This window comes from Paraburkholderia sp. SG-MS1 (assembly GCF_012275575.1).
Lineage (GTDB): Bacteria > Pseudomonadota > Gammaproteobacteria > Burkholderiales > Burkholderiaceae > Paraburkholderia.
The window spans coordinates 1-49,399 of sequence record NZ_NPIH01000266.1; the positions used below are offsets into that span (position 1 = coordinate 1).

Genomic DNA, 49,399 nt, shown 5'->3' on the forward strand with positions numbered 1-49,399 from the left:
CGCAGGAGCGGCTCAGTAAGACCACGCACAAGCCCGATCACGTAAGCGCCGCGGTTGCCGCATGGACCGACTACTTCGCGCAGGGCGATTGCCATGCGCCGCCGCCGAAGGCCGCGTTGAAGCTCACCGTGTCGGCATTGAAGAAGGCCACCAAGGTCAAGTTCGAGCCGCCCGAGCATCCGTTCTTCGAACACGCCGAGGCACTCGCGGCCGCCGTGGTCGCGGCCGAAGCCGCGCAGCGCGCACGCTGGCTCGAACTCGTGCAGACGTGGCTCGACTACGCGCCAGCCGAACTCGTCGCGCGCAAGCGCACTCGCCGGTTGGTGTCGTTCGACGATCTGTTGTCGAACCTGTACCGCGCGCTGGCTGCTCATCCATGGCTTGCCGATGCACTGCGCACGCGTTATCCCGCTGCGCTGATCGACGAGTTCCAGGATACCGATCCGCTGCAGTTCGCAATTTTCAGCCGCATCTTCGCGCCGGCCGGGCCGCTGTTTCTGGTCGGCGATCCGAAGCAGGCGATCTACAGTTTTCGTGCCGCGGATCTGCACACCTATCTGGCGGCGCGCGCGGCGGCCTCCGCATGCTACACGCTGGCCGTCAATCAGCGCTCGACCGCGCCGATCGTCGACGCTTGCAATCGGCTCTTCGGAGCGAATCCGCAGGCGTTCGTGCTCGACGGCCTCGACTATCAACCGGTGCGCGCGGGCGAGCGGCGCAGGCCGCCGTTCGCCGACCCCGACGCGAGCGCCGGCGATTTCCGCATCTGGACCCTGCCGCAAGGCGACGCCGCGTTGACCAGGCGCGACGCGCAGCGCGAAGCAAGCGAAGCGTGCGCCGCTGAAATCGTGCGGCTGTTGCGCGGAGCGCGCGATGGCACGGTGACGATCGGCGATGCGCCGCTCGCGCCAGGCAATATTGCGGTGCTCGTGCAAACCCACAAGCAGGGCAGTTTGATCAAACGCGTGCTGGCGGCGTGGGGCGTCGGCAGCGTGGAACTCGCGCAGGCGTCGGTGTTCGCAACGCTCGATGCCGAGCAGATCGAGCGCGTGCTGGCCGCCGTCGATACGCCCGGCGATCTGCGCCGGCTGCGCGCCGCGCTCGCCACCGACTGGCTGGGCCTCGACGCCGCCGCCCTGTGGCGGCTCGAGCAGGTTGCCGACGCGCCATCGGTCGCCGACGACCCCGCGCATGCGGCCGACGCGATGGGCTGGGTCGAACGTTTTTCGCGCTATCGCATGCTGTGGCACGAGCGCGGCTTCGCCGTGATGTGGCGCACGCTGATGCGCGAGCTGCGCGTCGCGCAACGACTGGTTGCGGGAGCGGACGGCGAGCGCCGGTTGACGAACGTGAACCATCTCGCCGAACTCGTGCAGGCGCGGGCCGCGACGCAGCCGGGCATCGCGCCGACCTTGCGCTGGCTCGCCGCGCAGCGCGCGCAGGGCGGCGGCGAGGATGCGCAGTTGCGCCTCGAGTCGGACCGCAATCTCGTGCAGATCGTCACCGTGCATAAGTCGAAGGGGCTCGAGTATGCGGTGGTGTTCTGTCCGTTTCTGAACGACGGCGCGTTGCGCGAGCCGCCGTCCTCCGGCTTGCCCGACGCACGCGAGTACCACGACGAAGCGGGCGAGGCGGTGCTTCACTACGGTTGCGACGACGAGGAGGCCGAGCGCGCGTCGCGTTATGCGATGCGCGAACAGGCGGCGGAACGGGCGCGGCTCGTCTATGTCGCGCTGACTCGCGCGGTGTATCGCTGCTATCTGGTTGCGGGCACTTACCTGTCGTCGCGCTCGACCAAAGAGTCGCGCCGCAGCGTGCTGAACTGGCTGGTGGGCGGCCGCGGTCATAGCTTCGACGACTGGCTCTCCGAGCCGCCTGACGAAGCCACATTGTCCGCGCGCTGGCATGCGCTGGCGAGCGGGCCGATCACGCTGCAGCCGCTGCCGCAAGTAGCGCGCCGCACGCCGTTGGAAAGTCTTCAGGATCACGGCGCGCGGATGCAGGCGCGCGTCAATCACCGGCCGTTGCGCGATCAGTGGCGCATGGCGAGCTTCAGCGGGCTGATCGCGGCGGGCGGGAAAGCCGAGGCGGCGCATCCGACAGTGGAAGAGGTGCGGCCCGATCATGATGAGATCGCCGATGCACTCGTGGCCATGCCCGTCGCCGCGCCTGTTGCGCAAGCGCCGTCGTACGCCGGGGACGACATCCTCGCCTTCCCGCGCGGCGCGGCGGCGGGCGACTGTCTGCATCGCATGTTCGAGCTCGCGGATTTCACTGATCCTTCGACGTGGCCGGCTGCGATCCGCGGCGCGCTGCGCGAGCGGCCCGCGCCCGCCGTGCCCGAACTCGCCGCGCGGCTGCCCGCGATGATGCACAACCTGCTCGCCGATGTGGTCGCCACCGAACTCGTCCCCGGTATGGCGCTGGCGAGGCTCGATCCGCACCGGCGTCTGAACGAGCTCGAGTTTCTGTTCGCCGCACCGTCGCTCGATTTTTCCGCGCTGCGCGAGCTGCTGATCGAACACGGTTATCCCGATGTCGCGCTGGAGCCGGGGGTGTTACGCGGCTTCGTGAAAGGATTTATCGACATGATCGTCGAGTACGACGGACGCTTCTGGATCGTCGACTGGAAGTCGAATCACCTTGGCGATACCGCCGCCGACTACGCCGCCGCGCCGCTCGAAGCGGCGATGGCAAGCCATGCGTATCACCTGCAGGCCCTGCTTTATACGGTTGCACTGCATCGTTATCTGAAAACGCGCGTGCGCGATTATTCGTACGACACGCACATTGGCGGGTATCTGTATCTGTTCGTGCGCGGCGTGCGTCCGCCATGGCGCGATGCCGACGGTCCCGCCGGCGTGCATGCGCGGCGGCCCGCGTTCGAACTGGTGGCGCTGCTCGATGCGGCGATGATCGGAGGTGTCGCATGAGCACGTTCGAACAGCGCGCGTCGACCCCGCTGGAGCTCGACGACATCGGCGTGAATTTGCCCGCGCCGGCCGATTTCAGCATCGCGCTCGCCGAAGGTTTCGCGCGCCGCATCGGTACGCTGGCCCGGCGTGGCGGTGCATCGGCCGATGCAGTGAAGTGGGCGGCTCGGGGCGCGTTCGCCGCGAGCCGTGCGACGGCGGAAGGCCATGTATGCGTGCCGCTCGCGGCGCTGGCGCGGCGCTTCGAGGCGTCGCGCGCCGAAGTGCGCGCGGCGTTGTTTGAGAGCGGCATGGTGAGCGACGGATCGCAAAGCGCTGCGGCGCTGCGGCCGCTGGTGATCGACGGGCAAGGGCGCTTGTATCTCGCCCGGTACTACGACTATGAGCGGCGTCTTGCGCGTTCGCTGGTGACGCATGCGGGCGGGGGCGATGGGCGTGCGCGTGATACAAGGGCGGCGGGAACCGGCCTCGATGCCGGTGCCGAACCTGATGTCGCAGCAGCAGACGCGCGTACTCTGCACGCGCGTCTGCTGCGCTACTTCGGTCCGCCGAAAGACGACGAAGTCGACTGGCAACGTGTTGCGGCGGTCATGGCGCTGTCGGGGCGACTGACGATCGTCAGCGGTGGACCGGGCACCGGCAAGACCACGACGGTCGTCGGCGTGCTGGCGTGCCTGCTCGATGCCCGTGCCGATTTGCGGATCGCGCTCGCCGCGCCCACCGGTAAAGCGGCGCAGCGGATGCAGGAGGCCTTGCTCGCCCGCGCCGGCGATTTGCCGCCCGAACTCGCCGTGCGTTTGCCGCAGACCTCGTACACCTTGCATCGTTTGCTCGGCTCCGGGCCGGGGGGGCACTTCCGGCATCATCGCGACAATCCGCTGCCGTACGACGTCGTCGTGATCGATGAGGCGTCGATGATCGACGTCGCGATGGCCGCGCACCTGCTCGACGCGATTGCCCCGCAAACGCGTCTCGTGATGCTCGGTGACAAGGACCAGCTCGCGGCCGTCGAGGCCGGCGCGGTGTTCGCCGAACTGAGCGCGCGGCCGGCCTTCACGGCGAGCGGGCTGCAGCGGATCGCGGCGGCGCTCGGCATCGAGGCGGCGCGGCTCGAAAGGGCGTTGCCGGAAGTGCGGCGGGACGTCGATACGGCGCCTGCCGATTTCTTCGCCTCGTTTGCTACGCCGGACGATTTCGACGCGCCGCCTGATGATCTGTTCGCGCACGCCGCGGAGCTGGATGCGTTCGACCGGCAGCCCGCGGGCGATCTGTTCGACAGTGATAGGAACGCGCCGGTCGAAGACCAGTGCGCGTTGCCAGCGACTTCGTCGCGGTCTTCTCCGACAGCATCGGCATCCATCGCTCGCAACCCGTTGGTCGATTGCGTCGTCTGGCTCGAGCGTAACTATCGGTTCGGCCTCGAGTCGCCGATCGGCCGTCTGTCGCTCGCGATTCGCGGCGGCTCAGCGAATGCGGCGCTCGATGTTCTACTGATCGATCCTGCCGAAACCTGCCCGGCCGCGTTGCACGAAGACACGCAGCCGACGCTGGCCGAGCGCACTGTCGCACGGCTTGCCGCAGGCTTCGCCCCATATGCCGACGCGCTCGCTTCAGCGCTCGCCGCCGGTACACCGGATCCGTTGCCGCTGTTCGACGCGTTGAATCGCTTCCGCATTCTGTGCGCGACCCGCTCGGGCCCACGTGGCGTCGATCAGGTGAATGCAGCGATGGCCGCCCAGGTGCGGCGCGCCGCGGGTGTGACGCTGGCGGTGGGCGCGCAGTGGTTCGCGGGGCGTCCAGTAATGGTCACACGCAACGACTACGCGCTGGGTCTGTTCAACGGCGACATCGGCGTTGCGCTACCGGGCGCCGGTGGTGCGCTGCGTGTGTATTTCCGCACCGGCGATGGCGGTCTGCGAGCGGTGTCGCCCGCGGCGCTGCCGCCGCACGATACCGCTTTCGCACTGACGGTTCACAAGTCTCAAGGCTCGGAGTTCGAGCACGTAGTGCTGATGTTGCCGTCGGTGTTCAGCCGGGTGTTGTCGCGTGAGCTCGTGTACACGGCAATCACGCGCGCGAGGGAGCGTGTCGAGGTGGTCGGCTCGCGCGCGGTGCTGGCGCAGGCGATCGCTACGCCGACACAGCGTGATTCAGGTTTGGCGACGCGGATTGCGGAGGTGTGCAAGGGTAGGTGAGGTGCGGGCGGAGTTCCGGCGCGTCGTTCACGCGTGGTTTTGGACAGCGCCGAAGTTCGGGTAGCGTGGCACGGCCACAGCATGCTTCGGAGCGATCGGAGGCACGGCGCAGGCGATCCTTGCGCTGGTCTCGCCGAGATGCGGCAGCGAAAACCGCTGGCGAGCCACAGCAGCAGAAAATTGATGGCCAGTTCGACCACGAAACCAGGTCGCAGCTTCATGTGAATTTGCGCTGTAAATGGAGAACGCAATATCGATGAACACGCGAAGGCGGTGCAAATCGTTTTTCCATGGGTCGTTTTTCCATGGGACGATGCGCCCCACACGCGGGAGCGCACGGCTTTCGAGCGTCCTTGCGCAGTGACGCTGTGTACACTGACGTTTCCGACCCCGAACCATTGTCATGACATCCCGCTATCCGATCCCGCCGAACGAAATCGAATTGACCGCAGTGCGTGCGCAAGGAGCGGGCGGCCAGAACGTCAACAAGGTGTCGAGCGCGATTCATCTGCGGTTCGACGTACAGGCGTCGTCGCTGCCGGAAGTATTGAAGATGCGCCTGCTCGCACTGTCCGATCATCGGCTCACGCGTGACGGCGTGGTGATCATCAAGGCTCAGGAGCATCGGACTCAGGAGATGAACCGCGCGGCGGCGCTGGCGCGGCTCGACGAACTGATCGAAAGCGTCAGCGTGACGCGCAAGCCGCGCGTCGCCACCCGGCCGACGCGCGCGTCGAACCGGCGCCGTCTCGACAGCAAGGCAAAACGCGGCGAGATCAAAGCCGGCCGCAGCCGGGTCGACGACTAGTGACTAGTCACTAGCGAGCGGCAAGCTGGCAACTACCGCTTGCCGCCACGCCCTGTTGAATGCCCATCCGCATTCAACGCGCTCGGCACGAAGTCGACGCACAGCACACGCGTGCCGTCGCGTTCGAACGCAATCGCCGCGGTGTAGCAGTCCTGACCATCCGCCAGCGAATAATGCGGCCCCATCATCGCGACGCGTCCCGGTGCGGCGAGCGCGTGTTTGAAATAGGCGCGCCGCGACCAGTTGCTACGGGTTTCGGAGTAGAGCGGCGCGAGCCGCAATGGAGGCGGCGGCACCGAAGTGGCCGTGACCGACGACTGCGTCTGCTCGCCCTGTCCGTCGGTAATGAACACCCTGCGCGCCTCGCGTAGATGCCACACTTTCTGCGCCGCCTGACGCAGATCACCGCTTGCCTTGAACTCTTCGGCGGCGGCCAGCACCGCTTCCGCGAATCCCTCGAAGCCGAGCCGCGGATGGCCGGCGTGCTCGCGCTCGTAAGCGGCGAACTTGCTCCAGATCGACTCGACCAGCGCCGGCACCTTCGCGCAGGCCGCCTGCACCGAACTTTTCGGCTGGCCGAGCCAGAAACCCTGTACGAAATCGACGTCGGCCTGCATCAGGATCATCAGTTCCTCGTCGGTCTCCACGCCTTCGGCCAGCACCAGTGTGCCGGACTGATGAAGCATCGCGATCAGATGGCCGATCATCGAATTGTCGCCTTCGCCTTTGCCTGCCCGCGCCACCAGCGAGCGATCGAGTTTGACGATGTCGGGGCGAAAGCGCCACACGCGGTCGAAGTTCGAAAAACCGGTGCCGAAGTCGTCGATGGCGATCAGGAAGTCGCGTGGTTGCGAGGCGGCGAGCATGCTCGCGACGGCGGATTCGTCGTCGGCGGGTTGCTCGAGCACTTCGATCACGATGCGCTCCTGCGGCAGCCCGAAATGCGCAGACAACTCGTCGATGAAGGCTCGCTGCGGCCAGCCGGTCTCGAACACCTGGGGCCGCGTGTTCAGAAACAGCCAGCCGGTGGTGATGCCTTGCTCCATGAAGTTCGCGACATGCAAACAACGCGCGATGCGATCGAGCTCGCGCGCGTCTGCGGCCGAGCGGGTGCCGGAAAAGAGCACTTCGGGCGAGACGGGCAGGCCGACCGGATCAAAGGCGCGCAGCAACCCCTCGTAGCCGACCACGCATTGATGCGTGACCGACACCACCGGCTGGAACACGCTGTGCAAAGTCAACGCGCGCCACGTCGCAGTCCAGCCGGATTCGCCGCGCACCAGGTGCGGGAGCAGGCCGCTCAAAGTCACTTCGCTGACAGTTGGCATAAAGGCGGGCAGGGGATTGGGCACGGAGACGTCGCGGCATGCGGGTGACGGAGCGCGCAAATCCATGCGGCGCGCAACGGAGGCACAGCCCCGGTGTACTCAGGGCGAGACTGGTCGAGCTCAGGAACGCGTAGAGCGATGCCAGCCATGCTGGACTCCGGCGGGATTAGTCAAATCGAGTCTAGCAGTTTGCAATTCGCATGAATGTGCGGGTAATCACAGACGCCGAACTCGGGAAATTGCTACGCGGACTGGTCGTCGAGCGCTGTCCGGCATGGCGTTGCAGGCATCGTGCGCAAGCGTTTCGCACGCGCTTGCCTCACGCGAGACCGATTCTCAATCGCAATGAACAGCCTGCATGGAGCGAGCGTAGCAGGGCGGCGAGTGGCCGCCCGCCAAACTCCAGGCCGGGGCGGTGCTCAGACGTTTTGCGCGCCTTTGCGTTTTTTATCAGCTCCCACGGGGCGCCCTCATGCGCGTGAGCGTCGTACCGCCCGCGACAGCAAGTTTGACGCACGGCGGGTATGCTGCTGCTTTTCGTGAAAAGGGAGTGCAGGTATGTCGGAAATCGCGGTGGTCGCAATCTCGGTGGCGAAGCCGGGCTATGAAGAACAACTGCGTCAGGCGCTCGAAGGGATTGTCGGGCCGACGCGCAAGGAAGCGGGCGTGCTTCAGTACGATTTGCACCGTGACGTGCAGGAGCCGCGCCGGTTTGTGTTCGTCGAGCGTTGGGAAAGCCAGGAGGCGCTCGCAGCGCATGCGAAATCCGCGCACATCGACGTGTACAGAAAGGCGGTCGCGGATTGGGTCGAGCACGCGGAAATTCGCGTCGTGTCGAAGATCGCATAAGCGTTGCGCAGGCATTGCCCGGGGCGCAAGGGCAATGCAATGGATGACGACAAGTGAGCCGTGAGGCCGGATCCGGCCATGCGGCGCTCGCCGTTTGTCTTTTAGTGCGTGGCTTGCGGAACGTCGAGGATCAGGATGATGGTCCAGTCGGCGTCGCCGTCGTGGTGATACTGGCGTTCCGCCACGATGAACGGTTGCTGCTTGCCGTCCGGCCCGAGAAACAGCACGTCGCCTTCCATCGGCAGGCATTCGACGGGCGGCAGCGCGAGAAACGCTTCCTGACCGCCGCGCGGCATCAGTTTTTCAATTTTGCGAGATGCTGCTTCGGTCCATTCGATATCTAGCTGGATGTTGCTCATGCTGTCCTCCGCACCAGGGTGCGCACGGGTTAGGGGCCGGCTGGGTGCCGGTTGGTGCGCGACTTTAGCATACCGAAAGCCGGGCGCCGACGGCTCGGCGCGGCCCGCCAGCGTGGCGTGCTCGCGCGAGCGTACGGTGGGCCGCGAGGCCCTTGCCACATGTGGCGGCCCATGCCCACGAGTTCTCTGCCAGTCCATTAGACAACAAAAAAGCCGACACCGGCGGTGCCGGCTTCGGCTTTTCCCCTTCGCGGCGACGCCGCGAGGTGCACCGTGCGAGTGCGCTTACGAACTGGAAGCGTCGGCCTTCTTGTGATGGTGCGGCGACATCTTGTGATGCTTTTCCGGTGTGGCCGGCGCGCTTTGCATCGCCTGCTGACGGTTTTGCAAATCTTGCGCGCGCTGCTCGATGTCGGCGGCCTTGGCGGGATCGGTGCTCGTCATGATGCCGTTGTCCTGCGCATACGCCGCGCCCGTTACCGCACCGAGGGCAACCAGGATCGCCAGGGACATTTTTTTCATCGTTACCTCCGCAGATGGATGTGGACCCAAGTATTGCCTGTCCGGTTGGAGAGACAATGCATTCTAGTCAGCAATCTTCGCTCCAGCGCGCCGCTTGTAACGCCACTGACTATTTGTTACATCTCAACGTTACGCGGCGTCAAAGAAAGATGCATTCAGATAAATCTGAAAGAATTCGCATCGCTAACTAAAACGCATAAGCACCCACGCGACTGAGCGCCGCATCAAACGCATCCACGCGTTCAGAACCACCCAATTGCGCGATAGACATGAAACTGCGCTATCCCGATCAATTCATGCAACGCGATCTCGGCGCTCACGAGGTTGTCATAGCGAGGCAGTACACCCAGATGGGCGTGCCTGGCGCTAGAGATCAGCGGCTGTGGCCTGAGGCCGAAGCGATGGAAGTCGAGCAGGGCACGCGGCATCTGATACGCGGAGGTGACGAGTATCACCGCGTCGTAACGCGATTGTTCGAGTATGGCCGACACGTTGCGCGCGTTTTCATACGTGGTGAGGCTGCTGTTTTCCAGCACGATGTCCGCGCGCGGAACCTGTTCGCGCAGCAGATAGGGCAGATAGGTATCGGCTTCGGTTGCGTCATGTTGCTGCGGATTGCCGCCGCTCACGATCACCTGGCAGGTGAGCGCCGTCCGTTTGCACGCCGCGTAGTTCTGCGCGCTGACCGTGATGCGGCGAAGCACGTCGCGCGGCGGCACGAGTACGTCGTCGGCGTTGTAAATCGTGCCGCCGCCCAGCAGGATGATCGCCGTGCGCGGTGCAAAGTTGGCGCCCGTGGCGTTCTGCGGGGGGCGTTGAACGAGGGCGAGCAAGGGCTCGGTGAGCCAGCCCGCGGCGAGCAGCCAGAAGAGGGCGATCAGGCACAGCGCAAGAGGACGCCGGGCGCGCTTCCATAGCATGATTGCTGCAAAAAAAAGCGCTAATAAAGTGAATAGAATCAATTTAAATGGGGTAACGTATGTCTTTTGGGACAAATCTACGAGCTTGCTATCGCGCCGCAGCGGTTGCATCGTCGGTTCGTAGACAGAACGTTAACACGCCGTTCAGACGGGGGTTCCGAAAACGAGACCAGGCAGCACCTGGCGGATCGGCCACGGCCCCGAGGGCGGCCGGCTTCCAGCCAAGGGCGGGGCTACGCGCGTCATTGGTGGCGCGGTGACGTGTTTGGCCTAGATGTGTCATAGCTGCACTTTAAGAAAGAAGTGAGATGACCACGTATTCCAACGAAGCGGTACTTGAAGCGCTGCGGCGAGCGCAATATCGTCAGGTTCCCTGGGCCAGAAGGCCGGGCGTGTTCCAGTATCTTCGCGCACTTGGCCTGATGGACACGGTGCGGCAGCGCACCGTCGCACCGGCCCCAGGCTTTCATGCACCTGTCGACATCGCTGTGCTCACGGAACGCGGCAGAGCCGAGTTCGCGCGGCTCGCGCATGACGAGCGTCTGTTGAGCTGGAGCGCACAGCGATTGAACGAATACGCTGTCTCAACAGCCGAAGCGCGGTCCACCGCCGCTCTCTGAGCGCAAATCCGCTTCGGCTCGGGCGGTCAACGACACGATCATCCCGGTCGCAGCGGACGGCTGACGGCGCGTTTTGCTTCCGTCATTCAGGAATGAGGGGCGCTGCGAGCGTCGGCGGACGTCGTTCTCGCGAAAAAAAGCCCGTATCGCAAGGATACGGGCGTACCGGAATTACTACTGCCACGCTGTGCTAATGGCGTTGAATCAGACTGGCACAGTGGGCGGTGGTTCCCCGATTATTTCGTTGCACGGCCGGCATCAATGATTCGTGGTCGTGGCGCAGTGAACCGTCCATACGGCAAGCCGGTATGCCTGCGGCAATCAGGTGAGCATTTCAAGCCTACCGATGCCTCGTCGGCTCCTCACGCGGTGTGTCGGGACGCGCTCGCACATTACTCGCGATATCGCCGCGCAAGTCGCCGCGCGGCGCCGGCGGCGTGAAATCCCGGTTGCGCGTCTGGCTCTGTTGCCACGCTTCGAGCGTAGCCGAACGATCCGGCCGCCAGTTCCACGCCTGTGGGCGTTCCTGAGTGAACGCCGGTGCGGCCATTGATGAAATCACAATGCCGCACAGAAGCAGTGACATTGGTTTCATGCGGAGCTCCCGTCAAGCCGATCATTCAAGGCCTGTTTGCATACGTACAAGGTATGCCGGGACGCGAAAGCACGTTGTAATTAATAGTAAATGGATGTTTCGCCCACTCCCTGTCGCGGCTGATCGGACCTATCGGCAGCGCGTGATAGTTGAGCGAGCGGTTGGTGCGGCGAAAGCGACGACTGAACAGGCGCGCCAAACGGCGGTGCCCACGATGGTGCCGGCGCCTGTGTAGAGACACGCGCGGCGGCCCGGATAAACGCCGGGCGGCCCGTCGGCGCCCGGAGGTGAAACACTACTTGTCAGGCCATCTTGACCGGCGCGCGCCACGATTCCGGATTGGTCCAGAACGCACCGCGCAGGCGATCGCGGCTCGGCGGTGCTGGCGGTTTCGCGGCAGTCGCGCCGATGCGGCCGCGCAGCGAAATTTCGCGGCCGCTCGTACCGAGTCGCTTAACTATTTCGGCGAGCGTACCATCGGCTTGCCATTCGTCGAAGCGACGGCGGCAAGTCGGCGGCGACGGATAGCGGCCCGGCAGTTTGGACCACCCTTCGCCCGTCGACAGCACCCAAAGCACGGCGTTGACCACCGCTCGCGCTTCGACGCGCGGCCGGCCGCGGCGTTCGCTCCGTGCCGGTTCCGCGCAGAACAAAGCCTCGACCAGCGCCCACTCGTTGTCTCTCAAATCGTCGAACAGCATCATGTTTCACCTCAGCGAAGCTAACTCCGGTGCGCTGCCCCGCGCCGCGCACTCTCCATGCACTCGATAGGCGAGTGCCAAGGGGATCGGGCTGCCACGGCTGCTGTGCAGTCAGAAGTCATGGCACCGACCCTGTGTTCAATGCAAATGCAGGAAGTGTGCCAAGTTGATTCCGATCGCCTCGAAGCCCTGTGACGGCGGGCCAGCGCAGGCGCCAGCTAGGGGCGTATAAGAATCCAAAAAACCCATCTCGCAAATCGGGACAATCACCAATCTTGTGCAATCAGGCCCGGCCAGCGTGCGTTCGCGCCGTATTGCTGCATTGCAGCGAGATCGCTTTTTCCACGGCGGGGCATTGCTTTTAGCCTTACAATGCGCATCAAATGAAGTGATTGATGAGGCGGGTAAATGAATGTGACGCTGCGTCAGCTCAGGGTTTTCATCGAGGTCGCGCGCCTGCAGAGTTTCAGCCGGGCCGGCGATGAAATCGGCCTGACGCAATCCGCGGTGAGCCGCTGCGTGCGCGAACTCGAAGGCGAGATCGGCCTCAAGCTGATCGATCGCACGACGCGCGAAGTGCAACTCACGGATGTCGGCGGCAATCTGGTGTCGAGCGTGTCGCGGTTGCTGTCGGACCTCGACGACGCGCTGCGTGAGATCCGCGAAATCGGCGAGCAGCGGCGCGGACGAGTGGTGGTGGCCGCCAGCCCGACCGTGGCCTGCCGGCTGATGCCGGGCGTGGTGGCATCGTGCGGGCGGCAATTTCCCTATATCACGCTGGGCTTGCGCGACGACGTGCAGAGCGACGTGGTGCGCAAGGTCAAATCGGGCGAGGTCGATTTCGGCGTGATCATCGGCCCCTTCACCGCCGACGATCTGCTCAGCGAATCGCTGATGACGGATTCGTTCTGCCTGGTCACACGCGACGACCATCCGCTCGCCGCCCACGAGCAGGTTGGATGGACCCACCTCGAAGGCCAGCAACTCGTCATGCTCGATTACGCGTCGGGCAGCCGGCCGATCATCGACGCCGTGATGCAGGAGCACGGTGTGAGCGCTACGGTGGTGCAGGAGTTGGGGCATTCTGCGACCGTTTTCGGGCTGGTCGAAGCGGGCGTCGGCGTCAGCGTGCTGCCGTGGCTGGCTTTGCCGCTGCCGGCCGGGGCGTCGCTGGTCGCGCGGCCGCTCGTGCCACGCGCGGAGCGCCGGGTCGAACTGGTGCGCCGGCGCGACCGTTCGTTGTCGCCGGCGGCGGAGGCGGTATGGGACCTGATCCGTCAACTGCCGGGGCGGGCAGAGGATTTGAATTAGTCCGGTCGTGCGATGCGTCGGGTCGACGGATTTGCTGCAGCCCTCGCGACGACGGCAAGAGCGTGGCGAAGGTTCCGGGCAGCGGCGTGAATATCGACGCTCGCGGCGACCGTCCTCCGCCCGCACCCCCCGGCCGCTGAGTTCGCCGCTGCCGAAGCAGGCAGCGCGCTAAACTGGCGCCTTCCCTGAACGTCAGCCTTTACCTTTCACCTGTCTGGAAGTCTCGATGAGCGATTTGGACCTGCCTGTGCCCTCCATCCCGACTGCGCGCGATGCCGTGCGCGCGCTGCGTTCTTCGCAGATTCGTGAAGTCGCCAATGCCGGCTTTGGCGTTGAAGACGTTCTGCCGTTCTGGTTCGGCGAGTCCGACCGGGTCACGCCCGCTTTCATCCGTGACGCCGCCAGCACCGCGCTGGCCGCCGGCGCTACGTTCTATACGCATAACCTGGGCATTGCGCCGTTGCGCGCGGCGCTCGCGGGCTACGTCGGCGGACTGCACGGCGCGACCTCGCTGGACCACGTCGCGGTCACGAGCGCCGGTGTCAACGCGCTGATGCTCGCCGCGCAACTGGTCGTGGGCGCCGGTGATCGCGTCGTTGCGGTGACCCCGCTGTGGCCGAATCTGGTCGAAATTCCGAAAATTCTGGGTGCGCATGTGGAAACGATTGCGTTGGGCTATGGCGAACGCGGCTGGCAGCTCGACGTCGAGCAATTGCTGGCGGCGCTGACACCCGATACCAGAATGCTGATGATCAACTCGCCGAACAATCCGACCGGCTGGGTGATGAGCCGCGACGATCAACGCACCGTGCTCGACCATTGCCGGCGCCACGGCATCTGGATCGTCGCGGACGAAGTCTACGAGCGTCTCTACTACGCCGACGCCGACACGACCGGCGCGCCTGCGCGCACCGCGCCGTCGTTCCTCGATCTGGCCGGCCGCGATGAACGCGTGATCTGCGTGAACTCGTTCTCGAAGGCGTGGCTGATGACCGGCTGGCGGCTCGGCTGGATTGTCGCGCCCACCGCATTGATGGAGGATCTGGCCAAACTGGTCGAGTACAACACATCATGTGCGCCGTCGTTCGTCCAGCAGGCCGGCATCGCGGCCGTCCAGCAGGGGGAGCGGTTTACGCAGGAATTGGTGCTCGACCTGAAGGCTTCGCGCGACCATCTGGTGCGCGCGCTGTCCACGGTACCGGGGGTCGACGTCAAGGCGCCGCCTGGTGCGATGTATCTGTTTTTCGCGATGCCTGGCGCGTCGCATAGCCTTGAGCTATGCAAGGCGCTGGTGCGCGAAGTGGGGCTGGGCGTGGCGCCCGGCAGCGCATTCGGGCCGCAGGGTGAGGGTTTCGTGCGCTGGTGCTATGCGTGCGATACGGCGCGGTTGGACGCGGGCGTCGAGCGGTTGAAGCGGTTCCTGGGACGGCCCGGCGCGGCCTAATGTACGCCTCGGGGAAAAGTCTGGCCAGCCGGCTGAAGATTCCCGGTCAGAAATGCGGAGTTTCTGACAAGATACTTCTGCTTTTGCACGCAGGCACACCGGCAGGCGTGCAGCCGGAAAATGCGCGGCGGGTTTCGCCTTTACGCACCGATTGTTTTTGCGTAATATGGCGCTCAGTCACGCGATTCCTTCCAGGAATATCGCTGCTCCGTCCGGCTGGGTTGGCTCGATAGTCTGTTTCGCCGCCCCCCGGTGCGTGCTCCCATCAATATGACCGATCAGAATCGGGCGAGCGCGTCTTCAGTTCCACATCGTCTGTTTGATCCGGTTCTTTGACCACAGGGTCTGACCTAGCTGCATGAATACCCAAGAGGCGAAGATCGTCCTCGAGACTGCCTTGATCTGCGCGCAGGAGCCGTTAAAGCTCGGCGAATTGCGCAAGCTCTTTGCCGACGGCGTGTCGGCAGACACCGTTCGGAACTTGCTCGAGGACCTCAAGCAGGACTGGTCTGGGCGTGGTGTGGAGCTGGTCGGGCTGGCATCGGGCTGGCGGTTTCAAAGCAAGCCCGCGATGCGTTCGTATCTGGACCGTCTACATCCGGAAAAGCCGCCGAAATATTCGCGCGCGGTGCTCGAAACGCTCGCGATCATTGCCTACCGGCAGCCGGTCACGCGGGGCGATATCGAAGAAATTCGCGGCGTCACGGTGAATACGCAGGTCGTCAAGCAACTGGAGGATCGCGGCTGGATCGAGGTGATCGGTCATCGCGACGTGCCGGGCCGTCCGGCGCTGTATGCAACCACGCGGCAGTTCCTCGACGACCTGGGTCTGGCCGCACTGGACGAGCTGCCGCCGCTCGCGGACCCGTCGGCTCAATTGAACGCGGATTTGCTCGGTCAGCATGCGATCGAATTCACCGATATCGAGGCCGCGCAGAATCTGGCGACGGGCGAAGCGGGCGAAGTCGCGAACCACGAGTTGCCGCCGGCCGAAGTGATGGGGGCAGAGGGTGCCGGAGCCGAAGCGGCCGGGAGTGCCGCAGGCGTTACGCCGGAGCCGCATCCGGACGCGGTCGACGCACCGGGCGCAGGAGAGCATGCCGAAACGACAGACGCAGCACCGCAGACCGGCGTCGCCGGATCAGCACAGCATGACGATCCGGTCCCCCAGGCCGATCCGGCAACACCCGCGCACGACTCGGGCGTACTCCGAAATACGGAGCGGGCCGCAGAGCCGAATCCGACCACGGCGGCGCATGGCGATCCTGAAGATCGTCGCGATGCCGCGCAAGACGCAGGCATTCTGACCGACGACGAACCCGAGTCGCGCAGCGCCTGACGTAACCAAACTTTTTTGCCACGCCCGCAACGGGCGTGCGCGACCTGACATTTTGAGGTTGTTTTGACACATACCCACGACACCGATTCGTCCGAATCCGAGCGCGCCGTGCCGTCGGCACGGGCCGACGAAACGCGCACCACGCAAGCGTCGGCTGGCGAGGGCGAGCGCCCGGCGCAGACCGCGGAAGCAGACGGTGAAGACCGTCCGCGCCGCGGTTTGCGTCGTGGACCGCGCAGCCTGATCGCGCGGCGCCGCGCTGGGGCGAAGACGAAGGGCGCCGAAGGCGTGCCCGCGCCGGGGGCGCCGGTCGTCACCGAGGCGCCGCCGGACGGCGAAGTGGTCGCGCAGGTGCGCATGCCCCGCAAGGATGCAGGCGCAAAGGGCCAAGGTTCGCGGCGCACTGCCCAGGCGGGCGGCGCGAAGCGCGAGGGGCATCGCGAAGGTGCACCTCGTGAAGGTCAGCGCGAGCGTCAGCCGCGTGAGGGCGGGCAGCGCCAGAACCGCCGCGGCGGCGAGGTACCGGCAGCGACGGCCACGGAGGCCGGTCAGGACGATCTGTTCTCGTATGTGACATCGCCGGCGTTCGACGCGGACAACAGCCCGACCGGCGGCGTGCGCGCCCCGATGCTGGGTCGTGGCAAGCCGGCTGCGCCCAAGCGCGTGCTGGCCGCTGACGACGACGCGCCGAAGCTCCACAAGGTGCTGGCCGAAGCGGGCATGGGTTCGCGCCGCGACATGGAAGAGCTGATCGTCGCCGGCCGTGTGTCGGTGAACGGCGAGCCGGCTCACATCGGTCAGCGCATCATGCCGACCGATCAGGTTCGCATCAACGGCAAGCCGGTCAAGCGCAAGCTGGCCAACAAGCCGCCGCGCGTGCTGCTGTATCACAAACCGACCGGGGAAATCGTCAGTCACGCTGACCCGGAAGGCCGTCCGTCGGTGTTCGACAAACTGCCGCCGATGAAGACCGCCAAGTGGCTCGCGGTCGGCCGCCTCGACTTCAACACTGAAGGTTTGCTGATGCTGACCACGTCGGGCGATCTGGCGAACCGCTTCATGCACCCGCGTTACAGCGTCGAGCGCGAATATGCGGTGCGGGTGGTCGGCGAGCTGGCAGAAGGCATGCGTCAAAAGTTGCTGCGCGGCGTCGAGCTGGATGATGGTCCGGCCAACTTCCTGCGCATTCGCGACGGCGGCGGCGAGGGGACCAATCATTGGTATCACGTCGCGCTCGCCGAAGGGCGCAACCGCGAAGTGCGCCGTATGTTCGAAGCGGCCGGCCTGATGGTCAGCCGCCTGATCCGTACCCGTCACGGCCCGATCTCGCTGCCTAAAGGTCTCAAGCGCGGCCGTTGGGAAGAACTCGAAGACAACCAGGTGCGCGCGCTGATGGCGTCGGTTGGTCTGAAGGCGCCGACGGAAGAGCGCGGCGGCCGCAGCTCCGCGCCGGAGCGTAAGCAGCCGGATCCGATGCAAACCTCGATGGGCTTCATCAATCGCGAACCCGTGCTGATGTCGCATAGCCGGTTCGAACAGCAGCCGCGCGGGCAGGGTCAGGGGCGCCGCGGTGCGGCGGGCGGCGGTTTCGGCGGCGGCGCGAGTACCGGTTACGGCAACCGCGGCGCGGGCCGTGGCGCCGGCGGCTTCGGCAGCGCGCTGGGCGGCGGTGCCGCTGGCCCGCGTGGCGGCCGTGAGGTCGACGGCAATCGCGCGCCGTCGGGCAGTGGCAATCGTGCTGGCGGCGCCAAGCGTGCGGGTGGCAACAACGCCAACCCGGGCGGCGGCAACCGCGGCCCCGGCGGCAATCGTGGTGGCAACGCTAATCGCGCGGGCGGCGGCAATGCCAACGCGGGCGGCGCCAATCGCGGCGGCGCGCCGCGCGGCCGTTCGCGCGGTCGTTGAGCAGGCGGAATAACCACGTATGACAGCCGGCGGCGTATCGTCCCTTAACGAGGTTCGCGGTCGCTGTCGGATTCGAGCGATGAATGCCGCGGTTTTATGCCACGCATAAAATTGCGAGGCTGCATGAAATGGGGCAGGGTTTGATATCAGCCGCTTTGCAATTGGCCCGCGAGGCCGCCGCGGCGTCGAAAGATTTCCTATGAAATCAAGCGGAAATGCGCTTCGTACGGCGTTCTGCGGTTTGCGTTTGTCCCGAAAAATGGCTACAATCGCGAAGTCGCTGGGCGTGCGGCTTTTCATGTGCGGCTCAGGTGCGACCACCGGTAATAAGATGATGGGCGTTTAGCCCATTTTTTTTTGCCGCTCAGTTCATCGTGGTTCGGCATCTCGGGTTCGCACGAACGTGCGCCGGCTTGGCGCACGGCCCGCATTGATTGTTTGCAAAACAAGCGGCAGGCTCGCTGCGCGAACATCTAAGAGGGCACTGTGCAACTGACGGAACTGATTGAAACCACGGTCGTGGGACTCGGCTACGAGCTCGTCGATCTCGAGCGCACCGGGCGCGGCATGATGTGCATCTATATCGACCAGCCCGCCGGCATCGCGATCGAAGACTGCGAGAAAGTCACGCGTCAGCTCCAGCACGTTCTGACGGTCGAAAACATCGATTACGAGCGGCTCGAAGTGTCGTCGCCGGGTCTCGACCGCCCGCTGAAAAAACTGGCGGATTTCGAACGCTTCGCAGGCAGCGAAGTGGTCATCACATTGAAAAAGCCATTGGACGGACGGAAATCGTACCGGGGCATTCTGCATGCTCCGCAAGGCGAAACGATCGGTCTGGAATTTGAAGGGAAGGAAGGCGCCGCGATGCTCGATTTCACGCTCGCGGACATGGACAAAGCACGCCTCGTTCCGAAAGTTGACTTTAGGAGCCGCAAACAATGAGTCGCGAAGTGTTGATGCTGGTGGATGCGCTGGCACGCGAGAAGAATGTCGACAAAGACGTGGTATTTGCCGCGCTCGAAGCGGCTCTCGCTTCGGCCTCCAAGAAACTCTTCGAAGAAGATGCGGATATCCGCGTCCATATCGACCGTGAAAGCGGCGAGCACGAAACGTTTCGCCGCTGGAAAGTGGTGCCGGACGAAGCCGGTTTGCAGGAACCGGATCAGGAAATTCTGCTGTTCGAAGCACGTGAGCAGAAGCCCGAGATCCAACTCGACGAGTACATCGAAGAACCGGTGCCGTCGATCGAATTTGGCCGTATCGGCGCTCAGGCTGCCAAGCAGGTGATCCTGCAGAAGGTGCGCGACGCGGAGCGCGAGCAGATCCTGAACGACTTCCTCGAGCGCGGTGAGCACATCATGACTGGCTCGGTGAAGCGTCTCGACAAGGGCAACTTCATCGTCGAAACCGGCCGTGTCGAGGCGCTGCTGCGTCGCGACCAGCTGATTCCGAAGGAAAATCTGCGCGTGGGCGACCGCGTGCGCGCCTACATCGCGAAGGTCGATCGCACCGCGCGCGGTCCGCAGATCGAGCTGTCGCGTACGGCACCCGAATTCCTGATGAAGCTGTTCGAGATGGAAGTGCCGGAAATCGAACAGGGCCTGCTCGAAATCAAGGCAGCTGCGCGCGATCCGGGCGTGCGCGCGAAGATCGGCGTGGTCGCATATGACAAGCGCATCGATCCGATCGGCACCTGCGTCGGCATTCGCGGTTCGCGCGTGCAGGCGGTGCGTAACGAGCTCGGTGGCGAAAACGTCGACATCGTGCTATGGTCGGAAGATCCCGCACAGTTCGTGATCGGCGCGCTCGCGCCGGCAGCCGTCCAGTCGATCGTCGTCGATGAAGAAAAGCACTCGATGGACGTCGTCGTAGACGAAAACGAACTGGCGGTCGCGATCGGCCGCAGCGGCCAGAACGTGCGTCTTGCCAGCGAACTCACCGGCTGGCAGATCAACATCATGACGCCGGACGAATCTGCGCAGAAGCAGAATCAGGAACGCGGTGTATTGCGTGACCTGTTCATGGCGCGTCTCGATGTCGACGAAGAAGTCGCCGACATCCTGATCGACGAAGGCTTCACGAGCCTCGAAGAGATCGCCTATGTGCCGCTCAACGAAATGCTCGAAATCGAAGCATTCGACGAAGACACCGTTCACGAACTGCGTAATCGCTCGCGCGACGCGCTGTTGACGTTGGCGATCGCGAATGAAGAAAAGGTCGAAAATGTAGCGCTCGACCTGAAGAGCCTGGACGGCATCGATGCCGACCTGCTCGCGAAGCTTGCTGAACACCACGTCCAGACGCGCGACGAACTCGCCGAGCTGGCCGTGGATGAACTGGTCGAGATGACCGGTATGGAAGAGGATGCCGCTAAGGCGTTGATCATGAAAGCACGTGAACACTGGTTCCAGTGAGAAATGACCATGGCGCACTAAATTGAACGCGGCCGTTAGGCCGCATGACACGATGCTAACCGCAAGGAATCGGTCCTTGCATTAAGAGGAATGAATGGCGAGTAACAACGTAGCCCAATTTGCCGCGGAACTGAAAATGCCTGCAGGCGTGCTGCTCGAGCAGCTGCAGGCGGCGGGCGTCACAAAAGCGAGCGAAGACGACAACCTGTCCGAGGCGGACAAGGCGCGTCTGCTCGACCACTTGCGCAAGTCTCACGGCTCGACTGATGCGGACAAGCGCAAGATCACGCTGACGAAACGGCATACGTCGGAAATCAAGCAATCCGATGCGACGGGTAAAGCTCGCACCATTCAGGTCGAGGTGCGCAAGAAGCGCACTTTCGTCCGCCGCGACGAAACCTCCGCCGAAGGCGGAGATGCATCGAATCATGCGGCCGAAGGCGCCGAGGTCGACGATCTGGAACTTCAGCGTCGTGAAGAGGAAGCGCGTCACGAAGCGGAGCTGCTCGAAAAGCAGGCGCAGGAGTTGAAGGCTCGCCAGGAACAACTCGAACGCGAAGAAGCCGAGCGTCAGGCGCGTGAGCAGGCTGCCGAAGCCGAGCGCCGTCGCGCGGAAGAAGAAGCGGCGAAGAAGCGCGCAGCGGCTGCGGCCGAGGCGGCGGCACGCGAGAAGGCGCAGCAGACGGCGCAAGTCGCGCAGCCGGTGGCCGCGAAGGTCGAGCCGGTGGCAGCGAAGGCAGCGGAGCCGGTGGTCGCCAAGGAAAGCGAGCAGGACGACGAACGCGCAGCGGCCGAACGCGCTGCGCAACGCGAAGCCGCGAAGAAGGCGGAAGACGCAGCGCGTCAGGCCGCCGAGAAAGCGCGTGCCGAGCAGGAAGAAATCGCGAAGCGCCGTGCCGCGGCGGAAGCCGAAGCACGCGCAATTCGCGAAATGATGAACACGCCGCGCAAGGCACAGGTCAAGGCGCCGGAACCGGCACCGAAGCCCGCCGAGCCGGCCAAGGCCGCGGAAGCCAAGGGCACGCTGCACAAGCCCGCACGTCCGGCAGGCGAGGCACCGGCGCGTCCGGCTGCGAAGAAGCCCGCTGCTGCGGCTCCGGCATCCCCGAGCGCGCCGTCCGCCGGCGACAAGAAAAAGCCAGGCGGCGGCAAGGGTGGCTGGCAGGACGACGCAGCGAAGCGCCGCGGTATCAAGACGCGTGGCGATTCGAGCGGCGGTGTCGATCGCGGGTGGCGCGGCGGCCCGAAGGGTCGCGGCAAGCATCAGGATCAGAACACCACGTTCCAGGCGCCGACCGAACCGATCGTGCGTGAAGTGCACGTGCCGGAAACCATCACGGTCGCCGATCTGGCGCACAAGATGGCGGTGAAGGCGTCGGAAGTCATCAAGTCGATGATGAAGCTCGGCCAGATGGTCACGATCAACCAGATGCTGGACCAGGAAACGGCGATGATCATCGTCGAGGAACTGGGTCATCACGCGGTGGCGGCCAAGCTGGACGATCCGGAAGCGATGCTGGTCGAAGGCGAAGTGTCTGATGCGGAAGCATTGCCGCGTCCGCCCGTCGTCACGGTCATGGGTCACGTCGACCACGGCAAGACCTCGCTGCTCGACTACATCCGCCGCGCGAAGGTTGCAGCGGGCGAAGCGGGCGGCATTACGCAACACATCGGCGCTTACCACGTCGAAACGCCGCGTGGCGTGATCACGTTCCTCGACACGCCGGGTCACGAAGCCTTTACGGCCATGCGTGCCCGCGGTGCGAAGGCAACCGACATCGTGATTCTGGTGGTCGCGGCCGACGACGGCGTGATGCCGCAGACGAAGGAAGCGATTGCCCACGCGAAGGCAGGCGGCGTGCCGCTCGTCGTTGCGATCAACAAGATCGACAAGCCGGATGCGAATCCGGAACGTGTGAAGCAGGAACTCGTCGCGGAAGGCGTCGTGCCGGAAGAGTACGGTGGCGATTCGCCGTTCGTGTCGGTGTCGGCCAAGACCGGCGCGGGCATCGACGATCTGCTCGAAAACGTGCTGCTGCAAGCGGAAGTGCTGGAACTGAAGGCACCGGTCGAAGCGCCGGCCAAGGGTCTGGTCATCGAAGCGAAGCTCGATAAGGGTAAGGGACCGGTCGCAACGATCCTGGTCCAGTCGGGTACGCTGAACCGCGGCGACGTGGTGCTGGCAGGTAGCGCTTACGGTCGCGTGCGAGCCATGCTCGACGAAACCGGCAAGCCGACCAAGTCCGCCGGTCCGTCGATCCCGGTGGAAATCCAGGGTCTGTCGGAAGTCCCGCAAGCAGGCGAAGAAGTCATCGTGATGCCGGACGACCGCAAGGCGCGTGAAGTCGCGCTGTTCCGTCAAGGCAAGTTCCGCGACGTCAAGCTGGCCAAGCAACAGGCCGCGAAGCTCGAGAACATGCTGGAACAGATGGGCGAAGGCGAAGTGCAGTACATGCCGCTCATCGTCAAGGCCGACGTGCAAGGTTCCCAGGAAGCCTTGGTGCAGTCGCTGCTCAAACTGTCGACCGACGAAGTGCGCGTGCAGATCGTGCACGGCGCCGTGGGCGGCATTAGCGAGTCCGACGTCAACCTGGCCACGGCTTCGAAGGCGGTCATCATCGGCTTCAACACGCGTGCGGATGCGCAGGCTCGGAAGCTGGCGGAGTCCAATGGCGTCGACATTCGCTACTACAACATCATCTATGACGCAGTGGATGACGTGAAGGCCGCGATGTCGGGCATGCTGGCACCGGAGAAGCGCGAAGTCGTGACGGGTACGGTCGAAGTGCGCCAGGTCTTCAAGGTACCGAAGATCGGGGCCGTGGCCGGCTGTATGGTCACGGACGGTTTCGTCAAGCGCTCGTCGTCGGTGCGCGTGCTGCGTAACAACGTCGTTATCTTTACGGGCGAACTCGATTCGCTCAAGCGCTTCAAGGACGACGTCAAGGAAGTCCGTCAGGGCTTCGAGTGCGGTATGTCGATCAAGAACTTCAACGACATCGTCGAAGGCGATCAGTTCGAAGTCTTCGAGGTCACCGAAGTCGCGCGTTCGCTGTAATTCACGCGACACGGCTCAACGGGCGGAGCGGGCTTTGACGCCCGCTCCGCCCGTTGTTTTTGGGCCCACTGTTTCGTGCGCAAGCCCTTGGTCATGCTTTGAAAAGCGCGCCGCTTATAGGCCGCGCAAAAAAATCACCTCGGTTTGCGCGAACCATTTTTTGCATCCGTCGATCGGATCACACAACACCATGCCTAAGAAACGTTCTTCTCCCAATCGCAACGTGCAGATCGCCGATCAGATCCAGCGCGATCTGTCCGAGCTGCTGCGCGAGGTCAAGGATCCGCGCATCGGCATCGTCACCATTCAGAGCATCGAGCTGACGCCGGACTACGCGCACGCGAAAGTCTATTTCACGACCCTGACCGGCGACCCGCAACAGACGCTCGAAGCGCTCACGCACGCGGCCGGCCATCTGCACAATCAGCTCTTCAAGCGACTGCATATCCATACCGTGCCGACGCTGCATTTCCACTACGACAAGACGATCGAGCGCGCCGTCGAAATGTCGCGTCTGATCGACGAGGCGAATGCGAGTCGCGCGAAGGAAGACTGAGCGCACCGTGAGCGGTTCTCGTTGCCATGCCTGAGCCGCGATGCGCTCAGTGCCGTTTTTTGTATTCATTGAAGTCTCCGCCTTTCTGACATGACCGCACTTCAACGCCCCCGCGTGCCGCGTCGCGCGCTCGACGGGGTCCTGCTGCTCGACAAGCCGCTTGGCCTGTCGAGCAACGACGCGCTGATCCGCGCGAAGCGTCTCTATCTGGCAAAAAAAGCCGGCCATACCGGCACGCTCGACCCTCTTGCGACAGGCCTGCTGCCGCTGTGTTTCGGCGAAGCCACCAAGTTTTCGCAGGATCTGCTCGAAGCCGACAAGACCTACGAGGCGACCATGCGCCTGGGCATTCGCACGACAACCGGCGACGCCGAGGGCGAAGCGATCGACACGCGTGAAGTCGCGAGCGACGAGGCCGCGGTGCAGGCGGTGCTGCCAAAGTTTCTCGGCGACATCGTCCAGGTACCGCCGATGTATTCGGCGCTCAAGCGCGACGGCAAACCGCTGTACGAATATGCGCGCGCGGGGCAGACCCTGGAGCGGGAAGGGCGTCAGGTAAAGATCCTCAGACTCGAATTGCTCGGGTGCACGCTGCCGGACGTGACATTTCGCGTGACTTGCAGCAAGGGCACCTACGTGCGCACGCTGGCCGAGGATATCGGCGAAGCGCTGGGTTGCGGCGCACATCTGGTCGCGCTGCGGCGCACGGGTGTCGGCGTGCTGACGCTCGCGAATTCGGTGACGCTCGATGCGTTGTCCGATGCAACGGAAAGCGAGCGCGACTCGTGGCTGCAGCCGGTAGACGCGTTGCTGTCGACGTTCCCGCTCGTGCGGTTGAACGAAGACGACACGCGCCGGTTTCTGCAGGGGCAACGCCTCAAGCTGTCCGGCTTGACCATGGCCGCAGATGCCGTGAACGCACCGCGCGTAAGAGTGTATGCGGGGCAAGGCCGCCTGCTGGGCGTCGCGAAGCAAGGCGAGGGCGTGCTCGCGCCCGAACGGCTGGTGGTCACGACGGCGAGCTAGATCGCTGTCGAGACTTTAAGCAGACGCGTCCGGCCTGCTGCAAAGTGCAAAGAAAAAGGCGGGACCGCGATCGAGCGGTCCCGCCTTTTTTTCATCTTGAGAGCTTCGTAAGCCTGAAGTGGAGCCTCAGTGCGCGGCGGCCGCCGCCGCACCTGCATCGCCGCCCGCACGTTCCGGCCGTGTGATCCAGATCAGCGCGATCAGTGCCACGAAAATGCCGGCCGAAACAAAGAACAGATCGTTCACGCCCAATTGTGCCGCTTGCTGCGTGGCCATCGAGTTGAAGAGACCATACGCCTGCGGCTGACTGAAGCCAGCCGCGCCCATCTGCCGGATCGATTGATCGAACACCGGGTTGTAGGCGTTCGCCTGTTCAGCCAGTTGCGCGTGATGCATGATCGTGCGGTGATCCCACGCGGTCTGGAAAATCGAAGTGCCAATACCGCCGCACATGATCCGCACGAAATTCGACAGACCCGACGCCGCCGGAATACGGTTGCCGGGCAAGCCCGACAGCGTGATCGATACGAGCGGAATGAAGAATCCCGCCATACCGATACCCTGAATCAACGTGGGCAGCAGCAGAGAATACGTATCGACGCCGGTCGTATAACGCGAGCGCATCCAGAAACACAGCGCGAAGATGAGGAAAGACAATGTCGCGATATAGCGCGGATCGGTACGCGGCAAGATCTTGCCCGTGATCGGCGACAGCAACACGGCGAACAGACCGACGGGCGCCATCACCAGCCCTGCTTCTGTCGCGGTGTAGCCGATATCGGTTTGCAGCCACAGCGGGAGCAACACGAGATTGCCGAAGTAGAGCCCGTAGCCGATCGACAGCGCGATCGTGCCGCCCGTGAAGTTGCGCCGGCTGAACAGCGACAGATCCACCACCGGATGCTCGGCCGTCAACTCCCACACGATGAAGAACGCGAGGGCGATCACTGCGACCAGCGCCAGCACGACGATCGTCGTCGACGAGAACCAGTCGAGATCCTTACCCTTGTCGAGCATCACCTGCAGCGAGCCGACCCAGACGATCAGCAGACCGAGGCCGATGCCGTCGATCGGTGCTTTCCGGATCGCTGAATCACGGTTGCGGAAGATCATCCACGTCGCCGCCGCGGCGATGATGCCGACCGGAATGTTGACGTAGAAAATCCATGGCCACGAGATGTTGTCGGAAATCCAGCCGCCCAGAATCGGGCCGGCCACCGGCGCAATCAGCGTGGTCATCGCCCACATCGACAACGCCATCGGCGCCTTCGCGCGCGGATAGCTGGCGAGCAGCAGTGTTTGCGACAACGGGATCATCGGGCCGGCCACCGCGCCTTGCAGCACGCGCGAAGCCAGCAGGAACGGCAGCGTCGGCGCGAGACCGCACAGCCACGACGAAATCACGAACAGCACGATCGACGCCATGAACAGGCGCACCTGGCCGATGCGGTCGGTGAGCCAGCCGGTCAGCGGCACGGAGATCGCGTTCGCGACCGCGAACGAGGTGATCACCCACGTGCCCTGGTCGGCCGACACGCCGAGGTCGCCGGAGATCGACGGAATGGACACGTTCGCGATCGACGTGTCGAGCACGTTCATGAACACGGCGAGCGACACCGCGATGGTGCCGATCACCAGTTGCGCGCCCTCGAGCGGCGGGTGAGGGGTTTGCGCCTGAGCCTGAGCCATTAAGGAAGCCTTCTATGAATCGTCGTGTGGCTGCCTAGCTCTTCGCTGCGGGCTTCGCGGCGGCGCCGGTCTGTGCCGACTTCGGCGTACCGCCGTTCGGGCCGGCGTTTTCCGCGATGATGCGAGCGATTTCCGCGTCGGCTTCGTCGCCGTATTTATCGAATACGTTGGTCTGGTAGGCCGTGTTCGACGCGTTGCCGAGCTGGCCGCCGCTGGCGTCCTTGATGTTCACGTCCGCTTGCATCGACAGACCGATGCGCAGCGGGTTCTTGTCGAGTTCCTGCGGATCGAGCGCGATACGCACCGGCAGGCGCTGCACCACCTTGATCCAGTTGCCGGTCGCGTTTTGCGCGGGCAGCAGCGAGAACGCCGAACCCGTGCCGGCGGAGAAGCCGACCACCTTGCCGTGATACGGCACCGACGAACCGTACACGTCGGCGGTCAGTTCCACCGGCTGGCCGATGCGCATGTGCTTGAGCTGGACTTCCTTGAAGTTCGCGTCGACCCACACGTCGTGCAGCGGCACGATGGCCATCAACGGGGTGCCGGGCGAGACGCGCTGGCCGACCTGCACCGAGCGCTTGGCAACATAGCCGGTCACGGGCGCGGGCAGGACGTTACGCGCGTGGTTCAGGTACGCGTCGCGGACCTTCGCGGCGGCGGCCTGCACGTTCGGATGGTTCGCGATCGTGGTGTTGGCGGTCAGCGCGCGGTTCGACGCCAGTTGCTGCTTGGCGGCGTCGACGGCGGCTTGCGCGCTCTTCACGGCGTCGCGGGCGTGCGAAATTTCTTCCTGCGACACCGCGCCGGTTTGCGCGACCGTCAGACGGCGCTTCAGGTCGTCCTGAGCGCGCGACAGATCGGCCTGACGCAGTTCGACTTGAGCCTGGTATTGATTGTCGTCGGCGAACAGGCCGCGCACCTGGCGCACCGTTTGCGCGAGATTCGCCTCGGCCTGTTCGAGCGCGACGCGCGCGTCGGCCGGATCGAGCACGACGAGCGGATCGCCCGCCTTGACGACTTGCGTGTCGTCCGCGTTCACGGCGATCACCGTGCCCGTGACTTGCGGCGTGATCTGCACGACGTTGCCGCTCACGTACGCGTCGTCGGTGTCTTCATGGAAGCGCGCGACGAGGAAGTAGTACAGGCCGTAGGCGACCGCGGCGATCAGAATCACGATGACGAGCAGCGTCATCATGCGCTTGCGTTTGCCGTTGTTCGCCGGTTGTGCCGGCTGTGCGTTGGGCGCGGGCTGTTGGGGGGTGCTCATTGATGTGCTCCGGGTTCTCTTGAACGTCGTCGTTTATTCGGATGTGGGTGTGCGTGCTGCGCGGCGCATGGTCAGTTGGCCGCGGCGGTCGCGGTGGTCGCCGACGCCGGAGCATCGGTCGGCACCACGAGGCCGGTCTGCGTTGCGTCGAAACCGCCGCCGAGCGCCTTGATGAGGCCGATCTGCATATCGCGGCGGCGCATCTTAAGGCCCGTCACCGTCTGTTCGGCGGCGAGCAGATTCTGGTCCGCGGTCAGCACCTGCAACTGCGGCGACAGCCCGGCCTTGTAGCGGATTACGGCCAGTTGATAGGCCTTGCTCGACGCCTCGAGCGCGCGTTGCGCGTCGCCTTCCTGCTGGTCGATCGAACGGATCGACGATACCTGAGTCGCGACCTGCTGGAGCGCGTTGATCAGCGTCTGGTTGTAGTTCGCGACGTTGAGGTCGAAATCGGCAAAACGGCCCTTCAGCTGCGAGCGCAATGCGCCGGCGTCGAAGATCGGCAGGTGGATCGCCGGACCGAACTGAATTTGACGGCTTGACGCGGTCAGAAAACGGCCCCAGCCGAACGCGTCGAAACCAAAGCCGGCCGCGAGGTTCACGTCGGGGAAGAATTCGGCTTTCGCTTCCTTCACGTCGTGCATGGCCGCTTCGACCTGCCAGCGCGCGGCGACGATATCCGCGCGGCGCGCCACGAGGTCGGCCGGGATATTGTTCGGCAGCGCGACCGTGTCGCCGACTGTCAGCGTCGGCTTGGCGATCTGCAGGCCGCGATCCGGACCCTTGCCGAGCAGCGCGCCCAGCTGGTAGCGAACGACGGTGATCTGGCCGTCGAGGTCGGTCAGGTTCGACTGGCTGGTCGCGATGTTGCCCGTCGCGGTTTGCCGCTCGACGTTGGTGTCGAGGCCTGCCACCACGCGGCCATCGGTAATGCGGCCGATGTCCTTGCGGTTGGCGATTTCTCGTTCGGCGATTTCTCGGAACGCGTACAGCTGGGCGAGCTGGTTGTAGGTGCTCGCCACGGACGCAGCGAGCGTCACGCGCGCCTGCTGCACGTCCGCCTGAGCGGCCCTTTCCTGCGACACGGCCTGGCCGAGGCGCTCACGGTTCTTGCCCCACAGGTCGAGGTCCCACGACGCGCTCGCGAGCACATTGTTCTCGCTATACCACGTGCCGCCGTACGGAGGCGGGTAGAGCGAGTTGGCGGAGAAGATCTCGCGGGTCCACGAATAGCTGGCATTGACCTTCGGGAACAGCGCCGAGCGCGAGCTTTCGATGTAGGAGGACGCCTTCGCCAGACGCGCTTGTGCCTGCGCAATCGACGGACTGCCGTCGAGCGCTTCCGCGATCAGTTGGGACAATTGTGGGTCGCCGAACTGCTTGGCCCAGTCGAGCGACGGCCATTGGCCGCCTTCGCCAGGGAGGCTCCGCGCTGACTCGTACTGCGTCGGCGACGAGATCTGCTTGTCGTTCTTCATGCCGAAGTAGTTCGCGCACCCCGTGAGGGCGAGCGCCGTCACCGCAGCGGCGACAGCGGCCCGGCTCGAAAGCGCGGGCGCGGACAGGGAAAGGGATTTCATCGCTCGACTCTTTGAGTGGAATGTAATGATGGACACTGCAAGCAATTTCTTACAATTTGCTGTCAAAATTGCTTGCTGCGTCACGGGTTAGTCCCGTTTGTTCGCCGGAATTGACGAGCACGCGACGTAGCATGCTCTTCAGAAAGCCCACTTCTTCGGCGGTGAAACCGTTCAGCAGGCTGTCCAGTACGCCGTTGAAGATGCCCGGCATTCTGGCTGCAATCGCCTGGCCTTCCGGGGTCAGCGCAAGGCGTACGACCCGGCGGTCTTCGTTGCTACGCACGCGGGTCAGCAGCCCGCGCTTCTCCAGACGGTCGATCAGGCGGGTGACCGCGCTTGCGTCGATACCGTATTCACGGGCCAGTTCGGCGGCCAACAGGCATTTTCCGCTCGCGACCATGAACAGGATGCTGCCCTGCTGACTGGTGATGCCCAACTCGGCCATGCTGCGCTGGGTAACCAGGTTCGACATGGTTGATTTCACCCGCGAGAGGAGATAGCCGACGCTTTCCCCTAGCTGATACTCGCTGAGGTCCGGCGTGGGAGTGGGGGACGGCTCCGTCATGATTCTCGTGCGAATGCAATGGTTGACTAGGCAGGATTATAGGGTGTCGTTGATTGACGCGGCAAGCGTTATTGCAGCTTAGGCAAGGATCGGTCCGCTCCCAAGTTGGAATAAATGCAGCTTTGCGTAGGTTTTCGCTGACAGAATCGGCTTGCTGTCTCACGCTCCGTTGCGTCGAAGATGGCCGGTCTATCAGGGAATACCAGAAAGCTTCATTCTTGCGTGCTACAATGTTGGGTTCCCAAAAGTGCGCTTTGGGCTTGTCGTGGTTGGTATCAGTAAAGTAGTAACCGGCATAAGCAAGCGGCGCACTCCAACTGTCTCCAGGTTTCCTATGACCCGCGCCCTACGCAACATCGCCATCATTGCTCACGTCGACCACGGCAAGACAACGCTCGTCGACCAGCTCCTCCGTCAGACCGCCACCTTCCGTGACAACCAGCAAGTCGCCGAGCGCGTGATGGATTCGAACGACATCGAAAAGGAACGTGGCATCACGATCCTGTCGAAGAACTGCGCGGTTGAATACGAAGGCACGCACATCAACATCGTCGATACCCCGGGCCACGCCGACTTCGGCGGCGAAGTGGAGCGCGTGCTGTCGATGGTCGACTCGGTGCTGCTGCTGGTCGATGCCGTCGAAGGCCCGATGCCGCAAACGCGCTTTGTGACCAAGAAGGCGCTGGCGCTCGGCCTGAAGCCGATCGTCGTGATCAACAAGGTGGATCGCCCGGGTGCGCGGATCGACTGGGTGATCAACCAGACCTTCGATCTGTTCGACAAGCTGGGCGCAACCGACGAGCAGCTCGACTTCCCGATCGTCTACGCATCGGGCCTGAACGGCTACGCCGGCCTGACGCCGGACGTGCGCGAAGGCGACATGCGTCCGCTGTTCGAAGCCGTCCTCAAGCACGTGCCGGTGCGCCCGGCAGATCCGGATGCGCCGCTGCAGCTGCAGATCACGTCGCTGGATTACTCGTCGTACGTCGGCCGTATCGGCGTGGGCCGCATCACGCGTGGCCGCATCAAGCCGGGCATGGCGGTTGCCGTGCGTTCGGGTCCGGACGGCGCGATCCTGAATCGCAAGATCAACCAGGTGCTGTCGTTCAAGGGCCTCGAGCGCGTCCAGGTCGACTCGGCTGAAGCCGGCGACATCGTGCTGATCAACGGTATTGAAGAAATCGGCATCGGTGTGACGATCTGCGCCCCGGAACAGCCGGACGCGCTGCCGATGATCACCGTCGACGAACCTACGCTGACGATGAACTTCCTCGTTAATTCGTCGCCGCTGGCCGGCCGCGAAGGCAAGTTCGTCACGAGCCGTCAGATCCGTGACCGCCTGATGAAGGAACTGAACCACAACGTCGCGCTGCGCGTGAAGGAAACCGGCGACGAAACCACCTTCGAAGTGGCGGGCCGCGGTGAACTGCACCTGACCATTCTCGTTGAAAACATGCGTCGCGAAGGCTACGAGCTGGCCGTGTCGCGTCCGCGCGTGGTGATGCAGGAAATCGACGGCGTGAAGCACGAGCCGTACGAAAACCTGACCGTCGACATGGAAGACGGCCACCAGGGCGGTGTGATGGAAGAGCTGGGTCGCCGCAAGGGCGAAATGCTCGATATGGCGTCGGACGGCCGTGGCCGCACGCGTCTCGAGTACCGTATTTCGGCACGTGGCCTGATCGGCTTCCAGTCGGAATTCCTGACGCTCACGCGTGGCACGGGCCTGATGAGCCACACGTTCGACTCGTATCAGCCGGTCAAGGAAGGCGCGGTTGGCGAGCGTCGTAACGGCGTGCTGATTTCGCAGGACGACGGCGCGGCGGTCGCGTATGCACTGTGGAAGCTGCAGGATCGCGGCCGTATGTTCGTGTCACCGGGCGAGCCGCTGTACGAAGGCATGATCATCGGCATTCACAGCCGTGACAACGACCTGGTCGTGAACCCGATCAAGGGCAAGCAGCTGACCAACGTGCGTTCGTCGGGTACCGACGAAGCCGTGCGCCTCGTGCCGCCGATTCAGATGTCGCTGGAATACGCGGTCGAATTCATCGACGACGACGAGCTGGTCGAAGTGACGCCACAATCGATCCGTCTGCGCAAGCGTTACCTGAAGGAACACGAGCGCCGTAGCGCAAGCCGCAAGGGCGCGGTGGACTAAGCAGGCCTCGGCCTGTTCCGGTTCGCAGGGATTTTTTGCTGCGCAGCGTTGTAGACGAAAGCCACCTTCGGGTGGCTTTCGTCATTTTTCGGCCTTGAAAACAGGGCGTGTCGCGTGCGGTTGTTGCAGCTCACAGGTTAATCCTCCCCGTTTCCGCAGAACACTATTGCGCGCCGCGAAATGACTCGTGAGATGGTCTTGAAAGCCCGTCGCGACGGGCTCGGGCGACAATCCGTCTGCTATCTGCGCCATTCGTTCTGTGATATGCTCCCCGGGTGCAAAGTTTTAGGTCCTTCCAAGCAAGACTTGATTCGCGCAATCCGCTAAACGGTCAGGCCGTGTCGCGGAAGGTTCTGTAACCCGCTATTTCTCGAGAAACTCGAAGAAAGGTGAGCGTAAAAATGATGAAGCAATTCCAGTCGAACTCTTATCTGTTCGGCGGCAATGCTCCGTACGTAGAAGAAATGTACGAAGCGTATCTCGATAATCCGGCGTCAGTGCCCGAGAACTGGCGCAGCTATTTCGACGCGTTGCAGAACGTTCCTGCATCGGATGGCAGCAATGCCAACGACGTGGCCCATGGCCCGATCGTCGAATCGTTTGCTCAACGGGCCAAGGCTAACGCCTTCATCCCTCGCACGGCTGCCGGCGGCGAAGATCTCGCAACCGCCCGCAAGCAGGTTTATGTGCAGTCCCTCATCGGCGCATATCGCTTCCTCGGCTCGCAATGGGCCAATCTCGATCCTCTGAAGCGCCGCGAACGTCCCGCTATTCCCGAACTTGAACCCGCGTTCTACGACTTCACCGAAGCCGACATGGACCAGGAGTTCAGCGCAACGAATCTGTATTTCGGATTTGAGCGTGCGTCGTTGCGCGAGATCGTCAAGGCATTGCGCGACACGTACTGCGGCACGATCGGCGCCGAGTACATGTACATCAGTGACCCGGAACAGAAGCGCTGGTGGAAGGAGCGTCTCGAGTCGATCCGCTCGACGCCGAACTTCACCAAGGAAAAGAAGAAGCACATCCTGAATCGCCTGACGGCTGCTGAAGGCCTCGAGCGTTTCCTGCACACGAAGTACGTCGGCCAGAAGCGTTTCTCGCTCGAAGGCGGCGAAAGCTTCATCGCGTCGATGGACGAGGTCGTGCGTCACGGCGGCGCCAACGGCGTTCAGGAAATCGTCATCGGCATGGCTCACCGTGGCCGTCTGAACGTGCTGGTCAATACGCTCGGCAAGATGCCCGCCGACCTGTTCGCCGAATTCGAAGGCAAGCACGTCGACGACCTGCCGGCCGGCGACGTGAAGTACCACAAGGGTTTCTCGTCGGACGTTTCGACCGAAGGCGGGCCGGTTCACCTGTCGCTCGCGTTCAACCCGTCGCATCTTGAAATCGTCAACCCGGTGGTCGAAGGTTCGGCGAAGGCCCGTATGGACCGTCGCGGCGACGACAGCGGCCTGCAAGTGCTGCCGGTGCAGATCCACGGCGACGCGGCCTTCGCGGGCCAGGGCGTCGTGATGGAAACGCTGAACCTCGCGCAAACGCGCGGTTACGGCACGCACGGCACGCTGCACATCGTCATCAACAACCAGATCGGCTTCACGACGTCGGACCCGCGCGACTCGCGCTCCACGTTGTACTGCTCGGACGTCGTCAAGATGATCGAAGCGCCGGTGCTGCACGTGAACGGCGACGATCCTGAAGCGGTCGTTCTGGCGACGCAGCTGGCGATCGATTTCCGGATGCAGTTCCACAAGGACGTCGTCGTCGACATCGTCTGCTTCCGCAAGCTGGGTCACAACGAGCAGGACACGCCGGCTGTCACGCAGCCGCTGATGTACAAGACGATTGCGAAGCACCCGGGCACGCGCGCGCTGTACGCTGAAAAGCTGGTGCAACAAGGCGTGATCACAGCGGAAGAAGGCGACGAATTCGTCAAGGCGTACCGCAAGGCGATGGACGAAGGCCATCACACGGTCGATCCGGTGCTCTCGAACTACAAGAGCAAGTACGCGGTTGACTGGGTGCCGTTCCTGAACCGCAAGTGGACCGACGCAGCCGACACGGCTGTGCCGCTCGCCGAACTGAAGCGCCTCGCTGAGCGCGTCACCACGATCCCGGAAAACTTCAAGGTTCACCCGCTGGTCGAGCGCGTCATCAATGACCGTCGCGCGATGGGCCGTGGCGAAGCGAAGCTCGACTGGGGCATGGGCGAACATCTGGCATTCGCGTCGCTGGTCGCATCGGGCTATGCAGTGCGCCTGACCGGTCAGGACTCGGGCCGCGGCACGTTCACGCACCGTCACGCGGTGCTGCACGATCAGAACCGCGAACGCTGGAACGACGGCACCTACGTGCCGCTGCAGAACATCGCCGAAGGTCAGGCGAAGTTCAACGTGATCGACTCGGTGCTGTCGGAAGAAGCGGTGCTCGGTTTCGAATACGGTTACTCGACCGCTGAACCGAATACGTTCGTCGCGTGGGAAGCGCAGTTCGGCGACTTCGTGAACGGCGCGCAAGTCGTGATCGACCAGTTCATCTCGTCGGGTGAAGTGAAGTGGGGCCGCGTGTCGGGTCTCACGATGCTGCTGCCGCACGGCTACGAAGGCCAGGGTCCGGAGCACTCGTCGGCGCGTATCGAGCGTTTCCTGCAACTGTGCGCAGACCACAACATGCAGGTCGTTCAGCCGACCACGCCGGCGCAGATCTTCCACCTGCTGCGCCGTCAGATGATCCGCCTGTTCCGCAAGCCGCTGATCGTCGCGACGCCGAAGTCGCTGCTGCGTCACAAGGAAGCCGTGTCGGATCTGTCGGAACTGGCGAAGGGTTCGTTCCAGCCGGTGCTCGGCGAAACCGACGAGACCATCGACGCGAAGAAGGTCAAGCGCGTGATCGTATGCTCGGGCCGCGTGTACTACGACCTGCTCGCGCATCGCCGCGAATCGAAGTCGAACGACGTCGCGATCGTCCGTATCGAACAGCTCTATCCGTTCGCGCATAAGCAGTTCGAAGCGGAGATCAAGAAGTACGACAACGCGACCGAAGTGGTCTGGGTGCAGGACGAGCCGCAGAATCAGGGCCCGTGGTTCTACATCGAGCACCACCTGAAGGAAGGCATGAAGGAAGGACAGAAGCTGGCATACAGCGGCCGTCCGGCTTCGGCCTCGCCGGCAGTCGGCTACTACGCGAAGCACTACGAGCAGCAGAAGGCGCTGGTCGAAGGCGCTTTCGGCCGCCTCAAGAGCGCGTCGATCGCTAAATAAGAGAACAGACGAACCGGGAAGGCGCGCTGCGCTTTCCCGTACCGCGTCTAATGATCCAGTGAAGGGTCATCCGCGGTCATGGTTCGCAGGCGGTCGTCGTTCCCCGCGCCGTCACCCGATACGTATTCAGGATATTCATAATGGCTATTGTTGAAGTCAAGGTTCCCCAGCTTTCCGAGTCGGTCTCGGAAGCCACGATGCTGCAGTGGAAGAAGAAGCCCGGCGAGGCTGTTGCTGTTGACGAAATTCTCATCGAAATCGAGACCGACAAGGTCGTGCTCGAAGTGCCGGCACCCGCGGCCGGCGTGCTCGCGCAAATCATCTCGAACGACGGCGACATCGTCGTCGCGGATCAGGTGATCGCGAAGATCGACACGGAAGGCACCGCAGGCGCCGCCGCCGTCGAAGCTGAAGTCAAACCGGCTCCGGTTGCGGCTGCGACCGCTGCACCGGCGCCGGCTGCGCAAGCCGCTGCCGCCACGGGTTCGAACACCGCGGCTTCGCCGGCTGCCGGCAAGCTGATGGCGGAGAAGGGCCTGTCTTCGGGCGACGTCGCCGGCACCGGCCGCGACGGCCGCATCACCAAGGGCGATGTGCTGACCGCGGGCGCCCCGGCTGCCAAGGCAGCACCGGCACCGGCTGCCGCACCGAAGGCTGCAAAGCCGTCCCTGCCGGACGTCAAGGCGCCGGGATCGGCCGACCAGTGGCTGAAGGACCGCCCGGAACAACGCGTGCCGATGTCGCGTTTGCGCGCGCGTATCGCCGAGCGTCTGCTCGAGTCGCAGCAAACCAACGCCATCCTGACCACGTTCAACGAAGTGAACATGGCGCCGGTGATGGACCTGCGCAACAAGTACAAGGACAAGTTCGAGAAGGAACATGGCGTGAAGCTCGGCTTCATGTCGTTCTTCGTGAAGGCGGCGGTTCACGCGCTGAAGAAGTTCCCGCTGGTGAACGCGTCGATCGACGGTAACGACATCGTCTATCACGGCTACTTCGACATCGGTATTGCTGTCGGTTCGCCGCGTGGTCTGGTGGTGCCGATCCTGCGCAACGCGGATCAACTGAGCCTCGCCGACATCGAGAAGAAGATCGCCGAATTCGGCCAGAAGGCCAAGGACGGCAAGCTGTCGATCGAAGAAATGACCGGCGGTACGTTCTCGATCTCGAACGGTGGTGTGTNCCCCGATCATCAACCCGCCGCAATCCGCCATTCTGGGCGTGCACGCGACGAAGGAACGCGCGGTGGTCGAAAACGGCCAGATCGTGATCCGCCCGATGAACTACCTGGCGCTCTCGTACGACCACCGTATCATCGACGGCCGCGAAGCGGTGCTGTCGCTCGTCGCGATGAAGGACGCGCTGGAAGATCCGGCCCGCCTGCTGCTCGACCTGTAAGCGCCGTCCCGGCGTCGCCGGCTTGTTCGCCTGGGTTGATATCAGGCAAGCCGGCGCCACCTGAGTAGTACGTCTTCAGCATTCCGCAGTACAGGAACGGCACGCGCCACGAAACGTGACCGCGCGCCGTTCCGTCATCAAAAGGATTGTCATGTCCAAAGAATTTGACGTCGTCGTGATCGGCGCAGGCCCTGGCGGTTATATCGCCGCCATCCGCGCAGCGCAGCTCGGCAAGACCGTCGCATGTATCGAAAAATGGAAAAACCCGGCCGGCGCGCTGAAGCTTGGCGGCACGTGCCTGAACGTGGGTTGCATTCCGTCGAAGGCGCTGCTTGCGTCGTCGGAAGAGTTTGAAAACGCATCGCATCACCTCGCGGACCACGGCATTTCCGTGGAAAACGTCAAGGTCGATATCGCGAAGATGATGGCCCGCAAGGACGGCATCGTCGAGAAGATGACCAAGGGCATCGAATTCCTGTTCCGCAAGAACAAGATCACGTGGCTCAAGGGTCACGGCAAGTTCACCGGCAAGACGGACGCCGGCGTGCAGATCGAAGTGAGCGGCGAAGGTGAAACCGAGGTGGTCACGGCGAAGAACGTGATCATCGCGACGGGTTCGAAGGCGCGCCATCTGCCGAACATTCCGGTGGACAACAAGATTGTGGCCGACAACGAAGGCGCACTGGCTTTCGACACGGCTCCGAAGAAGCTGGCCGTGATCGGCGCCGGCGTGATCGGTCTGGAACTGGGTTCGGTGTGGCGCCGTCTCGGCGCGGAAGTGACCGTGCTCGAAGCGCTGCCGGAATTCCTCGGCGCGGCTGACCAGGCGCTGTCGAAAGAAGCGGCCAAGCAGTTCAAGAAGCAGGGTCTCGACATCCAGGTCGGCGTGAAGGTCGGCGAAGTGACGACGACCGACAAGAGCGTGACGATCGCCTACACGGACAAGGACGGCAACGCGAAGACGCTCGAAGCGGACCGCCTGATCGTGTCGATCGGCCGCGTGCCGAACACCGACAACCTCGGTCTCGAAGCGATCGGCCTGAAAGCCAATGAGCGCGGCTTCATCGACGTCGACGACCACTGCGCGACGGCGGTGCCGAGCGTGTACGCGATCGGCGACGTGGTGCGTGGTCCGATGCTCGCGCACAAGGCTGAAGACGAAGGCGTGCTGGTCGCCGAAATCATCGACGGTCAGAAGCCGCATATCGACTACAACTGCATTCCCTGGGTGATCTACACCGAACCGGAAATCGCTTGGGTCGGCAAGACGGAGCAGCAGCTGAAAGCGGAAGGCCGCGAGGTCAAGACGGGCCAGTTCCCGTTCATGGCGAACGGCCGCGCGCTCGGCATCAACAAGGCGGATGGCTTCGTGAAGATGATCGCCGACGCGAAGACCGACGAACTGCTCGGCGTGCACATCATCTCGGCCAACGCATCGGACCTGATCGCGGAAGCCGTGGTGGCGATGGAATTCAAGGCGGCGTCTGAAGACCTCGGCCGCATTTGCCATCCGCACCCGTCGCTATCGGAAGTCATGCGCGAAGCGGCGCTGGCCGTCGACAAGCGCGCGCTGAACATGTAATCACGCGCACGCCTGACTGAACGTACTTTGGCATCACCACAAAGGCGGGCGGGTTCAATCCCTCCCGCCTTTCTTTTTGCAGCAACACCATGAACGTCACCGAATACTACGAAAAAGAACTGCAGACGCGCGGATATCAATCGGACCCGGCGCAACGCGCGGCGGTCGACCGGCTGCAGCGGTGCTATGAGGAGTGGGTCGAATACAAGTCGCGCCGCTCCAATGCGTTCAAGAAACTGATCAACCGTCCCGACCTGCCGCGCGGCGTGTACATGTGGGGGGGCGTCGGGCGGGGCAAGAGCTTCCTGATGGACAGCTTCTACATGATCGTGCCGCTGCATCGCAAAACACGTCTGCATTTCCACGAGTTCATGCGCGAAGTGCATCGCGAGCTGGAAGACCTGAAGGGCATGGCCGATCCGCTCGATGAACTCGCGCGCCGGATCGCAAAGCGCTACCGCCTGATCTGCTTCGACGAATTCCACGTGTCGGACATCGCCGACGCGATGATCCTGTACCGCCTGCTCGACAAGCTGTTCGAGAACGGCGTGCAGTTCGTGATGACGTCCAACTACGATCCGGACACGCTGTATCCGGATGGCCTGCATCGCGATCGCATGCTGCCGGCCATCGAGCTGATCAAGGAAAAACTGGACGTGATCAACGTCGACGCGGGTATCGACTATCGGCAACGCACACTGGCGCAGGTGGAGGTGTATCACTCGCCGCTCGGCGCCACCGCCGACAAGGCGTTGCGCGACGCGTTCGCGCGTCTCGCCGCGGTGCCCGACGAAAGCCCGCTCCTGCACATCGAGAAGCGCGAGTTGAAGGCGCTGCGCCGCGCGGACGGCGTCGTGTGGTTCGATTTCTCAACGCTGTGCGGCGGGCCGCGCTCGCAGAACGACTACCTCGAACTCGCGAGCCGCTTTCACGCGGTGATCCTCTCCGGCGTGCCGCAGATGTCAGCGCGTATGGCCTCGGAAGCGCGCCGCTTCACGTGGCTGATCGACGTGTTCTACGACCACAAGGTCAAGCTGTTGATGTCCGCGGCGGTGCCGCCCGAGCAGTTGTATGTCGATGGCCCGATGGCCAACGAATTCACGCGCACGGTGTCGCGGATTGTCGAGATGCAGTCGAAGGAATATCTCGATACACCGAGACGGATCGTCGATACGTCGCTCACCTGAGTTGATCCTGGCCGGACTCGGTCGCGCGAAGCAGGGGGCGGTCAAGTTAAAGCGTGAGCAATATAAATCGGCCTGCTCACACGTTGCGTTTTCAAGATTCAGATTGATCCGATGTTGCCCGTGCGGGCAATTGGTTATCTTTTGTTGCTGGTCTGATAAAGGAGAAGCCATGAATCCGCACCACGATATCACTGATGAACAATGGCAACGTGTCGCGCCGTTGCTGCCCGAACTGCGTCCGCGCTCCGAGTTGCGTGGACGGCCGCTTGCCAATACCCGTTCGGTACTCAACGGGGTACTGTGGGTCATGTACAGCGGTGCGACCTGGTCGGCCATGCCGCGCCGCTACCCTTCGTATCAAACGTGTCATCGCCGCTTCAAGGTCTGGTACGAATCCGGCGTGCTCAAGCGCGTGACGGATCAACTGCTCGGCACGGCGAGCGAAGAACTCTGCAATCTGATGGAATCGCGTATGCGCAGGCACGTGAGTGCGGCAGGGAATCTCGCCGTCGCGGCAAGCATCCCGGCAGCCGTACCTGCCGCCGCGCCGGCCGTGTACAGCCCGGCGCGAGGCAACCCGCTGCCGTCGTCGCCGTTCGCATACACATCGCCTTTCAAACATGCCGCATGACGGCTTCCACCGGTTTCACGCAACACCAGGAAACGGCCGTGCGATGGCAATCGCCGGCCGCGTCTTTTTTGCCCGCTTCTTTTGCATTCAGCCAGACGAGCGTACGACGAGCCAAGGTTCATCTCGCTGAAAACTCGGGCCAACGCTCAAAAAACCTCGCACCCTATTGCTGACGAACCCAGGTTTGCGAGCGGCCCAGCAGCGCCACGCCAATATAGCCGCGTACCACCAGTTTGTTTCCACCATCTTCCAGGCGCATTTTGCATTTGTAGAGCTTGCCGTTTTCCGGGTCGAGAATCTGTCCGTGGTCCCAGCCGTCGCCGTCCTTCTTCATGTCGCTAATGATGGTCATGCCGAGAATCGGTTGATCCTTGCGCGCGTCGGTACATGCCGTGCAGCGGCGGTCCGGCTGATCGTTCGCATTGAGACCTTTGATCACCTTGCCGCTCAACTGACCGCTGCCATCGTCGGTGATCTGCACGAGCGCTTTAGGCTGGCCGGTGTGATCGTCGATGGTCTTCCACATGCCCACCGCCGTGTCGGTCTGCGCCATCGCCGTTACGGCTCCCGCAAGCAGCACAGCGGCGAGCGCGGCGGCGCGAGCGTGTTGAGTGAATTGCATCATTGTTTCCTCCTTGATAAAAGACGGCGCGATCATGGTCGCGCGGCGTTGTTGGCCTGTCGGGCGGTTATCTTGTGATGTCTGCCGCCATGCCTCTTAGGTCTGACTTCGATCCGCACGGCGATCGGCAACTCGTGGCCTGCTTGCTGGCCGGTCGCCGCCCGCATCGTCAGCGCAGAATACGTGAAAGCGCGCGCGCAGTTTGATAGGGGAGCCTCTAATAGCGCACGTCGCTTGCGAGCAGCGTCAATTCAACTGGTGGTAGACCCTCGCGTTGATGCGCGGGCTACGCGAGGCGCTTTGGACCGGCGCGTCGCCGACCGCCTTCGCCACCGACAGATCGAGGCTGTCGTACTTCGCGTCCGAATGCGCAAGCCGGACGCAATCGACGAGAGCCTTGACGACGACGGCGTGCCCGCGTGCGGATAAACGCGCGCCATATCGAAGGAGACACACGCGTGAAGGTGCGCAGACAGGTGAAGCCGGGCGCGAACGCGCGATTGCCGTCGAACATGGCGCCCCAGCCCGAATCGCCCGATGCTTCGCCCGGTTGATAACCTTGCGCGAACCGCTGCGCTTTGCTCCGAGATCCGCAGCGAAACCGCGCTGTACTGCCCGATGGCCGAGACCGCGGTGCCGATTTTCAGCAGCCATTCGTTGGTGCGAGAGGCTCGCCCCGGTCTTGATGAAATTGATCGACGCCGGATGGGTGACGCTCGCGCCGGGCACGTTCGACATCCCCGCTTTCGACGCGCCCAGAAGATCAAAGGCCTTTGACACGCTGATGTTGGCCCAGCGCACCTGCCCGGTTTGCATGCCGGTGTAGTCGGCTTGCAACTGCATCACGCCTGCGCACGAGCGCAAAGCGATCTGGCGCGCGGTTTTGCCGATTGAGATAACGATCTTCGTCGTGCGACGCGGAGACCGACGCCGTGCCGATCACGTTCGCGAGCTGCTCAACAGGAGAGGGTACACGAGCGAGCCGCTGATCTTGTCATTGATGACCGTACGTTCGACGTGTTTGGTCGGTCCCGGATTGTCGACCGGATTGCCACGGTAGTGCGACGCGTCGATCTTGCCGACGACGCCGACGAAGCCGACGAAGCCCATCAGCACCGCTGCGTGCGCGGCCAGATAGGTGACGTGTTCGCGGGCCGTGGGCAGCGGCGCTGACACGCTCAACTGTTTGCCGAGCGCGGCCAGCCCGCGCATGCGTTCCTCCACATGCCATTTGCTGCGGTCCGCCAACACCGCGATGCGAACAGCTGGCGCCGTCAAAGCACGGCGCGCCACTCGGGTATCAGCCGCAAGGCTCTGTGAGAGAAGATGCGCAAGCAGCAAATTTTTGATGAAGAGCCCGAAACGCGCAAAAGTGAGTAATAATCAGTCGTTTGCGCTAAAACAAAAACTGTTCAAGCAGGAAAGACATGGACCGAAAGTCGAAGGTACGGCAGATTGCCCTGGCCGCATTCATCGCATTGGGAGCCGCGCAAGGGGCTCCGGCTCAGGCAGTTGAGGCCGATGACGGGAGCGCTGCTGTCGTTTCCCAGCCGGGCGCGACCACCGCGTTACCGGCCGCCGTGCCGGGCGGACAGGCGGAGACCTCTGCACTGACCCCGGACGAAAATCGGCAGTCCGCCGCAGGCAATGTGGCGGAATTGCAGCAGATGATCCATGGGTCGGAGCTCAGCGAATTGCGCACCACCTACAACGGCAGTTACGGCGCGAGCATGCTGTTTTACGGCAAGGAGATGACGTACTACATCGCGCTGTTCCAGCAAAAAAATTTCTGGCGCGTGATCAAGACGCAGGACGCCGCGCGTGCCGACATGATTTACAAGGATTTCGTGCGTCAGACGGTGCAATTGTCGGACGTCGAGATTCGCCGCACGCAACTCGAGGCGCAGAAGGCGTTCACGCAGCGGATGATCGCGTTGTCGCAGGACCGTGCGAGCCGCTTGCAGGCCGACCTCGATATCGCGCGTCAGCAGCAGAGCATCGTCGCGACGCAGCAGGAACAGAAGCGTGCCGAAACCACGGCGCTCGCTCAGCAGAAGCTTGCCGCGCAAGACCAGTTGCGCGCTGCCCAGCGCCAGGTGCGCGAGCTTCAGCGTCAGCTGGAAAGCGGGCTGCCTTCGCGTTGAAGATCGTCGGTTGGGAAGGGCGGAGTGGTGGACCACCGCCTGACTCACCGGCGGGGACGCTGTTTTCGGGATGACCGCGGCGGCGGGATATCGTCGCCTGTCAACGCCTTTGGCGTCCTTTCCTGGTCATGCTCGGGGTGTTCTTTGCCGGCGCGGCGTCCGATCTTTTGAAGTAGGCGTTCCCCGCACGATCTTCGGCGAGCTTGCTGCCCGCCTTACCTCCTCAGCCACTCTCCGATCACCACCGGCTTCTAATGCCGCTTCTTCCCCGTTTCCGACGACACCGCCTCGACCGGCGCGTGATGCGGATCTGTCAAATCGACGGCAATCGGATCGCTCGCCGGAAAGCTTTCCTCCAGCGCTTCATCCAGACGGCGATCGACCGACTGAGCCGACTGCGGCGTTTCCATCGGCTGAGCAATCGCCTGGGGCGCGAGATGCTTCTTGCTGGTCATGACATGCTCCATTGGAAGAGAGTCGACTATTCAGCATAGCGCAAGCATGCACCCGACGCAGACCGGCATCGGAACATAAACATCATTTGAAACCGCCCGGCATCGATTCGTTTTGCTGAGTCGGCAGACAGCGAAGCGGCAAAACAAAAGCATCAGACGGCCGCGTGGCCCCGGCATGGCAGACCGCGCATCGTGCGAACGAGCAGCGCCCCGCTCGGAGGAGAGCAGACAGGCTCAGCCAACCACAAGGCAACGAACGAACATGCACAGAAAAAATCTTGGCGCGCGCGACGCCTGAGCGCCTCACACGTCGCGCAAGCGGAGCTGGATCATCTGGATTGGACAACGAAACAACCGGCGCTGCGCATGCTGGACGCCGTGTACTGGCGCCGTCGCGTGCTAGCGGTCAAATGCGGATTCGAGCTGGCGGAGAAGCAGATGAGGCAACTGGAAGAATCTTGCAGCGGCTCGGCTAGCAGACGTCGTCGCCGAGCGCCGCCGCTGCGGTTTATTCGTTGCCGTTGTTGTTGCCGCCGACATTGCCGGAGCTGCCGCTGCCGCCATGATTGCCGCCGCCGTGGTTGCCGCCGTCACCACCCGTACCGAACAGACGCCGGCGGCGTGTCACGACCACCGGAGCGTCGGCATTGCCGCTGTTGCGATCGGACGATGCGCCATACGACTCGCGCGGTTCACGCGGCTCCCGATGATCGCGGGGCTCACGCGAGCCATGCGGGCCGCGCGTGGTGTGTTCGCCATGCGAGGTGCGCCCCCCCGCGCGCGGCGCCGGACGCGTGCCGGTGTCGAGCTGGATGGTCGAGATCGCGCGCTTGTAGATGCCTTGCAGGCCGACAGGCGTGCGCAGCATCACCAGGTACTGATCGAACGACTCGATGCACCCGGTCAGGCGAATGCCGTTGACAAGGTATATCTCGACGCGCTTTCGTTCTTTGCGCGCAGCGTTCATGAAGTCGTTTTGCGGGTGCGATTCTGCGGAAGCCATGGACAATTCAGGTTAGAAAGACGGTGGTTCGCCGCAATTCTACCCTGTGTGGGGGCAGAACGCGCCGGGTGGGCGAACTGCGTCCACTATAACGGCTTGTGCGCGCAGAAGCATCCGATAACTATTGACTGTAACGTTGAGTTACGAATCTGCTGAGCAATGGCGGAAAAAGAGGGGGGGCCGGCGTTCAGGCGGAATAAATCGTGTGGCGCATGCGTTCAGTCATACATGGCAGCGTTGCATTCCGCGCGCGGCCGACCGGCCTCCGGCAACCTGTCAAGCCGGACGCTCCTCAGGAGACTCACCATGAAAGCATCCCGCATTGTGTCCGCGTTCTTCGTGTTGCTGGCGCTGGCATTCGGTTCGCTCGCGACGAGCGGCTGCACCTCCGCCACCGACAGCAGCGCGTCGGGCAGTAGCGGCAATAGCAGCGGCGGCGGCTACTGAGCTTCGTTCGCCGGGTGAATTTCGAAGCGGAAGTGATCGCGTGGCTCCCGCAGTTGCGCCGCTATGCGCGCGCGCTGACGGGTGACCGCGCCTGGGCCGACGATCTCGTGCAGGATACGGCGGAGCGAGCGCTTGCGCGCTGGTCGGCGTTCCGGCCCAACAGCAACTTGCGCGCATGGCTGCTGACCATCCTGCGACATCTTTATATCGATCAGTTGCGCGGCCGCCGCGAAATCGCCGTCGACGACGAATGCGCGCCGTGGCGTAATCTCGAAGCGCCGCAAGGCGAGGTCGACGGTCTGGTGCTGCGCGATCTGCAGCGCGCGCTGTATTGCCTGCCGGTCGAGCAGCGCGAGGTGCTGCTGCTGGTTTGCGTCGAAGAGCTGTCTTATCAGGAAGCGTCGAGCGCGCTCGGCGTGCCGATCGGCACGGTGATGTCGCGGCTCTCGCGCGCGCGTGAGCACCTGCGCGCGCTGTTGGCGGAAGGTCCGGCCGAAGGGTCGGACAAGGGTCCGGCGCGCAAGACCGTGCCGTTGAAAGTGGTGAGAAATCCGTCATGAATAACGACGACTACGATGCCGGCTTGCCCGAAGGGCCCGATCTGCGAGCGCTGTCGGCGTTTGTCGACGGCGAATTGCCGGGCGCGCGGCGCGCCGAGATCGAGGCGCAGCTGGAGCGGCATCCGCAGGCCGCCGAGCGGGTGGCCGCGTGGCGGGCGCAGAAAGCCGCGTTGCGCGCGCTGTGCGGGGCGCCGCAGCGTAGCGGCCCCAGCGAATCGGAGGCGCACCATGAACGGCATGCGAGCCCCGGACTTCGCGTCGCCGACGAGCCTGCCTTCATCGTGGTGCGCCGCACGCCGCCGTGGTGGCAACGGGTGGGCATCGCGGCGTGCTGGCTCGCGGCCGGCGCGGGGCTCGCGCTCGCGCTCGGACCGCTTGCGCCACGCCTCACGGGCGGCGCGTGGGGCGGCCTGGGCGGGCAGCCGCCGAGCTTCGCGCAGCGTGCCGACATCGCGTACGCGGTGTACACGCCGGAGCGGCGTCATCCGGTGGAAGTCGCCGCGAGCGAAGAAGAGCATCTGATCAGCTGGCTGTCCAAACGGCTGAACCGGCCGCTGTCGGTGCCGTCGTTGCAGGAGTACGGTTACTCGCTGGTGGGCGGTCGATTGTTGCCCGGCGAAGCGGGCCCGGCCGCGCAATTCATGTACGAGAACGGCAGCGGCGCGCGCCTCACGCTCTACGTGACCGGCACCGCGCGCGACGAAACGGCGTTCCGCTTGCTGCGCGACGGCAACCGCCGCACCTTCTACTGGATCAACGACGGCATGGGCTATGCGTTGTCCGGGCAGATCGCCGAAGGCAAGCTGCGCTCGATCGCGATCGACGTGTGTAGCGCGCTCGGCGGCAAGCCGGAGGCCTGGCAGTAACGGCCGGCACGACCGACTGCGAGAAGCGGGCGAGCACACAAACGGCGCGCCCGCGAAAAAGACCAACCGCCGCGTCCCTCATCCGCCGGAGAAAACGCTGTGTCGCCGACTCTGCCACCGAACGTTTCCGCCGCGCAGTTCGATCGCGCGCTCGCCGGCTGGCGTGCGATCGTCGGCGATGCACGGGTGGTGACGTCCGCCGCAGGGCTCGCCGCGTATCTCGATCCATTCGCGCCCGGCGAGCGCGCGGCGTTCTCGTCGAGCGCCGCGCTGCTGCCCGCTTCGGTCGACGAGATCCGCGCGGTGCTGCGCATCGCGAATCAATATCGCATTCCGTTGTGGACAGTGTCGACCGGCCGCAACTTCGCCTACGGCGGCGCCGCGCCGCGTCTCGCGGGATCGGTCGTGCTCGATCTGCAGCGCATGAACCGCATCATCGAAGTGAACGAGACGCTCGCGTATGCGCTGGTCGAACCGGGCGTCAGCTACTTCGATCTGTATGCGCATCTGCGCGATAAGGGCTACAGGCTGTGGGTCGATCCGCCCGCGGCCGGTTGGGGCAGCGTGCTCGGCAATACGCTCGAGCGCGGCTTCGGCTACACCGACTACGGTGACCATGCGGCGACGCAGTGCGGCATGGAAGTGGTGCTCGCCAACGGCGACGTGCTGCGAACCGGCATGGGCGGGCTCGACATCGGCACTGCATGGCAGCTGTATCAGCCGGGTTACGGACCCTCGTTCGATGCAATGTTCATGCAGTCGAACTACGGCATTGTCACCAAGCTCGGGGTCTGGCTGATGCCCGCGCCGCCCGCGTATCTGCTCGGCGAAATCCAGTTTCGTCACGAGGCCGATCTCGAAGCGATCGTGGAGATCCTGCGGCCCTTGCGGCTCGATGAAACGATCCGCAACCACGTGGTGATCGAAGGCGGCTTGCGCCGCGCGGCGGGTTTGTCGGCGCGCGCGCAGTGGTACGAAGGCGAGGGCGCGATGCCCGAGAGCGCGGTGGCCGCGATGCTGGACAAGCTGAATGTCGGCCGCTGGAATCTGCATTTCGCGCTGTACGGCACGCCCGAGCTGATCGACGCGCGCTATGCCATCGTGCAGCGCGCCTTCGCGCGCGTGCCGCAGGCGAAGCTCTTCGCCGCACGTTATGCGGGCGACGCGCAGCCCACCGGCGGCGGCGACCGCAACCTTGCCGGCATTCCCGCGATGACCGCCTTCCGCATGCTCGACTGGCGCGGCGGCGCCGGCGCGCACGTGGACTTTGCGCCGGTGTGTCCGGCGACCGGACGCGACGCGTTGCGTCAATACACGATGGTCAAGGCGCGCGCCGCGGAATACGGCTTCGACTACTACGGCGGCTTCACGGCGGGCGTGCGACATCTGCATCACATCTTCGCGGCGATCTTCGACCGCGACGACGCGAACCAGGTCGCGCAGGCCGGCGCGCTGCTGCGCTCGCTGATGAGCGATATGCGGGCGGCGGGCTATGGCCAGTACCGCTCGCATCTCGCGTACATGGATTTTGCCGCGGCCCAATACAGCTTCAACGATGGCGCGCTGCTGCGGCTGTCGGAAACGATCAAGGACGCGCTCGACCCGAACGGCATTCTCGCACCGGGCAAGCAGGGTATCTGGCCGCAAGCATGGCGCGGGCGGCGCGGCTACACTTGACGGAGGGCGAGCGCACTGCGCGACTCGCCATCCACACAGCGGCTGGACGCCGATATGGACCGACGCACTTTCATGATGACCGGCGCAGGGTTGTCGAGCGTGACAGGCGGTGCATGGCCGTGGCTCGCGAGCGCGGCTGCGCAAGGCGGCACGCTGGCGATCGTCGACTCGACGCTCGCTTGCGGCCCGTCGTTCGCGCGATACGCGGCGCGGATGAATCTGCCGCTTTTCGACTCCGGCGAGGACATCGGCGCGCTCTGGTACACGACGCTCGCACCGCTTCTCGAACAGAAGCCGATGGGCGCGCGGCGCGGGTTGATCGGCGTGACACGTGCCTGCGACTACTTCGTGCTCAAGGAACTCGCCATCCGTTCAGCGCATCTGGCCGAACCCCGTCACGCGCAGCGCGGCGCAGCGGCCGCGCTGCATGCGCACGTCGCGTTCGCGTTCACGCCGCGCAGCACGCGCCGCAGTGGCCACTAGAACTTGTACGCCTTGTTCTTCGGATCGAAAGTCGCGTCGTCGAAGCTCTTCGGTGTGATCGTTTCGAAGACGATCCGCTCGAACAGCTTGCCGTCGTTGTCGTAGGACTCGACGGTGCGGAAGTACGGATGCCGAAGGTCGAGCCCGAGCGTTTCCTTCTTTGCGTAGAACTGCGGCTGGCCGGTGGGCGTTTCGAACGTGAAGGCCACCACGCGCACGCCGTCGAGCGTTTTGACTTCCACCTGGGTCGAGCGCGGCAAGCCGGCCTCGATGTATTTCTTGCCTTCGGCCAGGTATTGGCTGGCGATGTACTCGGTGCCGAGATCGCGCAACTGATGGTTCGATTGCGAGCGCGCGAGCGTGCCGTCCAGCGAAGTCCACAACGGCATCACGTTCATGATGCCGCCGAGGTGGCCATACATTTCGTCGCTGCGTTTGGACTCGTCGTAAAGGATTTCCTGGCCCGCATGAGCGCCGTCGGGCAGCCACTTCGCGTAGATCCGCAGCGGGTCGCGCGTGAGCCGCACGAGCATGTGATCGGGCTTGTCGGGCCACTGGCCGCGTATGCGTTCCGAGCGCGACATGGTGAACTCGTACGACGCGTAGCCGTTCGGCCCTTCCTTGATATAGCGCGGCAGCGTGAGCGGATCGAGCGACTGGAACAGCGCGACGAGCTGCGCGTCGTCGAGCTTTTCCAGCGCGCCGCTCTGCTGCGCGGCGCGCAGCCATTTGACCTGCTGATCCAGCGTGAGCTTGCCGACCTGCGACGACGGCGTGGCAGGCGCCTTGACGGCGCTGGCCGTATCGAGCGGGGGCGGCGTGTCGTCGTTCTGCGCGAACGCTGCCGGCGCCGGGGCGAGCACCGCGGCGAGCGTCACGGCGGCAATCACCGCGCGTGTCACCCACTTGCGTGACTGCAACGCTCGCGAT

The 49,399-nt window shown here is 63.8% G+C and carries 40 protein-coding genes and 2 pseudogenes; 26 read left to right on the forward strand and 16 right to left on the reverse strand.

Going from position 1 to position 49,399, the window contains the following annotated elements:
* The 3 genes from CIC12_RS26965 to arfB all read left to right on the forward strand — a co-directional run.
* Nucleotides 1-2,933: UvrD-helicase domain-containing protein (locus CIC12_RS26965; RefSeq protein ID WP_168668658.1), on the forward strand; the 2,933-nt coding region annotated here is incomplete at its 5' end.
* A complete protein-coding gene (locus tag CIC12_RS26970) occupies nucleotides 2,930-5,128 on the forward strand; it encodes an AAA family ATPase (RefSeq protein WP_168668660.1) in 2,199 nt (732 codons plus the stop codon). The genes CIC12_RS26965 and CIC12_RS26970, both read left to right, overlap by 4 nt.
* A 403-nt stretch (nucleotides 5,129-5,531) precedes the next feature.
* Nucleotides 5,532-5,936, forward strand: a complete 405-nt coding sequence (gene arfB / locus CIC12_RS26975) for an alternative ribosome rescue aminoacyl-tRNA hydrolase ArfB (RefSeq protein WP_168668662.1) — start codon at nucleotides 5,532-5,534, stop codon at nucleotides 5,934-5,936.
* 32 nt (nucleotides 5,937-5,968) lie between these two features.
* On the opposite strand, the gene CIC12_RS26980 is transcribed toward arfB, so the two are convergent.
* A complete protein-coding gene (locus tag CIC12_RS26980; RefSeq protein WP_168668664.1) occupies nucleotides 5,969-7,264 on the reverse strand; it encodes an EAL domain-containing protein in 1,296 nt (431 codons plus the stop codon).
* Between the two features lie 558 nt (nucleotides 7,265-7,822).
* Here CIC12_RS26980 and CIC12_RS26985 point away from each other — a divergent pair.
* On the forward strand, nucleotides 7,823-8,113 hold the full coding sequence (locus CIC12_RS26985) for a putative quinol monooxygenase (protein WP_168668666.1): 291 nt from the start codon (nucleotides 7,823-7,825) through the stop codon (nucleotides 8,111-8,113).
* A 101-nt stretch (nucleotides 8,114-8,214) separates the two neighbouring features.
* Here the strand turns inward: CIC12_RS26985 and CIC12_RS26990 are convergent, their stop codons facing one another.
* From CIC12_RS26990 to CIC12_RS27000, 3 genes are all read right to left on the reverse strand, one after another.
* Entirely contained in the window at nucleotides 8,215-8,472 is a 258-nt protein-coding gene (locus tag CIC12_RS26990; RefSeq protein WP_007182306.1) for a hypothetical protein, read from the reverse strand.
* A 285-nt stretch (nucleotides 8,473-8,757) separates the two neighbouring features.
* A complete protein-coding gene (locus tag CIC12_RS26995) occupies nucleotides 8,758-8,994 on the reverse strand; it encodes a hypothetical protein (protein WP_168668668.1) in 237 nt (78 codons plus the stop codon).
* 242 nt (nucleotides 8,995-9,236) lie between these two features.
* Nucleotides 9,237-9,956 (reverse strand): YdcF family protein, encoded by a 720-nt coding sequence (locus tag CIC12_RS27000; protein WP_446728042.1) that lies wholly within the window; start codon nucleotides 9,954-9,956, stop codon nucleotides 9,237-9,239.
* A 266-nt stretch (nucleotides 9,957-10,222) separates the two neighbouring features.
* Here CIC12_RS27000 and CIC12_RS27005 point away from each other — a divergent pair, with 266 nt between their 5' ends.
* Complete coding sequence (locus CIC12_RS27005) at nucleotides 10,223-10,534, forward strand: hypothetical protein (protein ID WP_168668670.1); 312 nt, start codon at nucleotides 10,223-10,225, stop codon at nucleotides 10,532-10,534.
* 340 nt (nucleotides 10,535-10,874) lie between these two features.
* On the opposite strand, the gene CIC12_RS27010 is transcribed toward CIC12_RS27005, so the two are convergent.
* Together CIC12_RS27010 and CIC12_RS27015 are read right to left on the reverse strand one after the other, a co-directional pair.
* Nucleotides 10,875-11,129, reverse strand: coding sequence for a hypothetical protein (locus CIC12_RS27010; RefSeq protein WP_168668672.1), 255 nt, complete (start codon nucleotides 11,127-11,129; stop codon nucleotides 10,875-10,877).
* Nucleotides 11,130-11,434: 305 nt separating this feature from the next.
* Nucleotides 11,435-11,830 (reverse strand): annotated as a pseudogene (locus CIC12_RS27015) (transposase); the annotation flags it as partial.
* Between the two features lie 408 nt (nucleotides 11,831-12,238).
* Between CIC12_RS27015 and CIC12_RS27020 the strand changes: the two are divergent.
* The 9 genes from CIC12_RS27020 to truB all read left to right on the forward strand — a co-directional run bounded on the left by CIC12_RS27020 (nucleotide 12,239) and on the right by truB (nucleotide 24,886).
* Nucleotides 12,239-13,141 carry a LysR family transcriptional regulator gene (locus tag CIC12_RS27020; RefSeq protein WP_168668674.1) on the forward strand — a complete coding sequence of 301 codons (903 nt, stop codon included), beginning with the start codon at nucleotides 12,239-12,241 and terminating at the stop codon, nucleotides 13,139-13,141.
* Nucleotides 13,142-13,367: 226 nt separating this feature from the next.
* Nucleotides 13,368-14,585: a pyridoxal phosphate-dependent aminotransferase gene (locus CIC12_RS27025; protein ID WP_168668676.1), complete on the forward strand. Its 1,218-nt coding sequence runs from the start codon at nucleotides 13,368-13,370 to the stop codon at nucleotides 14,583-14,585.
* A gap of 358 nt (nucleotides 14,586-14,943) precedes the next feature.
* Nucleotides 14,944-15,924, forward strand: a complete 981-nt coding sequence (gene scpB / locus CIC12_RS27030; protein WP_168668678.1) for an SMC-Scp complex subunit ScpB — start codon at nucleotides 14,944-14,946, stop codon at nucleotides 15,922-15,924.
* Between the two features lie 63 nt (nucleotides 15,925-15,987).
* Nucleotides 15,988-17,829, forward strand: a complete 1,842-nt coding sequence (rluB, locus tag CIC12_RS27035; RefSeq protein WP_168668680.1) for a 23S rRNA pseudouridine(2605) synthase RluB — start codon at nucleotides 15,988-15,990, stop codon at nucleotides 17,827-17,829.
* A 486-nt stretch (nucleotides 17,830-18,315) separates the two neighbouring features.
* Complete coding sequence (gene rimP, locus CIC12_RS27040; protein WP_121318629.1) at nucleotides 18,316-18,774, forward strand: ribosome maturation factor RimP; 459 nt, start codon at nucleotides 18,316-18,318, stop codon at nucleotides 18,772-18,774.
* Complete coding sequence (gene nusA, locus CIC12_RS27045) at nucleotides 18,771-20,246, forward strand: transcription termination factor NusA (RefSeq protein WP_168668682.1); 1,476 nt, start codon at nucleotides 18,771-18,773, stop codon at nucleotides 20,244-20,246. Before rimP ends, nusA begins: the two co-directional genes overlap by 4 nt.
* 94 nt (nucleotides 20,247-20,340) lie before the next feature.
* Entirely contained in the window at nucleotides 20,341-23,304 is a 2,964-nt protein-coding gene (gene infB, locus CIC12_RS27050; protein ID WP_168668684.1) for a translation initiation factor IF-2, read from the forward strand.
* A gap of 190 nt (nucleotides 23,305-23,494) precedes the next feature.
* Nucleotides 23,495-23,860 carry a 30S ribosome-binding factor RbfA gene (gene rbfA / locus CIC12_RS27055; RefSeq protein WP_168668686.1) on the forward strand — a complete coding sequence of 122 codons (366 nt, stop codon included), beginning with the start codon at nucleotides 23,495-23,497 and terminating at the stop codon, nucleotides 23,858-23,860.
* Between the two features lie 90 nt (nucleotides 23,861-23,950).
* Nucleotides 23,951-24,886, forward strand: coding sequence for a tRNA pseudouridine(55) synthase TruB (truB, locus tag CIC12_RS27060; RefSeq protein ID WP_168668688.1), 936 nt, complete (start codon nucleotides 23,951-23,953; stop codon nucleotides 24,884-24,886).
* A 126-nt stretch (nucleotides 24,887-25,012) separates the two neighbouring features.
* Here the strand turns inward: truB and CIC12_RS27065 are convergent, their stop codons facing one another.
* The 4 genes from CIC12_RS27065 to CIC12_RS27080 form a co-directional block, all read right to left on the reverse strand.
* Nucleotides 25,013-26,575, reverse strand: a complete 1,563-nt coding sequence (locus tag CIC12_RS27065; RefSeq protein WP_168668690.1) for a DHA2 family efflux MFS transporter permease subunit — start codon at nucleotides 26,573-26,575, stop codon at nucleotides 25,013-25,015.
* A gap of 34 nt (nucleotides 26,576-26,609) precedes the next feature.
* Nucleotides 26,610-27,845, reverse strand: coding sequence for an EmrA/EmrK family multidrug efflux transporter periplasmic adaptor subunit (locus CIC12_RS27070; RefSeq protein ID WP_168668692.1), 1,236 nt, complete (start codon nucleotides 27,843-27,845; stop codon nucleotides 26,610-26,612).
* A gap of 71 nt (nucleotides 27,846-27,916) precedes the next feature.
* The gene (locus tag CIC12_RS27075; protein WP_168668703.1) at nucleotides 27,917-29,425 is read right to left on the reverse strand and encodes an efflux transporter outer membrane subunit; all 1,509 of its coding nucleotides are present in this window, start codon (nucleotides 29,423-29,425) and stop codon (nucleotides 27,917-27,919) included.
* A 49-nt stretch (nucleotides 29,426-29,474) separates the two neighbouring features.
* Nucleotides 29,475-29,990, reverse strand: coding sequence for a MarR family winged helix-turn-helix transcriptional regulator (locus tag CIC12_RS27080; RefSeq protein ID WP_168668705.1), 516 nt, complete (start codon nucleotides 29,988-29,990; stop codon nucleotides 29,475-29,477).
* A 334-nt stretch (nucleotides 29,991-30,324) separates the two neighbouring features.
* Between CIC12_RS27080 and typA the strand changes: the two genes are divergently transcribed.
* From typA to CIC12_RS27110, 6 genes and pseudogenes are all read left to right on the forward strand, one after another.
* Nucleotides 30,325-32,151: a translational GTPase TypA gene (gene typA, locus CIC12_RS27085; RefSeq protein WP_168668707.1), complete on the forward strand. Its 1,827-nt coding sequence runs from the start codon at nucleotides 30,325-30,327 to the stop codon at nucleotides 32,149-32,151.
* A gap of 401 nt (nucleotides 32,152-32,552) precedes the next feature.
* The gene (locus tag CIC12_RS27090) at nucleotides 32,553-35,414 is read left to right on the forward strand and encodes a 2-oxoglutarate dehydrogenase E1 component (RefSeq protein ID WP_168668709.1); all 2,862 of its coding nucleotides are present in this window, start codon (nucleotides 32,553-32,555) and stop codon (nucleotides 35,412-35,414) included.
* A gap of 140 nt (nucleotides 35,415-35,554) precedes the next feature.
* Nucleotides 35,555-36,812: pseudogene (odhB, locus tag CIC12_RS27095) on the forward strand (2-oxoglutarate dehydrogenase complex dihydrolipoyllysine-residue succinyltransferase).
* Between the two features lie 151 nt (nucleotides 36,813-36,963).
* Nucleotides 36,964-38,394 carry a dihydrolipoyl dehydrogenase gene (lpdA, locus tag CIC12_RS27100; RefSeq protein WP_168668711.1) on the forward strand — a complete coding sequence of 477 codons (1,431 nt, stop codon included), beginning with the start codon at nucleotides 36,964-36,966 and terminating at the stop codon, nucleotides 38,392-38,394.
* Nucleotides 38,395-38,483: 89 nt separating this feature from the next.
* The gene (gene zapE / locus CIC12_RS27105) at nucleotides 38,484-39,581 is read left to right on the forward strand and encodes a cell division protein ZapE (RefSeq protein WP_121318601.1); all 1,098 of its coding nucleotides are present in this window, start codon (nucleotides 38,484-38,486) and stop codon (nucleotides 39,579-39,581) included.
* Between the two features lie 169 nt (nucleotides 39,582-39,750).
* A complete protein-coding gene (locus CIC12_RS27110) occupies nucleotides 39,751-40,212 on the forward strand; it encodes a transposase (RefSeq protein WP_168668713.1) in 462 nt (153 codons plus the stop codon).
* Nucleotides 40,213-40,375: 163 nt separating this feature from the next.
* Here CIC12_RS27110 and CIC12_RS27115 read toward each other — a convergent pair whose 3' ends face one another.
* The 3 genes from CIC12_RS27115 to CIC12_RS33380 form a co-directional block, all read right to left on the reverse strand.
* Entirely contained in the window at nucleotides 40,376-40,837 is a 462-nt protein-coding gene (locus CIC12_RS27115) for a DUF2147 domain-containing protein (protein WP_168668715.1), read from the reverse strand.
* Nucleotides 40,838-41,080: 243 nt separating this feature from the next.
* A complete protein-coding gene (locus tag CIC12_RS33375; RefSeq protein WP_238812908.1) occupies nucleotides 41,081-41,677 on the reverse strand; it encodes a hypothetical protein in 597 nt (198 codons plus the stop codon).
* 96 nt (nucleotides 41,678-41,773) lie between these two features.
* Nucleotides 41,774-42,046 carry a hypothetical protein gene (locus CIC12_RS33380; protein ID WP_238812909.1) on the reverse strand — a complete coding sequence of 91 codons (273 nt, stop codon included), beginning with the start codon at nucleotides 42,044-42,046 and terminating at the stop codon, nucleotides 41,774-41,776.
* Between the two features lie 215 nt (nucleotides 42,047-42,261).
* Here CIC12_RS33380 and CIC12_RS27125 point away from each other — a divergent pair, with 215 nt between their 5' ends.
* Nucleotides 42,262-42,978 carry a DUF2968 domain-containing protein gene (locus tag CIC12_RS27125; RefSeq protein ID WP_168668716.1) on the forward strand — a complete coding sequence of 239 codons (717 nt, stop codon included), beginning with the start codon at nucleotides 42,262-42,264 and terminating at the stop codon, nucleotides 42,976-42,978.
* A 251-nt stretch (nucleotides 42,979-43,229) separates the two neighbouring features.
* On the opposite strand, the gene CIC12_RS27130 is transcribed toward CIC12_RS27125, so the two are convergent.
* Both CIC12_RS27130 and hfq read right to left on the reverse strand, forming a co-directional pair.
* Complete coding sequence (locus CIC12_RS27130) at nucleotides 43,230-43,433, reverse strand: hypothetical protein (RefSeq protein WP_168668718.1); 204 nt, start codon at nucleotides 43,431-43,433, stop codon at nucleotides 43,230-43,232.
* Nucleotides 43,434-43,941: 508 nt separating this feature from the next.
* Complete coding sequence (hfq, locus tag CIC12_RS27135; RefSeq protein ID WP_168668720.1) at nucleotides 43,942-44,436, reverse strand: RNA chaperone Hfq; 495 nt, start codon at nucleotides 44,434-44,436, stop codon at nucleotides 43,942-43,944.
* 306 nt (nucleotides 44,437-44,742) lie between these two features.
* On the opposite strand from hfq, the gene CIC12_RS27140 reads away from it, so the two are divergent.
* From CIC12_RS27140 to CIC12_RS27160, 5 genes are all read left to right on the forward strand, one after another.
* Entirely contained in the window at nucleotides 44,743-44,883 is a 141-nt protein-coding gene (locus tag CIC12_RS27140; RefSeq protein ID WP_168668722.1) for a hypothetical protein, read from the forward strand.
* A 14-nt stretch (nucleotides 44,884-44,897) separates the two neighbouring features.
* Nucleotides 44,898-45,443, forward strand: a complete 546-nt coding sequence (locus tag CIC12_RS27145) for a sigma-70 family RNA polymerase sigma factor (RefSeq protein ID WP_168668724.1) — start codon at nucleotides 44,898-44,900, stop codon at nucleotides 45,441-45,443.
* The gene (locus tag CIC12_RS27150; RefSeq protein WP_168668726.1) at nucleotides 45,440-46,309 is read left to right on the forward strand and encodes an anti-sigma factor family protein; all 870 of its coding nucleotides are present in this window, start codon (nucleotides 45,440-45,442) and stop codon (nucleotides 46,307-46,309) included. Before CIC12_RS27145 ends, CIC12_RS27150 begins: the two co-directional genes overlap by 4 nt.
* Before the next feature lie 99 nt (nucleotides 46,310-46,408).
* The gene (locus CIC12_RS27155; protein WP_168668728.1) at nucleotides 46,409-47,986 is read left to right on the forward strand and encodes an FAD-binding protein; all 1,578 of its coding nucleotides are present in this window, start codon (nucleotides 46,409-46,411) and stop codon (nucleotides 47,984-47,986) included.
* Between the two features lie 54 nt (nucleotides 47,987-48,040).
* Nucleotides 48,041-48,469: a hypothetical protein gene (locus CIC12_RS27160; RefSeq protein WP_168668730.1), complete on the forward strand. Its 429-nt coding sequence runs from the start codon at nucleotides 48,041-48,043 to the stop codon at nucleotides 48,467-48,469.
* Here the strand turns inward: CIC12_RS27160 and CIC12_RS27165 are convergent.
* Nucleotides 48,466-49,371, reverse strand: coding sequence for a DUF1571 domain-containing protein (locus CIC12_RS27165; protein WP_446728043.1), 906 nt, complete (start codon nucleotides 49,369-49,371; stop codon nucleotides 48,466-48,468). The genes CIC12_RS27160 and CIC12_RS27165 overlap by 4 nt on opposite strands.
* Between the last annotated feature and the right edge of the window lie 28 nt (nucleotides 49,372-49,399).

Coding starts and splice junctions, on each gene's coding strand:
- scpB (WP_168668678.1), top strand. CDS start 14,944: ATGAATACCCAAGAGGCGAAGATCGTCCTCGAGACTGCCTTGATCTGC.
- CIC12_RS33375 (WP_238812908.1), bottom strand. CDS start 41,677: ATGCAGTTGCAAGCCGACTACACCGGCATGCAAACCGGGCAGGTGCGC.
- lpdA (WP_168668711.1), top strand. CDS start 36,964: ATGTCCAAAGAATTTGACGTCGTCGTGATCGGCGCAGGCCCTGGCGGT.
- CIC12_RS27115 (WP_168668715.1), bottom strand. CDS start 40,837: ATGATGCAATTCACTCAACACGCTCGCGCCGCCGCGCTCGCCGCTGTG.
- CIC12_RS27125 (WP_168668716.1), top strand. CDS start 42,262: ATGGACCGAAAGTCGAAGGTACGGCAGATTGCCCTGGCCGCATTCATC.
- CIC12_RS26980 (WP_168668664.1), bottom strand. CDS start 7,264: ATGCCAACTGTCAGCGAAGTGACTTTGAGCGGCCTGCTCCCGCACCTG.
- CIC12_RS27025 (WP_168668676.1), top strand. CDS start 13,368: ATGAGCGATTTGGACCTGCCTGTGCCCTCCATCCCGACTGCGCGCGAT.
- CIC12_RS27090 (WP_168668709.1), top strand. CDS start 32,553: ATGATGAAGCAATTCCAGTCGAACTCTTATCTGTTCGGCGGCAATGCT.
- CIC12_RS27020 (WP_168668674.1), top strand. CDS start 12,239: ATGAATGTGACGCTGCGTCAGCTCAGGGTTTTCATCGAGGTCGCGCGC.
- CIC12_RS27140 (WP_168668722.1), top strand. CDS start 44,743: ATGAAAGCATCCCGCATTGTGTCCGCGTTCTTCGTGTTGCTGGCGCTG.
- CIC12_RS27150 (WP_168668726.1), top strand. CDS start 45,440: ATGAATAACGACGACTACGATGCCGGCTTGCCCGAAGGGCCCGATCTG.
- CIC12_RS26985 (WP_168668666.1), top strand. CDS start 7,823: ATGTCGGAAATCGCGGTGGTCGCAATCTCGGTGGCGAAGCCGGGCTAT.
- zapE (WP_121318601.1), top strand. CDS start 38,484: ATGAACGTCACCGAATACTACGAAAAAGAACTGCAGACGCGCGGATAT.
- typA (WP_168668707.1), top strand. CDS start 30,325: ATGACCCGCGCCCTACGCAACATCGCCATCATTGCTCACGTCGACCAC.
- CIC12_RS26990 (WP_007182306.1), bottom strand. CDS start 8,472: ATGAGCAACATCCAGCTAGATATCGAATGGACCGAAGCAGCATCTCGC.
- CIC12_RS27065 (WP_168668690.1), bottom strand. CDS start 26,575: ATGGCTCAGGCTCAGGCGCAAACCCCTCACCCGCCGCTCGAGGGCGCG.
- hfq (WP_168668720.1), bottom strand. CDS start 44,436: ATGGCTTCCGCAGAATCGCACCCGCAAAACGACTTCATGAACGCTGCG.
- CIC12_RS26995 (WP_168668668.1), bottom strand. CDS start 8,994: ATGAAAAAAATGTCCCTGGCGATCCTGGTTGCCCTCGGTGCGGTAACG.
- CIC12_RS27110 (WP_168668713.1), top strand. CDS start 39,751: ATGAATCCGCACCACGATATCACTGATGAACAATGGCAACGTGTCGCG.
- CIC12_RS27130 (WP_168668718.1), bottom strand. CDS start 43,433: ATGACCAGCAAGAAGCATCTCGCGCCCCAGGCGATTGCTCAGCCGATG.
- CIC12_RS27075 (WP_168668703.1), bottom strand. CDS start 29,425: ATGAAATCCCTTTCCCTGTCCGCGCCCGCGCTTTCGAGCCGGGCCGCT.
- CIC12_RS27070 (WP_168668692.1), bottom strand. CDS start 27,845: ATGAGCACCCCCCAACAGCCCGCGCCCAACGCACAGCCGGCACAACCG.
- CIC12_RS27080 (WP_168668705.1), bottom strand. CDS start 29,990: ATGACGGAGCCGTCCCCCACTCCCACGCCGGACCTCAGCGAGTATCAG.
- truB (WP_168668688.1), top strand. CDS start 23,951: ATGACCGCACTTCAACGCCCCCGCGTGCCGCGTCGCGCGCTCGACGGG.
- CIC12_RS26970 (WP_168668660.1), top strand. CDS start 2,930: ATGAGCACGTTCGAACAGCGCGCGTCGACCCCGCTGGAGCTCGACGAC.
- CIC12_RS27160 (WP_168668730.1), top strand. CDS start 48,041: ATGGACCGACGCACTTTCATGATGACCGGCGCAGGGTTGTCGAGCGTG.
- CIC12_RS27005 (WP_168668670.1), top strand. CDS start 10,223: ATGACCACGTATTCCAACGAAGCGGTACTTGAAGCGCTGCGGCGAGCG.
- nusA (WP_168668682.1), top strand. CDS start 18,771: ATGAGTCGCGAAGTGTTGATGCTGGTGGATGCGCTGGCACGCGAGAAG.
- arfB (WP_168668662.1), top strand. CDS start 5,532: ATGACATCCCGCTATCCGATCCCGCCGAACGAAATCGAATTGACCGCA.
- CIC12_RS27010 (WP_168668672.1), bottom strand. CDS start 11,129: ATGAAACCAATGTCACTGCTTCTGTGCGGCATTGTGATTTCATCAATG.
- CIC12_RS33380 (WP_238812909.1), bottom strand. CDS start 42,046: ATGCGCGGGCTGGCCGCGCTCGGCAAACAGTTGAGCGTGTCAGCGCCG.
- infB (WP_168668684.1), top strand. CDS start 20,341: ATGGCGAGTAACAACGTAGCCCAATTTGCCGCGGAACTGAAAATGCCT.
- rbfA (WP_168668686.1), top strand. CDS start 23,495: ATGCCTAAGAAACGTTCTTCTCCCAATCGCAACGTGCAGATCGCCGAT.